The sequence below is a fragment of the Ureibacillus manganicus DSM 26584 genome, from assembly GCF_000772945.1.
Classification (GTDB): domain Bacteria; phylum Bacillota; class Bacilli; order Bacillales_A; family Planococcaceae; genus Ureibacillus; species Ureibacillus manganicus.
The window spans coordinates 1-40,884 of the sequence record NZ_JPVN01000028.1; the positions used below are offsets into that span (position 1 = coordinate 1).

Here is a 40,884-nt window from a genome sequence, read left to right on the forward strand (position 1 = left end):
ACGGTTTGATGAGGGGGTGGCCATGAAAATGGTCACCCTACTCTATTTTATAGATTCTCTACATGGGGAATCGATGTGGAGTGGAATTCTATAAGTATGTTGTATATTTTCTAATAACACCTGCACATTTTCTAATAACGTGCTGATTTTTTCTAATATCGCAGGAAACAAGTGGAAATCTGAATGAAATTCTAATAAGTATGCGATTTTTTCTAATAACACCTTCAAATTTTCTAATAACGTGCTGATTTTTTCTAATATCCGCAAGAAACAAACTTAAAATGGCACCTGCTGATAGCAACAATTCAAAAGCTTTACTTGAATTTACACTTGTTGTAAATGACTATTATAAAAATCCTTATTCATGGTGAAGATGAAATTAATGGTAAAAGAAATAGAAAGAGGATCGATAAGATGAGAACATCAAAACGCACGATTGACTCAATTAATTTTTGGTCTGGCATATTGTTTGGGTTGGGAGCAGTTGCTTTTATTGATGAAACTATATTTCATCAACTACTTCATTGGCATCATTTTTATGATAAGTCGACAACGAGTGTAGGGTTAGTTTCAGATGGACTATTTCATGCATTTAGTTGGTTTGCGACAGTAGCGGCCTTATTTATGGTGGGGGATCTAAGAAGAAGGAATAGTTGGCAAAAGAAAAGATGGTTTGGAGCGTATATTTTAGGTGCTGGGGTATTTCAATTGTATGACGGAATCATTCAACATAAATTAATGAGGCTCCATCAAATTCGGTACAATGTTGAAATATTTTACTACGATTTAGTTTGGAATGTAATTGCAGCAATCATGATTGTCATTGGACTAACAATCCTTAAAAGTGCAAAAGAAACGAAAGTAAAAGTGAGTGACGGGAAAATTGCATAATCATCCAATAAGCTACGAAATAATACTATGGCTCATTCCATTTATAGCAATAATCATTTTTTATGTCCAAGCTGTACAACATTCTAATCAAAACTATCGAAAATGGCCACTATACCGAACGATTTTATTTATCACTGGCGTTATCTTTGTCGCTCTTTCAATAGTCGGACCAATAGCTGAACAGTCTCATTCTAATTTTGTCTACCATATGTATAGTCATCTATTGCTTGGTATGTTAGCGCCACTATTAATAACCCTTTCAGCTCCGATGACATTACTGCTTCGATCGGTTCCAGTGCTCTATGCTAGAAAGGTAAGTAAAATTTTAAAAAGTAGATACTTACAAACAATTAGCCATCCAGTAATTGCGACCTTGTTAAATCTAGGTGGTTTATGGGTTTTATATACAACGAATTTATTTGAAGCAATGCATCACTCAATGCTTCTAGCAATATTAGTACATGTACACATATTTTTAGCGGGTTATGTCTTTACAATTTCAATTATTTATATTGACCCAACACCACATCGTACGTCTTATATGTTGCGTTCAGTTATGATTATTTTTTATATGGCAGGTCATAGTATTTTATCTAAATGGGTTTATGCAAATCCTCCAGTGGGTGTCTCCAAACTTGAAGCAGAGCTTGGCGGAATGATTATGTACTATGGTGGGGACTTAATTGATGTAATTATTATCATCATTTTATTAAAGCAATTCTACAAGTCAACAAACAATAAAAAGACCACAACCTTATTAAATAAATATCGTCTAAATTAAAAACCTTCACCTTGAATAGACCACGTATAAACGGGTCAATTCATCAAGGTGAAGGCTAATTTCTTTCTGCGATTAATTTCTTTAAATTCGTAAGTACGACGTCGAAATCTTGTTTTTCCCCCACTTCTCTAAAATGTAAAAATGGGTCCCCTTCTTTTTTAACTCTTTCTAAAACAGTAGGTATTGTAAATAGTTCTGGTCTCAACTTTTGTGTAACTTCTTCCCATCTTAGTGGTGTTGCGACACATCCAAGCTCATTTCCTCTTGTAGAATAAGGTGCAATGATCGTTTTACCTTCTGCATGTTGTACATAATCTAAGTACAACTTCCCATGCCGGTTCTTTTTTAAACGCTCTGTTGTAAACTTATCCGGATTTTCCATACATAAAAACATGCAAACAAACTCAGTGAAAATTCGTGTATCTTCGTAGGAGAAGGCATTTTTAGGAATGGGAATATACACTTGAAGACCTTTCCCACCAGATGTTTTCACAAAAGATTGTAATTGAAATTGATCAAAAATCTCCTTCATTTTTAAAGCAGCATCTATTGCTAATGAAAATTCGTTTACAGAAGGTGGATCTAAATCAAAAACAATCTCTGTCGGAAAATCAGTATCGATCGTTTGAAATGGTATATGAAATTCAATAGCAAGTTGATTCCCCAACCATAGTAATGACTCGACATTGTTACAAACGATATAATTAATCTCATCATGTAGTTTGGTCTGCACAAAGTCAGGTGTATAATCCGGTGCATTTTTTTGATAGAAACTTTCACCTGGAACCCCATGTGGGAAGCGGATAGCTGTAAGCAAACGATTCCTTAAAAAAGGAAGTTGATAAGGAGCGATTTGTTGTAAATAGAGTAGATAATCATCCTTTTCCAAGTTTGATGCTGGAAATATTGGTTTATCCGGATGAGTAACTTGAACAACTTCAGGAATCGGATTGAGTGATCTTTGCATTGTGCGCCAGTTGACTTCTTCAGGATTAATATCAAAAAGAAATTTATGAAATCTAGGCTCTCTTAACTTTTTTCCATCAAAATCAATACAAGCAATTTCTACACAAATTGATGGTTCTAACTCCCATACTTCTGAAGTAATTTGTCGTCCGTTTTCTTGGAAAAATGAAACTAAAGTGTCTATTTCATTGTCTAAAAGTCCATGTTTAAAAATAACAACTTCAATTAGCGAAGAATCTTTATAAATTGAACCATGAAAATAACCATTTTCCTTATCATACTTTGTAAGTAGAACTTTTATATAGCGCCAGTTTTTTAGTTTTAGCCATTGCTTAGAGCGAACACCACTTTCCCATAGGCTGTTCATCGTTTTTGCAACGACACCTTCTCCGTTATATTTTTTAACCTTCTCCCAAACTAATTGTTCTTCCTTAAATACTTCGATTACCTGTAGTAATTCATATTTATCATTTCTAACTGATAATGGAGCACCGATTGTTTCAAAAAGAGACTTTAATAAGCTCTTTCTTTCGCAAAGAAGGTATTGGGAAATATCAAACCCTTTATATTGAACAAGATCGAAGGCAATAAAATGACAAGGAAATCTATTTGCATTTTTTAGTATCACATCATCGTTTCTCATTTTCCCTCGTGTTTGAACAATTGAAAATTCACTTTTAAAAGGGTTTGTTAAGTAACATATTTCACCATCAAGTACTAATGGAAGTAATGGAAAAATAATATTACTGTATTTCTCACAAGATGATACAATTTCTGGAAATAAATGAGTTAATTCATTTTGGTTTCGACTGACTAATCTAATGCCTTTTTGATCCCAATACAATAAACATCTGTAGCCGTCATATTTTGTTTCATAATTCCATTCATTGCTTAATGGAATTTCTTCTGCAGCGGTTAAAAGCATTGGTTTCAATTACAAAACCTCTTTTTTCTTTAGTTTTTGGATATCTCGTTTACTTATACATAGAAGAACTAAAACAACAGATAATAAGAAAAAAGTAGGTGAAGTAATGCATACAGTTTGGAAGGGCAGTATTAGTTTTGGCTTGGTGAATATCCCTATAAAGCTACACACTGCAACAGAAAATCGAGATATTAAATTAAGGCAATTGCATAAGGAGTGTAATAGCCCCATTAACTATAGTAAAGTATGCCCCGTTTGCGATAAGGAAATAAAAAATGAAGAAATTGTGAAAGCATATGAGTACTCAAAAAACAAATTTGTCGTTCTAGATGATGAAGAATTAGAAAATCTAAGAAAAGAAAATGAAGATAAAGCAGTTGAAATTGTAGAGTTTGTGAAATTAGAGGAAATCGACCCGATTTACTTTGAAAAAAGTTATTTCCTTTCACCTGACAGTGGTGGTGGAAAAGCTTATTCACTATTACGAAAGTCACTTCAAGAATCGGGAAAAATAGGCGTGGCAAAAATAACGATTCGTTCCAAAGAGCAACTTGCAATTGTACGTGTTTACAAAGATACATTATTAATGGAAACGATTCATTTTCCAGATGAGGTTAGAAGTTCGGAAGAAGTGCCAAATATTCCGAGTGAGGAAAATATCGTTCAAAAAGAATTGGATACTGCTCTTATGCTGATTGAGCAACTTACAGATCAGTTTGATCCGGAAAAGTATCAGGATGATTATCGAACTGCATTATTAGAATTAATTGAAAAGAAAAAGTCTGGTGAGCTTACAGTTTCTGCTTCAGAAAAGGAAGCGAAAATTCCTTCAGATATGACGGATTTAATGTCAGCATTACAAGCATCACTAGATAAAACACGTAAAATGCCAACAACAAGAAAACGAAAAGAACCTATTAAGAAAAAAGCGTAGCGAAAATAAAACCATCTGCAATCTATTTAATGCAGATGGTTTTTTTATTTATTTGATATTTATGTTTAATGGCTAACGAGGATAAAAACAAGGTTGTTGGAGAAAATATATGAAATTGATTTAGTTTTTACAAGAGGGTGTTAAATTTTATGAAAAAATCCAGAATGTTAACCTTATGCTTTATTATCTTTTTTATATACGGGTGTAATACGACAACAAATGAGAAACAAAACACAGAAGAAGCCAACAGGGAAATAACACAAGAAGATACAGAAGCAGTAAATAACCAGCATGCCAATGAACGGATAGAAGTAAAAGACAATGGAGAGGAGGAAATTAGCGCATTAACCCAGTATACAAATTTTGAATTGAATGTACAGTATGCTAACGATATTTCATTTGAAGTTGGATATGTGAACGATGAGAAAGGGATTACTGCTGAAATAAGTGACGAAGTAAATGATGTGCACTTATCTGGCGAAGATGCAAAGAATAGCCTGATTAAAAACTTTGAAGAATTAAACTTTGATGAAAACACAGATGAAAGTGAAATTATCATACAGATTTTAACTACATTTAACTTAAGCGATGATTTCACTAATTTATATTTAAAAGTCAAATATCATACAGGTACAGTTAAAGAGTATAAACTGACAAATTAATCAGATTTAAGATATTATATATTATTTTTCTGAAGAAATTAGAGAATTTTTTATTAATTAATAACTTTAAGAGGTCGACCTGTTACCAGGGCAAGATATCAGAAGAATTGCATCAATTAGTAAGCAGATTTAAACTATAAATAACAGACCTTAAAATTTAGGAATGAAGTCTAAATTTTAAGGTTTTTTATTAGCGGATAGGAAAGTATAAGTTTTTAAAGAAATAAGCATAAGAAATACATCATCTCGACCTATTTGGGTCGAGATGTGTTTTTCTAATTTTATGAGACACACTAACAGACAAATACTTAAAAGCTGAAAGGACTACTTATGAAACATTATTTTTCGGATTTACATATTCATATTGGTAGGACAGAAAGTGGTAAGCCTGTAAAAATAACAGGGAGTAGAAATCTTACGCTTAAAAATATACTTGATACTGCAAGCTCCCAAAAAGGCTTAGACATTATCGGCATAATTGATTGCCATTCTCCTGAAGTAATCTTGGAAATAGAAGGGCTAATAGAAAAAGGTGAAATAGTTCAATTACCAGAGGGCGGACTACGATATCAAAATACAACCCTGATCCCTGGGTCTGAAATTGAAATCTATGATGAAAATTGTCACGGACCAATTCATGTGTTGGCGTACTTTCCGACCCTAGATTTAATAAAGGAATTTTCTCATTGGATGAGTTTCAAATTAAAAAATATTCAACTCAGTTCACAAAGAATCTATTGTGAGGGTATTACATTACAAAAGAAGGTAAAGGAATTGGGTGGACTATTTATTCCTGCGCATGTTTTTACACCTTTTAAAAGTTTATATGGAAAAGGCGTTATCAGTAGCTTAACAGAAGTATTTGACCCAATATTAATAGATGGAATTGAGCTTGGATTGAGTTCTGATTCAGAAATGGTAAAAAGAATAGGAGAATTGGAACGGTATACATTTGTTACAAATTCGGATGCACATTCGCTCGGAAAATTAGCTCGAGAATATCAAAAAATTCAATTGCAGGATGCAACTTTTCAAGAGTTACATCTTGCATTAAAAGAAGCAGAAGGTCGAAAAATTATCGCTAATTATGGTCTGAATCCTTTGTTAGGAAAGTACCATTCAACAGCGTGTGCAAATTGTAGTGAGCCATTAATTCCGGGAGAGTCAGTTTGCAGAAAATGTGGTAGCCATCAATTTATTAAAGGTGTTTCAACTCGCATAGAAGAACTATCTGATTTAGAAATCCCAACACGCATAAGACCATCGTATATTCATCAAGTTCCATTAGATTTTATTCCAGGAGTTGGCCCTAAAATGATCGAACGAATGTTAAATGCTTTTGGCACCGAAATGAATATATTGCATTTTGTCACTTTGGAACAACTAGAAGAGGTTATACCAGGAAAGATTGCAAAACTAATCGATCATGCTCGAAAAGGGAAATTAACAATAGATGTTGGTGGCGCTGGAAAGTATGGTAAGGTGCACTAATACTTAATACTATGATTCATTCAAGTACTAGTTTTCACTTTTTCCGTGGCTTGAAAGCACCGAGGCGAAATGAACTAAATTAAAAACAAGCTACTATTTAAGACGGGGAATCTTAAATGTAGCTTGTTTTATAGGGATGTAATGCCACAAAGGACATTTATTTTATAGCAAATTGGGGAATTTGCTAGGGGATACAATACTAATGTAGCCAATTATATAAATTTTAAACAGAAAATTTAAAATTTATCAAAAAATTAATCGTTCCATTTTAGACTTTCAAAGAATCGGTAAACTTCTTCAAATACAAGTTCTTTTTCTTTATCTAAAGTTAAAATGTGACCTGAATTAATAAAACTTTTAACTGATTTAATTCGAGATTTTACTGAATTATATATTAAATCTGCACTTTCGCAGTAATACTCATCATCATTTAATCCACGCAAAATATGAACTGGCGTTTGGATAGTATCAAATTTTGAACTTGTATCATTTATTATACCTTGAAGATACTGAAGTGATGGCATTCGAACGTATTGAGCAACTTTTAAAGGACTGTCATTTTGTTCGTCATATGTGCCAGATAATTTTTTATATTTAATCGCATAATCAACGATACGACTTTGCAAGCTGTCTACACTTTTTGCAATAGCGGGTGCACTCATTGCTACAATTGCTTTTGTTGGTCGTTCTTCACCAAGTCTTAGTGAAAAAATTCCTCCAAGTGAAACACCAGCAACTGCAATTTCTTCATAACCTTGACTACGGAGATAATCATAACCTTCTACAGCACTATTCCACCATTCGATTGGATCTGTATTGATAAGTGTTTCAGGATCTCCACCGTGACCTTTATATAATGGTGCATGAACCGTGTAATTGCGTTCTGATAAGTAACGACCTAAACGTTTTACGTCATTCGTATTGCCAGTAAAACCATGAAGTAATAGAACTGCACGTTTACCAGTTTCTATAGTAAATGGTTTTGGCGGGATGATTTTCATTTATTGTAACTCCTTTTAATTATCAATATTTCGTGTCAAAGAAATGAAAATTAACCAAAAGTGGTTGTGTTTTTATAAAAAATTTGGTATGCAAACTTGATATTAATGCTTATTATAGTAGTAACCATACATAAGTACAATTTATTATATTTATCATATCGATTCCAAATGGTTATTAATCTGAAAGAGGTAATTTAATTGGAAATTCAGCAGTTAGAATATTTTAAAACCGTTGCCGAGATGCAACATATGACACATGCGGCTGAAAAACTTAATATTTCACAACCAGCATTGAGTAAATCTATTGCCAATATTGAGCAAGAATTAGGAGTACCGCTTTTTGATCGTCAAGGAAGATCGATATGTCTAAACCGTTACGGAAAACTATTTCTAGAAAGTGTAGATATTATTTTAGATGAGTTTGAAAAAGCAAAAGAAGAAATAAGTGAAATCATAAAACCAGGGTTTGGTGAAGTTTCCTTCGGATTTATCCATACGTTAGGAATGGCTGTTGTGCCAGAATTAATGGCGCACATTCCATTAAAGTACCCAAACATGAAATTTACGTTAACTCAAAGTTCTTCCTATAATTTATTAAAAGGACTAGAAGAAGGAAATCTTGATTTATGTTTATCTCAAAAAATTCAGTCAAAAATAATGGATATACAGTGGGTAGAGCTTTGGAGTGAAGAACTATTTGTTATTGTGCCAAATAATCATCAGTTTGCAAATCGCAATACAATACGACTTGAAGAAATAAAAGATGAACAGTTTATCTCTATAAAGCGCGGAAATGCCTTACGTCAAATTGTAGATCATTTTTTGGAGAAAGCCGGAGTTACAACTAATACAACGTTTGCTGGTGAGGAAATGCATACGGTTGCAGGTTTCGTTGGAGCGGGCTTAGGTGTTTCGTTAATTCCAAATATTAAAGGATTAAATGAATATAATGTAAAGAAAATAAGTGTAACAGACCCCATTTGTGAAAGGAAAATTGGTGTGGCTTGGGCGAAAGGCCGCTATTTATCGCCAGCTGCAACACAATTTAAAAATTATTTAGTCGAGTACTATACGGGAAATAAAAGTGCAGATGGGGATAAGTAAACTTACATTCCTACTACAAACCGAATGAAGGTGTGTGTTATTTGTACGCAAATAAAGAATTATTAATCCAATTACTAACAGAATCAGATTGTTCACTTAATGACCTGCAAATAAGTGATATTTTAATTCAACTTGATTTAGCTAGAGCTGGTGATGAAGATGCAATGTTAATAGTAGCTAAAATATATAAGGAATTAACCAAGTACGACGGTTACTTATTTTGGTTACAAAGCGCAGCTTCAAGGGGAAATACAGAAGCACAGTATTTATTAGCTAATTGTTATATCGATGGTGAATTTATGGAAGAAGATTATGAAGAAGCATTTAAACTTTATAAGAAGGCAGCTGAGAAAGGTCATGCTGATGCTGCGAATAACCTAGCTGATATGTATTTCAATGGCGAAGGGGTAGAAGTGGATGAACTTGCAGCTCTTAAGTGGTTTACATTTGCAGCTGAGCATGGCGTTCCCGAGGCAATGTTTACTTTAGGAATTATCTATGAGCAGGGAATAGGCATAGAAGAAGATGAAGAATTGGCTTTTGAGTATTATTTACAGGCGGCACAAATAGGTGATGAAGAAGCGCAATACAGAATGGGAACCATTTTCCTTGAAGGTTTATGTGGGAAAGAACAAGACATCAAGCTCGCAGTTAAATGGTTCGAAAAAGCAGCAAAGGTTTATCATGTAGATGCATTGTTTAACCTTGGCTTTATTTATGAAAATGGAATTGATGTCAGAAGAAACGGGAAGTTAGCACTTAATTTTTATAAACAAGCATCACTTCTTGGCGACTTACAATCCAAAATTAACATTGCTAGAATTTACGAAAAAGGCATAGACGTTAAAAAAAATCCAGAAAAAGCAAAAAAGTGGAGATTGCAAGCTGAAAATCAAATAATGACTATCGAAGGGGGAGCGTAATGCGCCTCCTTTTTTAATCTATACTTTTTAAACACTTTCTTTAATTTGTTGGATAAACAACAGATTGAAAGAACTATTGGTGTTGTTTGTTTTTATCACCCCTTAAACTGTAATTGTAAGCAGTTAGTAAATAAACAAATAAACATTTTTATAGTAAAGGGGTAAGGTAAATTGAAGAACAATCAAATGATTTGTGATTTAGAAACGGGTGTGTGCGGGGTGTCTGGTGAGGAAGAATTAGAAGTAATCGATTTTAATCAACCAAAAAAGACTATAAACCTATACTATGTAACAGACCCAATTTGTTCTCATTGCTGGGCGATTGAACCTGTTTTAGGCCGTTTTGTTGAGCAATATGGTGACTATTTTAACTTCCAAGCCGTTATGGGTGGGTTATTAGAGAAGTGGCATGATGGACCAATTGATCCGGCAAATGGGATTTTTAAACCAGCAGATGTTGCAGGTCATTGGAGAGAAGTTGGAGAACATTCAAGAATGCCAATTGATGGTTCATTAATGATTGATAATCCAGTTCAATCCTCATATCCACCATCACGAGTGTTCAAAGTAATTCAGCAAAAGCATAACGATGAAATAGCATTGCAATTTTTACGCCGTATGAGAGAAGAATTGTTTGCATTTAATCAAAATATTTCAGATCAATCTGTCCTGATAGATATTGTAAACAAACTTGGATTAGATGGTGAAGCAATCGTTAATGAAGCAGAGCAAGGAAATGGCCAACTGTTATTGAACGAAGATTTTACTCTTACAAGAAGTTTAGGAGCTAGAGGCTTCCCTACTATTATCATGGTCAATGAAGAAAACAAAGGTGTCAAAATTGTAGGTGGTCGCCCATTCGAATACTATGTAGAAGGACTAAAACAAGTATTGGGTAAGGATGATATACAACCAAAATCACAACCTTCTCTTTCAAAATTATTAAACAAAGAAAAACTTTTATTCTCAAAAGAAATAGAAGTAATGTATGATTTAGAGCAATCGGAGGTTCAATCATATGTTGAAAAAGAGCTGTCTAAAGAAAGTTATGAAGCAAAAGAAATATTAGGGGAAGTTTATTTAAAACATGTTGAATAGATAGAAAGCTTGAAGATCCATCAGTGAGAAATTCTAAACTGATGGATTTTTTTATATTATTATACCTACAAAATATGGGCAAATTACTAAATTTGTAATAGAAGTCACACTTATTAATGTCAAAAAAGGATTATACTAAAGATACAAAGACACAAGAGGAGTTGTGTATATGAAAACAGTAGCGGTAATAGGTGGGGGTATTACAGGTGTGAGCACAATGTATTACCTGAACAAAATACTAAAGGAAAATAATGTTGATGCACGTTTAGTACTAGTGGAGAAGAATCCATATTTAGGTGGAAAAATGCATACTGTTTATGATCAAGGGTACATAATGGAAACAGGTGCTGATTCAATGGTTGCTAGATATCCTGGCATACTAGAATTGGTTCGTGAACTAAATTTTGAATCTGAATTAGTCTATAATGAAACAGGTATTTCATATATTCATACGAATAATGAGCTTCATGCAATTCCTGCTGGCTCAACCTTTGGAATTCCAATGAGCGAAGAATCATTAATGGCGAGCACTTTAATCTCGGACGAAGGAAAGCGTCGTGTTCTTCAAGATGCTGAAATTCCAAACACTCAGTTTACGAAAGAAAGTTCGATTGGTGAGTTTCTCGAATATTTTTTAGGTGAGGAAATTGTACAAAAACAGATTGCACCCGTACTCGCAGGTGTGTATTCTGGAAACCTTTATGAGTTATCTCTCCGTTCAACATTACCTTATTTAGTCGATTATAAAAACGACTATGGAAGTATCATGAAAGGGTTTCAAGCAAATCGCGATAAATTTGAAAGAGATGCGAATAAGAAGTTTATATCTTTTAAAAGGGGATTATCTTCATTCATTAACCGAATAGAAGAAGCGATTCCAGAAGCTGAAATTTTTAAAAATTTTGAAACTAAGAATATAAATAAGACAGTCGATGGCTATGAAGTAACTTTTAGTGATGGAGAAAAGCTACAAGCAGATGTGGTAGTTTTAGCTTTACCAAATCAAGCTGTGCGATCATTATTAAGCGACGAAGCGCTTGATCACTATCTTAGAGAATTCACTAATGCATCAGCGATAACAATGTATCTAGGCTTTGACCTACCTGATTCAATTCTTCCGGCAGATGGTACAGGGTTCATTGTTTCGCATAATAGTGATTTAATATGTAATGCTTCAACATGGACTAGCCGTAAATGGAAGCATACTTCAGTAGATGGTAATCTACTCGTTCGATTATTTTATAAAAGCAGTAACCCACGCTATGAAGATTTAGTGAAGATGACCAATGAAGATTTAACAAAAGTCGCACTTCAGGACATAAAATTAAGTTTAAACATCGATGAAAAACCTCAAGTAGTTCATGTGAGAAAGTGGATTGACCAAATGCCTAAATATGACTTAGCACATAATGTAGCACTACAAGATGTTCTTAACCAGTTAGACTCAAAATATCCTAATCTTTTGATTGCAGGTTGTTCTTATTTTGGTGTTGGAATTGGGGCTTGTATCGATAACGGTAAGGAAACAGCGAAGAAAGTTGAAACTATGTTAAATTAACGTAAATCAAATAATTATTCGAAAACTGTTGAAGTATTTAGAATTTTAAGATATGATTCAAACTAAGATTTATTTATAGAACTAAGATTTTTATAATAGAATATTAATATTCTTATCAAGAGAAGCGGAGGGACTGGCCCGATGATGCTTCAGCAACCAACATTTTTGTAAGGTGCTAAATCCAGCGGCCCGATCCGGTAGATAAGAAGGAGTTTCATATTAAAATGTTATGCCTTCTATTATCTAATAGAAGGCTTTTATTTTTTTTACATTAAGGAGATGAAATTATGGGACTTAGAGAAGCATTAAAAGATAGAGTCTTAACTGCTGATGGTGCAATGGGGACTCTACTTTATTCATACGGTTTAGATTATTGTCATGAAGAAATGAACATTGTAAGACCAGAGCTAATTGAAAAAATCCATAGTGAATATATTACAGCTGGAGCAGATATCATTCAAACAAATACATATGGTGCAAATGCCATTAAACTTGCACGTTATGGACTCGAATCAAAAGTTGTTGAGATTAATGAAGCTGCCATACGTTTAGCTAAAAATGCAGCAAAACCAGGTGGTGAGTTTGTAGTTGGCTCTATCGGTGGTATTCGTGGTGTAAGAAAAAGTGATATTACGTTAGAAGAAATATTGGCTGCAGTAAAGGAACAAGCTGAAGTATTGATCAATGGTGACATAGATGGAATTTTACTTGAAACTTATTATGTTTTTGAAGAATTAACTGAAACATTAAAAATGCTCCGAACAATGACTGATTTACCAATCATTGCTCAAGTTTCGATGCAAGAGCCTGGTGTACTAAGTAATGGATTAACATTAAATGAGGCATTTCATGAACTTGAACAATTAGGTGCAGATCTTGTTGGTGTTAACTGTAAATTGGGTCCTTATCATACGATTCAAGCGTTCGAAACAATTGAACTTCCAGAACGTGCGTATTTAACTGCATACCCAAATGCATCACTATTAGATATTGAAGAAGGTAGAGTTATTTACGAATCAGAGGTTGATTATTTTGCTCGTGCAGCACTTGAATTAACAAATCAAGGAGTACGTTTAATAGGTGGTTGCTGTGGTACGACACCCAAACATATTGAAGCTGTTAAAAAGCAATTAGCTAATTTGAAACCTGTTGAAGAAAAACTCGCAAAACCAGTTAAAGAAATACTAATACGTGAACCAGAACCTACAAACACAGAACCACTTCATGAAAAAGTAAAAAGAGAGCGTTCGGTTATCGTAGAATTAGATACCCCACGTCATTTAGAAGTGGATGCCTTTGTTGAGGGTGCTAAAATTCTATATAGTAATGGCGCTGATCTAATCATGATGGCTGATAACTCCCTTGCATCTCCGAGAGTAAGTAACCTTGCTATGGGTGCAATATTGAAACAACACGGTATCCGAACGATGCCACATATTACTTGTCGTGACCGTAACTTAATCGGTTTACAATCACATTTAATGGGGCTAAATGCATTAGAACTGCATGATATTTTGGCGGTTACAGGTGATCCAACAAAAGTAGGGGATTTCCCAGGCGCAACAAGTGTATACGATGTTTCATCGATGGAGTTAATTTCGTTAATTAAGCAGTTGAATGAGGGAATATCGTTTTCTGGAAAAGCACTTCGTAAAAAAGCAAATTTCTCAGTAGCTGCAGCCTTTAATCCAAATGTGCGTGTTCTAGATCGTGCTGTTAGTAGACTAGAAAAGAAGATTGAGCATGGTGCAGATTATTTTATTTCACAACCTGTTTATACAAAGGAAAAGATTGTAGATATTTATGAAGCAACAAAACATTTAGAAGCACCAATTTATATTGGTATCATGCCTCTTACAAGTTTTAGAAGTGCAGAATTTTTACACCATGAAGTTCCAGGCATTAAGCTATCCGATGAAGTTCTAGAAAGAATGCAAGCATGTAATGGTGATAAAGTTCGTGAAGCTGAAGAAGGGCTTGCTATTGCTAAAGAATTATTAGATACAGCAACCAAGTACTTCAATGGAATCTATTTAATAACACCATTTTTACGCTATGAAATGACTAGTCAACTAATGGATTATATAAAACAACTCGATGAAGAGACAAAAGGAGTTAAGGTAAATGGTTAACCATCTGATAGAAGAACAATTGAACAATCGCATATTAATTATCGATGGTGCAATGGGGACAATGCTCCAACAGGAAAATCTAACAGCTGAAGATTTTGGTGGAGAAGCTTTAGATGGCTGTAATGAAAATCTGGTTTTAACACGTCCTGATGTGATTACGAAAATTCACCGTGAATATTTAAAAGCTGGTGCAGACATTATTAGTACCAATACATTTGGTGGAACACCACTTGTATTAAATGAATATGATCTAGGGTCTAAAGCTGTGGAAATTAATAAGATTGCAGTTCAACTTGCAAAAGCAGCGGCTGAGGAGTTTTCTACAGAAGAATGGCCACGCTTTGTTGCGGGAGCTATTGGACCAACAACAAAAACACTTTCTGTTACAGGTGGTATTTCCTTTGATGAGTTATCACACAATTTCTACGTTCAGGCGAAGGCGCTAATTGAAGGTGGAGCTGATCTTCTATTACTTGAAACGAGCCAGGATATGTTGAATGTAAAGGCTGCAACAATTGGTGTAAATCGTGCTTTCGAGGAAACGGGCGTAACTTTACCGATAATGGTTTCCGCAACGATTGAACCTATGGGAACGACACTTGCTGGACAAACGATTGAAGCATTTTATATTTCAATCGAACATATTAAGCCGTTATCTGTTGGTTTGAACTGTGCAACAGGTCCAGAGTTTATGACAGACCATATCCGCTCTCTTTCAGATCTATCAACTAGCTATATTAGTTGCTATCCTAATGCAGGTTTGCCAGATGAAGAAGGGCATTACCATGAGTCTCCTGATTCTTTGTCGAAAAAATTGCGCGGGTTTGCTGAAAAAGGTTGGTTGAATATTGTTGGGGGCTGTTGTGGTACAACACCTGCACATATTGAAGCAATTCGTGGTGCTGTGGATGGATATGCACCTAGACCTAGAAAAGAAAACTCACATGGCCATGTAGTTTCAGGTATTGAACCACTTCAATACGATGATTCAATGAGACCGTTATTTATTGGGGAGCGTACAAATGTTATTGGCTCACGCAAATTTAAACAGTTAATTATTGATGGGAAGTTTGAAGAAGCTGCGGAAATTGCAAGAGCACAAGTGAAAAATGGAGCGCATGTAATTGACCTTTGTTTAGCAAACCCAGACCGTGACGAGTTAGAAGATATGAAAAACTTCATGCAAGAAGTTGTAAAGAAAGTAAAAGTTCCACTCGTTATTGACTCAACAGACGAACGTGTTATTGAAGAAGCTTTAAAGTTTTCGCAAGGAAAAGCGATTATCAACTCCATTAACTTAGAAGATGGGGAAGAACGTTTTGACGCCGTTATGCCTATTGTGAAAAAGTACGGTGCTTCTGTAGTGGTTGGGACAATTGACGAAACTGGTATGGCTGTAACGCGTGATCGAAAATTAGCAGTTGCTGAACGTTCATATCAGTTGTTAACGGAAAAATGGGGACTTGCGCCAGAAGATATCATTTTTGACCCGCTAGTTTTCCCAGTAGGTACAGGGGACGAGCAATATATTGGTGCAGCTGAAGAAACAATTGAAGGTATTCGCCTGATTAAGGAAAAATATCCGAAAGCTCTAACAGTCCTTGGTGTAAGTAACGTTTCATTTGGTTTGCCACCAGTAGGGCGTGAAGTTTTAAATGCGGTTTATTTGTATCACTGTACACAAGCAGGTTTAGATTATGCGATTGTTAATACAGAGAAATTAGAACGATATGCTTCCATCCCAGAAGAAGAAATCAAATTAGCGAACGACTTAATTTTCAATACAAATGACGAAACCCTTGCTGTGTTTACTGATTTTTATCGAGGTAAAACGAAAGAAAAAACAGTAGTAAAACTACCAGATACAGTAGAAGAACGACTTGCATATTACATTGTTGAAGGAACAAAAGAAGGGCTAATCGAGGACTTAGAAAATGCTCGTGAAATTTTTGAGTCGCCTTTAGATATTATTAATGGCCCTCTAATGGCGGGAATGTCTGAAGTAGGTCGCCTATTTAATGATAATCAGTTAATTGTTGCGGAGGTCTTACAAAGCGCGGGTGTAATGAAGGCAGCTGTTGCTCACCTAGAACAGTACATGGAAGTGAATGATGATAGTGCTGGAAAAGGGAAGATTGTCCTTGCGACAGTTAAAGGCGATGTTCATGATATAGGTAAAAACTTGGTTGATATTATTTTAAGTAACAATGGATATAAGGTAATCGACCTTGGAATTAAAGTAACTCCAGCAGAGCTAATTGCAGCTATTCGAAAAGAAAAACCAGATATGGTTGGGTTATCAGGTTTATTAGTTAAATCTGCGCAACAAATGGTTTTAACAGCTTCTGACTTTAAAGAAGCGGGGATTGATATTCCTGTTCTTGTTGGTGGTGCTGCTCTATCGAAACGATTTACTGAAACAAAAATTGCAGCACAATATGATGGTCCTGTTGTTTATTCCAAAGATGCGATGCAAGGTTTGGATTTTGCGAATCGTTTAATGGATGAGACAGAACGAGAAGTGTTAATTCAGGAATTGGAAGAGTCTAAAGAGAAACGCTTGTTAGCTGATGCAAAACGTGCAGAGCGTCCGGAAATAGTAGCACCTGTTAAGGTACCAAGAACTGTAAAGGATGCACCTGTATTTACTCCAAAAGATTTAGTGCAGCATATTACAAAAAATTACTCAGTGTCACATCTTCAACCTTATGTAAATATGCGTACGTTAATAGGGCATCATTTAGGGTACAAAGGAAATGTTTTAAAAGCATTAGAGGAAAATGAAGAACGTGCTACTCAATTGCATGAGTTAGTAAATGGTTATTTAACTTCTGGGTTGTTGAAGCCATCAGGAATGTATCAGTTCTTCCCTGCGCAAGCGGATGGAAATGATGTTGTAATTTATTCTCCTGAAGATGGAAAAACAGAAATTGAGCGATTCCATTTCCCACGTCAAAGTGTGGAGCCGTATATGTGTTTAGCGGATTTCTTGAAACCAGTTGAGAGTGGAGAGATGGATTACGTAGCATTGATGGTTGTAACTGCGGGACATGGTGTTAGAAGTGTTGCAGATCAATTAAAAGAAGAAGGTAAATTCTTAGAAAGCCATGCGTTACATGCGACAGCATTAGAGCTTGCAGAGGGTTATGCAGAGCGAATTCACCAAGAAATCCGTGATGCATGGGGCTTCCCAGATGCAACAGACTTTACAATGCGCGAACGTTTTGCAGCAAAATACCAAGGTCAACGCTTCTCATTCGGCTACCCAGCATGTCCAAATTTAGAAGATCAAGAAAAATTATTTAAGTTATTGAAACCAGAACAAATTGGAGTTCAATTAACTGATGGATTTATGATGGAACCAGAGGCAAGTGTTTCGGCAATTGTATTCGCTCATCCGGATGCGAGATATTTTAATGTTTGATAGTAAATTTTAGTGTAAGGATTACACAGAATAGTGGATCATGTACAAAAGCGCCGTGAAAAGTAAGGGAACTGTCCGTAAAAGACTCTCATGGTAATAATTAAGCGGGGATGTTTCGTCCCTGCTTTTTTCTAATGTAGAGCTTAATAGACAAATGGTAAGAGGAAAGTTACCGGTAACGTCTAATGAGGAGTGTTTAGAAATTAATTCTTCACAAGGAACTAAAGTGAATGTAATATGATTACATATTAAAAAGGGGGATAGCAATGATTAGATCAATGCAAATGGAAGATTTAGAAACTGTAAATGAAATATTTAATGATGCCATTTTAAATACAACTGCACTTTATAAATATTCTCCAGAAACGATTGAACAAAGAATTGAATGGTTTTTAGCAAAAGAGAAAAATAATGATCCTATTTTCGTTTTGGAAGAAAATGGAGAAGTTGTTGGTTTTGCAACTTACTCACAATTCCGTCCCTATCCGGCTTATAAATATACAGTGGAGCATTCTGTCTATGTACATAAAGACCACTATCGAAAAGGAATTGGATCAAAGTTAATGAAACACTTGATTACCGAGGCAGAAAAACGCGAAGTAAAGACGATGATCGCTTGTATCGACGCTAGTAATGAAGGGAGCATACTATCCCATCAGAAGTTAGGATTCTATTACACTGGAAAAATTCAAAATGCTGGCTACAAATTTGGACGTTGGCTAGATATTGTATTTTATCAACTGGATTTAAAAGGTCCTGAGCAACCTACTGAGCAATAACTAGATATTAAATAGAGCAATGATTATCTAATAGGGTAGTAATCATGTGAACGACATTTCAAGTGGATTTCCTGCCAGAAATGTCCTTCATCAAGGCGAAGAACGACATTTCAAGTGGATTTCCTACCAGAAATATCCTTCATCAAGGCGAAGAACGACATTTCAAGTGGAATTCCTATCAGAAATGTCCTTCATCAAGGCGATGAACGACATTTCAAGTGGATTTCCTACCAGAAATGTCCTTCATCAAGGCGATGAACGACATTTCAAGTGGAATTCCTATCAGAAATGTCCTTCATCAAGGCGATGAACGACATTTCAAGTGGATTTCCTACCAGAAATGTCCTTCATCAAGGCGATGAACGACATTTCAAGTGGAATTCCTATCAGAAATGTCCTTCATCAAGGCGATGAACGACATTTCAAGTGGATTTCCTACCAGAAATGTCCTTCATCAAGGCGATGAACGACATTTCAAGTGGAATTCCTATCAGAAATGTCCTTCATCAAGGCGATGAACGACATTTCAAGTGGATTTCCTACCAGAAATGTCCTTCATCAAGGCGATGAACGACATTTCAAGTGGATTTCCTACCAGAAATGTCCTTCATCGAGGTAATGAACGACATCTCAAGTGGATTTCCTGTCAGAAATGTCCTTCATCAAGGCGATGAACGACATTTCAAGTGGATTTCCTACCAGAAATGTCCTTCATCAAGGCGATGAACGACATTTCAACTGCATTTCCTACCAGAAATGTCCTTCATCCAAATTTCAGCACTATCCAACCTTAGCTAAATCGAAATATCATTATATTTCGATGCTAAGCCACTCTCCAATCCCCATGTTATCCAAATAATCCACCTATCTATATCCAAAGAATACATATCTTGCCCAACATCAAATAAAAAATAGTCCTTAAATTAATTCATAAAGGTAAAATTACCTGGAATATACTAAATAAGCACCTTGGAAATAGTTGGAATGGGATCTTCAAAACTAATTTTATAGGGGGAAAGCCGTGAAAAGACACTATCTTATTTTGTCATTAATGATTGTGTTGCTATTATTAGCTGCTTGTTCAGGTAATACGCCTACGGAAAAAGAAACAGTAAAAGAAAATGAGACAACAGAAAAAGGAACCAATACTGAAACTAATACCACTAATGAAACAACTACGGAAGATAGGGATCTAGTAATTGCAATTGGCTCGGATATGTTAAGCTTTGATATTCATAACCACAACAATACTTCAACAGAATCTATCCACCAAAATATGTTTGATTACTTGTTTAAGCGCGATGAAAATAATGAGTTACAACCATGGTTAGCAGAGTCTTATGAAATTATTGATGATACAACAGTAGAGGTTGTATTAAAACAAGGTGTAAAATTTCATAACGGAGATGAATTCACCGCAGATGATGTGAAATTTACACTTGAGCGAGTTGCAACAGATAGTGCGCTAAAGGAGCACCCAAACTATAAACAAATTAAAGAAGTAAAAATTATTGATCCTTATAAAGTGCAAATTATCACCCATGCACCTGAACCGTCGATTATCCATCGACTTGCACGTTTAGGATCAGGAATGTTACCAAAAAAATATATTGAAGAAAATGGATGGGATCACTTCCTAAACAATCCAATAGGAACAGGTCCTTATCAGTTTGTTCAGTGGATAAGAGATAGTCAAATTGTTTTTGAGCCATTTGAAAATTACTTTTTAGGTAAAGTTGATGAGTGGGATAAAGTAACATTCCGCGTTATTCCAGAAGATTCGACTCGAGTATCTGAGTTACTTACTGGTGGGGTAGATATTGCAACGAATATTCCGCCAGCTGACTGGGAGCGAGTGCAAAGTAATGACAATACATCCTTAATACAAGAAGTGTCAAATCGTGTCCTTTTCCTAGTACTTCGCACAACAGAAGGGTTACCAACAGCTGATGTGAAAGTGCGTCAAGCAATCGATTATGCAATTGATGATGGAACACTTACAGAGTTTGCTTTGAAGGGTGCTGGGATCCCTACTTTAACAATGGTTGGACCAGGTAACTTTGGGCACGAACCAAGTCTATATAATACGTATAACTATGATATAGAAAAAGCGAAGCAATTACTTGCTGAAGCAGGTTATCCAAATGGATTTGATATGACTCTTCACGCATCAAAGGGGCGATATTTACAAGATGGTGATGTAGCCGAGTTGATTGTCGGTATGTTAGCGCAAGCAGGTATTAATGTGAAATTGGAATTCTCAGAGTGGAGTACATTTGTACAATTACGAAATGCAAATGAAAATAAAGAGGCTTATTTACTCGGCTTAGGAAATTCAATGTATGATGGTGCTTACTCGTTAGACCGATTCCATACAGAACGTTTTGTAGGTCATACAGATTACTCAAATGCAGAAGTAGATGCATTATTAAATGAATCTAGAACAAACATGGATTCTGTCACACGTGAACAACAGCTACAAGAAATCCAAAAAATCGTCGCTGAAGATGTTCCGTACGTAACGTTATATCTAGAAAAAATTAATACAGGAATAAATCGTGCAATCAACTTTACTCCAACTTCAGATGAGATGCTTTACGTTCCAACGATAACTCGGAAATAAGTTTAAAACGTCAGAGGTAATTTTTCATCTTCCTCTGACGTTTTAATTTGATCAACACTGCCTTCTTCAATGAAAATCCTACATCGAATCATTAGTATGTATCCTTCAAATAACTAGTGCACATAATGAAAAAAACTATTCCAATACTATCATTGGGATAGTTTTTTCTTATTATTTTATACTTTTTCATACAAATTCAAACCGAAGTTATACTATGACATTTGTAATGAATATCTAGTGATGTTTGATTCTATTCTATATGTATTAATATTTGTATTATAAAAATAATTAATAAGCTAGAAAGAGGGATTTTCATTGACTATGACTGATGCTGAAAAAACAAAACAGTTACGTAAAGAAGTAGCTGCTTATGCAAAAGCAGAAAGAAATAAAAGTATTATTCAGATGATTAACACTATCGTTCCACTATTACTACTATGGTCCGCGGGGTATTACTTAGTACAATTTTCGCCTTGGTATGCGGCAGCTTGTGGTGTTTTATCTTCAGCATTCTTAGTTAGAACTTTCATCATTTTCCATGATTGTACACATGGATCGTTCTTTAAGAATAAAAAAGCGAATGATATCGTAGGAAATATAACAGGAATTCTAACTTCATTTCCATATATGAAATGGAGACGAGAGCATTTGATTCACCATGCATCAAGTGGAAATCTTGATAAGCGCGGAATTGGTGATATTGATATGCTTACGGTTGATGAATACTTAGCAAAATCAAAATTTGGTCGTCTAGCATACCGTTTGTATCGTAACCCGATTGTTATGTTTGGGCTAGGCCCCCTTTATTTAGTGCTAGTATTAAATCGTTTTAATATAAAAGAAGCGAAGAAAAAAGAACGCTTAAATACTTATTTTATTAATTTAATGGTGCTATTACTTTGTGCATCACTAATATTCTTCTTTGGTTGGCAGTCGTTTTTATTAGTTCATGGGATTACACTGTTTGCAGCAGGATCAATGGGGATTTGGTTATTCTACATTCAACATACGTATGAAGATTCGTATTTTGAGTACGATCCAGAGTGGGATTACGTAAAAGCAGCAGTTGAAGGTAGCTCGTTTTACAAATTACCAAAAGTTTTGCAGTGGGTAACTGGTAATATCGGGTATCATCACGTGCACCATCTTGCGCCAAGAGTACCGAACTATAAATTAGAAGAAGCGCATGCTTCAATTACGCCGTTACAAAAAGCAACGACAATTACACTTAAAACAAGTTTAGAATCTATTCGTTATAAACTTTATGATCCGAAGCAGAAGAAGTTTGTCACGTTTAAAGAAGTAGATAAAATAGTACCAGCGAAAAAAAATCAATTTACATCTAAAGAGTTATCTCAAAAGTATACTGATACTTTTGGTGGATAAGGAAGTTTAATTTTTCGGTAGTCCCGGATAAAAAAACACAACTTGACCTATTAAGGTTGGGTTGTGTTTTTCTAAAGCAAAGCATTTTAAATTGTGATAGGGAGAATGTGTCATAAAATTCATGTACTGTTATAATAAAAGGAAAACAAAGATACTGTGAGGTTAATAATGCAGAGTTGGTATACGATTTTTCCTAAGAACCCTTGGATTAGTATTTATGTTTGGATTATTTTTTGCATTTTGCCTTTTTATTTTCTTATTCGTTCCTATTCATATATTCAAATAGTCATAGGTATTCTATTAATACTTGTTTATTTCTTATCCCATTGGCTGTCCTTTAACTCTAAAAATGGTCTTGTCTATATGTGGATCAGTTTTGAGATGGTATTGAATGTTGTCATGACCTTAATGTTCGGGTATGTATATTTGTCGCTGTTTACAGCATTTTTTATCGGTAATATTCGTCATCCGGTAGGATTTTATATCATGTACGGCTTACATATAGGTTTTACTGTTATTTCTATTGTGTTCGGATATTTCTTGAATCTAAATTTATTCCTATCACAAACTCCTTTTCTTATAATTACAGTTCTAGGAGTAGTATTACTGCCATTTACTTTATACAACCGGAACAAAAGGGAGAACCTAGAAGGGGAACTTGAAGTAGCAAAAGAACGAATTGCAGAGTTAATCATCTATGAAGAACGTCAACGTATCGCGCGTGATTTACACGATACCCTTGGCCAAAAGCTCTCACTAATCGTGCTGAAAAGTGATCTTGCAAATCGTCTTGTGACAAAAAATCCAGAAGAAGCAATTCATGAAATGAAGGACATCCGTCATACAGCAAGTATTGCTTTAAAGGAAGTACGTGAACTTGTTTCTAATATGCGAGCAACTAAAATAAAAGAAGAATTAATTCGAGTAGAACAACTTTTAAAAGCTGCAAGTATAAAGTACGAAATTGAGGGAGATACACAAAAACTAGCAATGCCAGTCCTAGTTGAAAATGTTCTAAGTATGTGTATAAAAGAGGCCATTACAAATGTTGTGAAGCATAGTAATGCTAAAAAATGTAAAATAATTATTGGACAAGATGATAATGAAATTTTCATCAAGATTCAAGATGATGGTAAAGGGATTGGTCAAGTTGAGAATTTCTATGGTAATGGCTTGAGAGGTATGGAAGAAAGACTTGATTTTATCAACGGTGCCGTAACATTTGAAGATAATACTAAAGGTACAACCTTAAGTATTTCTGTCCCACTTGCCATTACCCATCAAAAAAGGAGTGAATGATTTGATACGTATTGTTATTGCTGAAGATCAAGGCATGCTTTTAGGAGCAATGAAATCACTGCTTAATATGGAAGAAGATATGGAAGTAGTGGGGCTTGCAAAAAATGGTGAAGAAGCAATTCATCTAGTGGAACAACTACAACCTGATATTTGCATTATGGATATTGAGATGCCAGTTAAAACAGGATTAGATGCAGCAGAACATTTATATTCCACACAAAGTGAATGTAAAATTATTATCCTAACAACATTTGCTAGACCGGGTTATTTTGAACGAGCTCGAAAAGCAGGTGTGAAAGGATATTTACTGAAGGATAGTCCTATTGAAGAACTTGTACAATCGATTCGAACAATTATTGGTGGGAAGCGAATTTATGCGCCTGAATTAGTTGATTTTGTTTATGAAGATGAAAGTGAAAATCCACTGACAGATCGTGAAAGTCAAGTGTTAGAGCTCGTTGCTGAAGGTAAAACAACAAAAGAAATTGCATCTGAACTTTATTTATCTACAGGTACTGTACGTAATTATATATCAACTATTTTAGACAAACTTGGAGTTGGGAATCGAATCGAAGCAATTTCAAGATTTAAAGAAAAAGGTTGGAATAAATAAGAAAAGCGGAGAACGCCTGCTCAACTCCGCGTCGGCGAAAACGCGACTTATCGCCGAAAACGCCACGTCCTGTGGCATCGTCGATATGACCAACGTCGTGTTGGCCTCTGTCGCATCGCCTACATGACCCACATCCTGTGGGCCTCAGCAACTGGCCGTTCGTTTACGCGACATCCTGTCGCACTACCGGCACTCGTACATCCATGTACTTCGGAGAAACCGACAAAAGGGCGCTCTTTGCCCTTGCAGGCGGTTTTGAAGTTGCCGAGGAGTTGGCGTTCGCAGCTAGACATTGTTCCAACTCAAAAACATATACTTTCTTATTCAATAAGAAAATAAAATGGCTACCAATCTAGGAATTTATTAGATTGATAGCCTATTTAATTGCAAATTATTTATTTTCGCTTTGTTAGACGACCTAAAACAAAAGCGGCAGCTGCTACGCCAAGTATTGTGTTTGTTTTTTTGTTAAATACTTGTTTCGTAACTAGGTTTAAATTTTGCGGACGTTCCGCTAAGCGACGCATAAAATAACCGTACCAGTCACTTCCAAATGGTACATATGTACAGAAATTGTACCCTTCTTTTGCAAGTTCTAATTGCATTTCTTTACGGAAGCCATAAAGCATTTGGAATTCAAATTTATCTTTTGAAATATTGTTATCTTTTACAAATTGTTTAACATAATTAATCACGTTATGATCATGAGTTGCAATTGATGTGAATTCACCATTTAATAAGTGATATTCTATAAGCTCAATAAAGTTTAAATCAATATCGTGTTTATCTTGATAAGCTACCTCTGCAGATTCTTTATATGCCCCTTTTACGATACGTAAACGATAATCCTTATATTTTTCAGTATATTCCTTTGCATCAAAGAAGTAAGCTTGAATAACCGTACCAATGTTGTCATAAGTTTCTGAAATTTTTTCCATTAAATCAAACGTTGGTTGTAGTCGATTATAAGTCTCTTGGTCTAAGTTAACATGCATATTATATTGGTTTGCTTTTCCTACGATTTCCATAAGGTTTTCATAACAAAAATCATAGTCAATATCTAACCCAACTTGAGACGGTTTTACTGAAATGTGTGAATTGACACCGTTTTCATGAATTGCTTCAATAACAGCTAAAATTTGTTCTTTTGCCTTAGTTGCTTCAGATCTTTCATATACAAATTCACCTAAGTTATCAACAGTACAAGAAATTCCTTGGCTATTTAATACCTTCATACTTTCAATCGCTTCTTCGATGTTCGTACCTGCTACTACAGTTTGTGCACCCAACTTTAAACCATATTTTTGCGCAGCAGAGTTTAAGTATTGATTTTCAGATAAATTAATGAAAAAGTCTCTTAATAATGGCATATATGCTAACTCCTTCTTTTTTCTAAAATTATATCATAGTTAAAAAATTGTAGTTAAATTTCTAGAATAGATTCAATTTTCCGATTATTTAGAGGTGGAGTTTTCTATATACTGAAGTCTATCATTAAAGAGAGTTGGATATGATAGAAAGCCAACTAAAATACTAGAAAGAGCTGCTGTTGTCAATAGTGCGAAAATTATAAGTATTTGAAATTGAACAGCCACTACAGGATCTGCTCCCCCGATAATTTGGCCGCTCATCATACCAGGTAATTGGACAAGGCCAATTGTCTTTTGACTTTCAATGGTTGGAATCATACTTGCTCTAATCGCGCTCTTTAGTTGCATATGAATTGCTTGCTTTGAAGTACCACCTAATGAGAGTACTAGTTCAATAGAATCTTTGGTTGCTTCAATTTCTGCAGTAAAGCGATTTAAAAATAGAATAGAAAGAACCATAGAGTTGCCTATCAACATTCCGCTGATGGGTATGATATATTGAGCAGTTGCTGGAACAATGTTTAGTCCAAGCAAAATACTTTGTGTAACAACTTCTACAATGATTAAGGTAGTAGCAATTTTCCAAGTTATTCCCTTAATTGCCTTTCCTTTTTTCCTAGCATTAAGAGTGGCTGCAACAATCATCAAAGTGATCATTAAGAACATATAGAGATAACTATCTGCATCAAATACAAATTTCAACACATAGCCAACAGCTAAAAGTTGGATAATGGAACGGACGGTTGCAACTAATGTATCTTTTTCAAGGCCAAGATTTAATGTTTTAGAAAGTATAAGTGGAATTAAGACAAAGATGAGAGTTAATGCTAATGTAGTGTATGTCATAATCAAAATTTCCCTTCAAAGAATTGTTGCACTTTACTATTTTTTGTATGCTCAAATATCGATTTATCTCCGCTTTCAACTAACTGACCTTTCATCATTACCCATATAAAATCCCCAATATCCTTTGCTTGCTGAAGGTTATGCGTAATCCATATAATTGTTACTCCGTATTCTTTATTGATTTTACGAATAAGCTGTTCAATTTCACCTTTTGATACTGGGTCAAGTGCAGATGTTATTTCGTCTAATAATAGTATTTTGGGACGGTTCATTAATGTGCGTGCAATGGCAACTTTTTGCTTTTGACCACCAGATAACTCGTATGCGTCTCTCGTTAGAAAGCTTTCATCTAGTCCTACATTATTTAACATTGAAATTGCTTCTTCCGTATGTAAATTTGACCTTTGTAACTTTATTGGTAATGCTAAATTATCAAAGACACTTCCTCGAATCATTGGGGCGTTTTGTAAAACAATGCCAACCTGTCGCCTTAAAGTCGTAGGTTCAAATTCAGTTATTGGATGTTGGTCAACAATTATTTCTCCATTCGTTGGAGAAATCAACCCATTACATAACTTAAGAAGTGTCGTTTTTCCAGCACCTGACGGACCAACAAGAGCAGTAATTTTCCCTTTATAAATTGTATCGGTAATTCCCTTTAGTATAAGAGTTTCACCCCGCTCCAAACTAATATCTTGAAATTGAATTGCTGCTCCATTTTTACTCATTTCGTTAGATCACCTCATTATATTATGCAATTTTTTAATAAAAGAATTTGTGCATTAGTATGAAACTTTAACTGTTCATATCGTTGTCGTTTTTAGCAAATAGTGTATACTATGACTAATTATGAAATTGGGAAGAAGGGGCTTCTTATGAAAACAAATTATGCAGATGATAGCTTAACATTACATACTGATCTCTATCAAATAAACATGGCCGAAAGCTATTGGGCAGATGGGATCCATAATCGCAGGGCTATCTTTGAGTTGTACTTTCGTAAATTGCCATTTGGAAACGGATATGCGATATTTGCTGGCTTAGAACGAATGCTAGATTACTTAAAGAATTTTAAATTTAGTGAAACAGATATTGAGTATTTAAAACAATTAGGATATCAAGATGATTTTATTGAATATTTAAAAACAGTTCGTTTTACAGGTACAATGCATTCTATGGTCGAAGGTGAAGTGGTTTTTGCAAACGAACCATTAGTAAGAATCGAAGCATCATTAGCTGAAGCGCAATTAATCGAAACGGCATTGTTGAACATCGTGAACTATCAAACACTTATTGCGACGAAAGCAAGTAGAATTAAACACATCATTCCAAATGATAATGCTGCAGAGTTTGGCTCAAGAAGAGCGCAAGAAATGGATGCAGCTATTTGGGGTGCGCGTGCTGCAATTATAGGTGGTTTCGATTCAACGTCGAATGTACGTGCAGGTAAACTGTTTAATATTCCGGTTTCTGGTACTCATGCGCATGCAATGGTTCAAGCGTATAAGAGTGAGTATGAAGCATTTCACTCCTATGCAAGAAGACATAAGGATTGTGTATTCTTAGTAGACACGTACAATACGTTAAAATCGGGTGTACCAAATGCGATAAGAGTAGCAAAAGAATTAGGAGACAAAATTAATTTTGTAGGTGTTCGACTAGATAGTGGTGACATCTCGTTTTTATCAAAAGAAGCACGACGTATGCTAGACGAAGCTGGTTTCCCAAATGCAAAAGTTATCGTTTCAAACGATTTAGACGAATACACAATATTGAATTTGAAAGCTCAAGGAGCGAAGGTGGACTCATGGGGCATTGGTACGAAGCTAATTACAGCTTATGATCAACCAGCGTTAGGCGCAGTATATAAAATAGTAGCGATTGAAAATGACTCAGGCGAACTAGAAGATACTATTAAAATTACAGCGAATGCTGAAAAAGTGTCGACTCCGGGCTTAAAAAATGTATTCCGTATAATTAATAAAGAGAACGGAAAAGCAGAAGGCGATTATATTGCAATGGTAGATGAAAATCCAGAATCAGAAGAACGCATTAAAATGTTCCATCCAGTTCATACATTCATCTCTAAATTTGTAACAAACTTTGAAGCTCAAAATCTGCATCAAAAAGTTATAGAAAATGGAACTATTATATATAACAGTCCTTCTGTTTTGGAAATGAAGAACTATGCCTTAGAAAGATTAAATTTATTGTGGGATGAATACAAACGTTCACTAAACCCTGAGGAATACCCTGTTGATCTTAGTCAAAAATGTTGGGATAACAAGATGAGAAATATACAAGAAGTTCGTAATATGGTTCATAACATGGAGAACTATTAAGGAGGGCTGACCCTTGGACAATTTGCAAAAAGGTATTATAGAAGAATTGAAAGTATTACCACAAATACAACCTGAAGATGAAGTGCGTAAATCAGTAGAATTCTTAAAAGCCTACGCTAAAAAGCATACATTTCTAAGGTCATTTGTCATCGCAATAAGCGGTGGGCAAGACTCTACTCTAGTAGGTAAACTAATTCAAATAGCTGTAAATGAGTTAAATGAAGAAGTTGGTAAACAACAGTATGCTACAATCGCTGTTCGTCTTCCATACGGTACTCAAGCAGATGAACAAGACGCTCAAGACGCACTTCAATTTATAGAACCAACTAAACTAATTACAGTAAATATTAAACCAGCTGTCGATGCAAGCGTGAAAGCTTTAAAAGAGGCTGGGGTTGAATTAAGCGATTTCGCTAAAGGAAACGAAAAAGCTCGTGAGCGTATGAAAGCTCAATATTCAATCGCGTCAATGAATGATGGGGTCGTAGTAGGGACTGACCATGCGGCTGAAGCTATAACAGGTTTTTATACAAAGTATGGTGATGGCGGGGTAGATTTAACACCAATTTTCCGTTTAAATAAACGTCAAGGTAGGCAAATATTAGCTTACTTAGATTGTCCTGAACATCTTTATTTGAAAACACCAACAGCGGATTTAGAAGAAGAACGACCAGCACTTCCTGATGAAACAGCTTTAGGTGTAACATACGATGTAATTGATGATTATTTAGAAGGAAAAGAAGTTCCTGAAAAAGCACGTAAAGTAATTGAGGGACATTATTTAAGATCCCAGCATAAACGTCATACACCTATCACAATATTTGATGACTTTTGGAAATAACAATTAAAGAATGAATGTATAACCAGGCCAGGTAAAATTTAGCCTGGTTTTTCTTTATTTTGAGCATAAATTACCGATATGAATAATATAATATAAGATCGCCTGAAAGGAGGTAAGTGTAAAGATGAGAACTTCACGGGTTCACTCGATTACGAGTAGTGTTTTTCGTAACTCTCGACAATATTTACAAACGAATGAACGAATTTTTAGATTGATAGATGAAGGAGAAGCAAATAGACAATCGTCCAGTCAACAACAGAATGGTAGTCAAAAAAGGGAGTCATCTGCCCGAAATCCACAAGCCCCTATAAAGCGGTTTAGAAAACAAGAGAAAAGTATAATAATAAGTGGAGTTCATAGTGATGCACAATCTGTTGCAAATCGTCATAATCGTCTTTTAGAAAAGACTTCGAATCTAAAACACACAAGTAAGAAGTCTCAAATAAACACTTACCGCTCATCGATCTAAATAAATGTCTTATGTAAAAGCTAGAATTTAAGTCTGTCTCTAAAAAGAAACAGGCTTTTTTGTTTAAGACTGTATAAATTTAACATGTATAGATAAGTTTAAGAATATATATTATTTGTTACATTTTGTAAAAATAAATTAAATCCAATTCTATTAGTTGTTTTCAATCTTGGATTTAGTTATGCTTTAAATATATTTTTTTGTAAATTCTGACTACTGTTGCGCCGGATTGGGAGGTTTGGTAATATGCATCAAAAAATAGAAGAGGTTATAAGTAATATCGAGAAAGTCATGATAGGTAAACGAGAAGTTGCTCAGTTGAGCGTTATTGCAATGCTTGCAGGTGGACATGTACTACTTGAAGACGTTCCAGGTGTCGGTAAAACAATGATGGTACGTGCACTCGCAAAATCCATGGGACTAGAGTTTAAACGTATTCAATTTACCCCTGATTTACTTCCTTCAGATGTGATTGGTGTTTCAATATATAACCCGAAAACATTACAATTTGAATTTAGACCGGGTCCGATCTTAGGTAATATCATTTTGGCTGATGAAATAAACAGAACTTCTCCAAAAACACAATCCGCATTGTTAGAAAGTATGGAAGAGGCCTCAATTTCCATTGATGGTCAAACAATTCAAATTCCAAAACCATTCTTTGTAATGGCAACGCAAAACCCCATCGAATATGAAGGGACATATCCATTGCCAGAAGCACAGCTTGATCGATTTATGTTAAAGATAAGAATGGGGTATCCAACGCCACAAGAAGAAGTGGAAGTGCTTCGTCGTGCTGAAAATAAGCAGCCAATCACAACACTAGATTCCGTTATTTCTTTAGATGAACTATTAGAGCTGCAAGAAGAAGTAAAAGCGGTTTATGTAGAGGATTCTATAAAAGCATATATTGTACAAATTGCTAGAGCAACAAGAAAAGTAAGTGAGGTATATCTTGGTGTTAGCCCACGTGCTTCAATAGCACTTATGAAAGCATCTCAAGCTTTTGCAAAAATGAACAATCGTGATTATGTTATACCGGATGATGTTCAATATTTAGTACCTTATGTATTTGCTCACCGAATCATTTTGAGACCTGAAGCAAGATATGATGGGATTACACAGGAAGCAATTTTAAACCGTATCATTAACAAAGCCATCGTTCCGATTAAAAGGTATGCTGAGAAATGAGCAAGGTAAAACCTGTCTTTAAAAAAATAAGTAGTCTTATCGTAATTTTGCTGTTAATAATCATTACATTTAGTTATGCCATGTTTCAAGGTGGATTCGTGAGTTGGTTCCTTTTTTATTCACTTATTCCTTTTTTACTGTACTCATTTTCACTAGCTCTTGTACCCATTAATATCCAAAATGTTCATAGAGAAATAATGCCTTCGGTTGTTGAAAGAGGAGATAGTGTACGTGTTACTATCCATTTTCAAAATAAAACTTGGTTTCCATTGATTTTTTTAACAGTTCGTGAAATCGATCTAGAAAAACAGTTTTTCGATAAGGCAACAGGCAACATTAGTAATATATTTTTTGTCGGTTGGAAAAGGAAATTCGAATGGACGTATGAAATAAGAAACTTGAATAGGGGTCAATTTACTTTTCAAGGGTTAGAGTTTACTGTAACAGATTTTTTTGGATGGACGGTACGTAAAAAAAGAACCAATGATACACAAAGTTTTACTGTGTATCCAAGAGTTACAGAATTAAAATATCAACAAATACAAATGCAATATGACCAAGGTGGTATTGCATCGGTAGTCCCTATTGTAAAAGATACGAGTATGGTAACAGGAGTCCGGGATTACCAAGCGGGAGACCGTTTCTCGTGGATCCATTGGAAGTCGTTTGCAAAGAATGAGACACTACGAACGAAGGAATTTGAAGATCGTACAACGCAGCATATTTTCTTGTGTATCGATCGAACGCATTTTTACAATTTTGAAGAAGTTGTAGATCTATCTGCATCGATTTTAAGAAGTGTTGTAAAGAATCAAGGTGATATTTCATTCTTATCCTATGGTGATACGAGAAGTTTTTTCCCTAATATTAAAACTCAAAGCCAGTTTCAAAAGGTGCTAAAACATTTAGCCACTGTTTTGCCTGATGCTACTGATTCTATTTATTCTATTCTTACAAAAGAGTTAAATCATTTAAGTTCCTCTACGTTTATATTTATTACGGGCAATTTTTCAGATGAAATGTCACATTTCTTTATGAATAGTTCAAATTTAATGCGTGGAGCAATTTGTTTTGTAGTTGATGATGGTAATATGCTTACAAAAAGAAATTATCCAAATGTAAAAGTGATTACACTATCAAAAGAACATTTTAAAAATGCTTTCACGGAGGTGTCGAAGCCGTGAAAACAAATAACTTTCACTATATGGAGCTCGCACTCTATTACATTGTAGTTTTTTTTATTTTACAAGAGTGGTTAATTCCTATTTTAGAACTGACAAAAACAGGTCACATGGAGTTAATTCTATTATTTATAGGTGTTTGTTTAATTATTAGCTTATTTAATGTCCACTTTATTATTTCATGGATTATTAAGTTAGCTTATATTGCATGGTTTATAACGGATGTTTATGAAGACTTATCTATTCTATCAACAGATGGCCTATTGTTTTTACTTTCAGAAATGCATTATAACATTGTCACTGTCTTTAGTGGTAGATGGCTAGAAATTACGGATCCGTTCCGAACGTTTTTATTCTTTATATTAATCTGGATGTTAATCTATCTAATTCATTATTGGATTACTATAAGAAAAACAATTTTTTACTTCCTTGTATTAACGATTTTCTTTATCGCAACATTAGATACTTTTACAGAGTATGATGGCAATTATGCAATGATTAAGATTGTTTTACTTGGATTGATAATGACAGTATTTTTATATGTTAAAGGCTTAATTGTACAAGCTGGTATTACACTTCAGTGGCACAAGTACGTAAAACTGGTTATGCCTACAATTCTCATAATAGGATTAGTAAGCATACTAGGAATCACTCTGCCAAAATCAGAACCAATTTGGCCAGACCCAGTACCATTTATAAAATCGGCAACCGGTCAAGGTGATGGTGTTGAAGGTGGTAACGGAGTATCAAAAGTTGGCTACGGAACAAACGATAGTAGGCTTGGTGGGGCGTTTGTTGCAGACGACACAGTAGTGTTTTTAGCGCAAGCTGACTCTAAACAGTATTGGCGTGTGGAAACGAAAGACACTTACACATCAAAAGGATGGGAACAGTCTGTTACTACACCAACAGAATCAGTGTATTTTAACTTGAATGAAGATATCAATTATTCTATACCAACAGGAACTGATGAAAGTGCGAAGGTAGCTCATATTACACAAATCAACCCATTTGACTTTATTATGCAACCATATGGAATGAAGCGAGTGGAACTAAATCCAGATGATTTAGAAAATCATTCTGAAATTGGGTTGATCATGAATACAAACACTGAAAAAATTTATCCTTATGGTGATAATAAAATCTTAAAGTTAGAGAGATATAGTGTTGTGTATAGTAAGCCATCTTTGCTCTATAGCCAATTACAGAGTGAACCATCTGTACCAATCGACCCTATTGTCTTTGAACCGTATCTGCAGCTTCCAGATACATTACCTGATCGTGTAGTAGATCTGGCAAATGATGTTGTAAGAAGTGCTAAAACACCATATCAAAAGGCTAGGGCAATCGAAAGCTATTTTGCTAGAAGTGGATTCCGATATGAGACGGATGACGTTGCAATCCCTACTGCCGGGCAGGATTATGTAGATCAATTCTTGTTTGAAACGAAGTTAGGTTATTGCGACAATTTTTCAACTTCAATGGTAGTGATGTTACGTTCGGTTGGTATTCCAGCTCGTTGGGTAAAAGGGTTTATGGGTGGAGAAATTGTTGATACTAGTGGTGGGTTAAAAACTTACGAAGTAACAAATAATAATGCTCACTCTTGGGTTGAAGCCTATATTCCAGATGTCGGTTGGGTTAACTTTGAGCCAACAATTGGTTTTTCTAATATGCGTTCAATCGAATTTGATATTGAAACGACGAATCCAGAAGACGAATTAGTTCTTGAGGAAGAAGAACGTACAGTAGAAGAACTAGAAAGAGAACGTGAACAACAACCTACGACAAAAGAAAATAACTCAAACTTCTTCGTTGATTTTATAGATATGATAAATAAAAATCACATACTGTTTGTAGTCATTAATCTTTCTATACTAGTAGCGGGAATATTATTATTAATCTCCCGCAAAAAATGGTTACCGAAATTGTATGTATTTATGAATCGAAATAAACCGATGGACGAAACAAATTTCGAAACAATGTTTACCAAATTGTTAAAAGCACTTGAGTTTAAAGGGTTTAAACGAAAACATGACCAAACACTACAATCCTTTGCGAAGGAAGTCGATAGTGTTCTTGGGACTAAAAAAATGTCTGAAATTACTCACATATACGAACAATTTATCTATGGAAAACAACAAGAGGAAATCGACTTTAATAAAATGAAAGAAATTTGGGAATTTTTAATCAATCGTAGAATCAGTTGATTTTACATTATAGTAGGGGTAAAATTTAGTGAAAATAATATGAACGGATGCCTTCATATAAGTCCGATAATATGGTTCGGATGTTTCTACTAAGTTACCTTAAACAACTTATCTATGACGGCAGGTAGGCGTGTACCTTTTGGTTACGTCTACCTGCTTATATATATGATGAGGAGGACGCGTAGAAAAACTTATGTAAATTGGTTTTTCTATGCGTTTTTCGTATTTTAGGTGCCCTATTCGAATCGTTTGAAAAGGTATAAAACCGAAATATTACTGAATTAAATATTACTAGGAGGTTGTATCAGATTGAAGCAAGATAATATTTTAATATTAGATTTAGGTAGTAGTGATAATACAACGATTGCTCGTTGGATTCGTGATTTAGGGGTATATAGTGAAATTCATCCTCATGACATTACTGCTCAAAATATAAATAGTTTAAAAACAGTAAAAGGGATTATTCTGAACGGTGGTAAAAATAATATTGTAGATGGCGAAGCTATCGACGTATTAGATGAAATTTACGATTTAGGTATTCCTGTTATTAGTGTGAAGCATGCTTCTACGAAAGCCTCAAAAACTTTCCCGGCTTGGCCAACTACAGAAGAAGAAACGAAAGCTTTATTAAAAGAATTTGTGTTCGATACGTGTAAAGCAGAAGCAAACTGGAACATGAAAAACTTTATTGAAGATCAAGTAGCGAAAGTACGGGACCAAATCGGTGACAAAAAAGTACTATTAGCACTTTCTGGCGGTGTCGATTCTTCAGTTGTAGCTGCATTATTAATTAAAGCAATCGGTAAGCAACTGGTTTGCGTACATGTAAACCATGGCTTAATGCGTAAGAATGAATCTGAAGGCGTTATCGCAATGTTCGAAAAAGACTTAGAAGAAAACCTTATTTATGTTGATGCGAGCGAGCGATTCTTAGGTAAATTAAAAGGTGTAAGTGAGCCAGAAGAAAAGCGCAAAATCATCGGTATCGAGTTTATTCGCGTATTTGAAGAAGAAGCTCGTAAGCTTGAAGGAATTGATTTCTTAGCACAAGGAACAATTTATCCTGATATCGTGGAATCAGGTACGAAAACTCATAAAGTTGTAAAATCTCACCATAACGTAGGTGGCTTGCCAGAGGATTTACAATTCGAATTAGTTGAGCCTCTATACCAGTTATTCAAAGACGAAGTACGAGCATGTGGGGTTGAGCTTGGTTTACCACATGACATGGTATACCGTCAGCCGTTCCCAGGTCCAGGTCTTGGCGTACGTTGCTTAGGTGAAATTGAACCAGAGCGTCTTGAAGCAGTACGTGAATCAGATGCAATTTTACGAGAAGAATTCGCAAAAGCTGGTTTAGATAAAACAGTGTGGCAATACTTCACAGTTGTACCGAATTTTAAATCGGTAGGTGTACGTAACAACGAGCGTACGTATGAATATCCAGTAATTATCCGTGCGGTAAATACAATCGATGCAATGACAGCTTCTGTCGAGCAGATTGACTGGCCAATCTTATTGAAAATTACAGACCGAATTATTAATGAAGTAAAGAACGTAAACCGAGTGTGCTACGACCTATCACCAAAGCCAGGCGGCACAATCGAATGGGAGTAAACGCTCACTAAATTTTCGAAGAGTAACTCCCGCCGCAGAAGTTTCTCGCGTTAGCTAGGATTTTGTTTGCGCGCAAGAGCCAAGCGGTTCAAAAAAACTACCATACTGGAGGTAAAATCATTTATCCATAGCACGAGAATATCTATGTAATGGTAATTTGGTCGTGTTTCTATAAATATTTTACCCTTTTCCCTTGAAGGGTGTGTCTTAAAAAAATAATATAGACACATCCTTTTTGTGATAATAAAATATATAAACAAACTAGAAGAGGTGTAAATCATGGTAACTCCCTTACTAAAAGAGCAAGAAAAAATCGTCGTACTTGATTTCGGTAGCCAATTTAATCAATTGATTACACGTCGTATTCGTGAATTTGGCGTATTCTCAGAATTACATCCGCACACAATTACCGCAGAAGAAATTAAAGATATGAATGTTGTAGGGATCGTCTTTTCAGGTGGTCCAAACTCGGTTTATGATGACAACGCATATAAAGTAGACCCAGCTATTTTTAATTTAGGTTTACCGATTTTAGGTATTTGCTACGGCATGCAACTGATTGCGCACACACAAGGTGGTAAAGTTGAATCTGCAGCAACACGTGAATACGGTAAAGCTGAATTAACAGTAACCACTGAAAACAACCTATTCGGTGATTTACCGAAGGAGCAAATTGTTTGGATGTCCCATGGTGACCATGTAACAGAAGTACCAACTGGCTTTGAAGTCATTGCAACGAGTCCATCTTGTCATATTGCAGCAATGGCAGATGCATCACGCAAATTATATGCTGTCCAATTCCACCCAGAAGTACGTCACTCAGTACATGGTAACGACTTATTGCGTAATTTCGTATTCAACGTTTGTGGAGCGAAAGGTGACTGGTCAATGGCCAATTTTATCGAAATTGAAATCGCGAAAATTCGTGAACAAGTTGGTGATAAAAAAGTACTTTGTGCATTATCTGGTGGAGTGGATTCTTCTGTAGTAGCTGTATTAATCCATAAAGCCATTGGTGACCAGTTAACATGTATGTTTGTTGACCATAACCTAAACCGTAAAGGTGAAGTTGAACAAGTGATGAAGACATTCACAGAAGACTTTGATATGAAGGTTATAAAAATTGATGCACGTGAACGCTTCATGTGCAAACTTGCAGGTGTTACAGATCCAGAGAAAAAACGTAAAATTATTGGTAATGAATTTATTTATGTATTTGATGAAGAATCATCAAAATTAGAAGATATGGATTTCCTTGCACAAGGTACTCTTTATACAGACATTATTGAATCTGGTACTGCAACAGCACAAACGATTAAATCGCACCATAATGTTGGTGGACTTCCAGAAGATATGAAATTCACTCTTATTGAACCTTTAAATACTTTATTTAAAGATGAAGTGCGTGCTTTAGGGTTAGAGCTTGGCCTTCCTGAAGAAGTTGTTTGGCGTCAACCATTCCCAGGACCTGGATTAGGAATTCGTGTACTTGGAGAGGTAACAGAGGAAAAATTAGAAATCGTTCGTGATGCAGACTTTATCCTACGTGAGGAAATTAAAAAGGCTGGCCTTGATCGTGACATTTGGCAGTACTTCGCTGTTTTACCTGACATCCGTTCTGTAGGGGTAATGGGCGATGCTCGTACGTATGACTACTCTGTTGGTATCCGTGCAGTAACATCTATTGACGGAATGACTTCTGACTGGGCACGTATCCCTTGGGACGTGTTAGAAAAAATCTCAGTTCGTATCGTTAACGAAGTAAAACACGTTAACCGCGTGCTGTATGATATTACGTCTAAGCCACCTGCAACAATTGAATGGGAATAATAATAAAATTAGATGCGATGAACCCCTTGATTACTTCAGATTGAAGTGATCGGGGGTTCTTTTTTGTAGAAGAAAATAGAGGTGAGATATGGTGTGTGAAATAACTGGTGTTGATTCTAATATAGTAAGTCGGAATTATAAGTAATATTCACAGTCAAGGGGAATATTTGGTGAATTTTTTAAATATTAACGAACTATATTTTAAATTTCTTGAAAAATGTTCGTAAATGGGATTGAAAATTGAAATGTATGATGATATAGTACTAACGTAAATTAAATATTTCGTCGTATAATGTCGAGAATAAGGCTCGAAAGTTTCTACCAAACTACCAGTAAATAGTTTGACTACGACTATTCATTCTAGATGCAATTATTCTTTTTTTCTTTTTTTCAATCTAGAGTCAGTAGAGATCGGTAGGCATGCGACTTCAATCAAGTTGTATGTCTTTTATTTTTGACATTTGGACGACAATACGGAGGATAACAATGAAAAAGTATTTCCAATTTGAAGAACTTGGAACAAATTATCGTCGTGAGATTTTAGGTGGTTTAACAACATTCCTATCGATGGCGTATATTCTTGCTGTAAATCCAGGAATGCTCTCTGAAGCCGGTATGGATTATAACGCTGTTTTTGTTGCTACTGCATTAGCTGCTGCAGTCGGTAGTTTATTTATGGGGATTATTGCTAAGTATCCAATTGCTTTGGCACCGGGTATGGGACTGAATGCCTTCTTTGCGTTTTCAGTTGTATTAGGAATGGGAATGCCATGGCAAACTGCTTTAACAGGCGTACTATTCTCAGGACTTATCTTTATAGTTTTATCTTTGAGCGGTATTCGGGAAACGATCATTAATGCGATTCCAGCGCAGCTAAAGTATGTTGTAGGTGCAGGTATCGGGTTATTCATTGCTTATGTTGGACTACAAAGTGCGGGTATTATTGTAGATGGTGCAACATTAACAGGATTAGGAAACATCACTAGTGGGGCTACGTTACTAGCGGTATTTGGAGTTGTTGTAACAGCAATCTTAATGGCTAAGAAAATTAGTGGTGGAATTTTCTATGGAATGGTTATTACTGCTGTAGTAGGTATGATTTTTGGTTTAGTTAAATTACCTGGAGGGATTATTTCTCCAATACCAGATGTAAGTCCGACATTCGGTGCAGCATTCCAAGCTTTCTTAGATCCTGGTGCACTTCTTAATTTAGATTTCTTAGTTGTAGTATTAACTTTCTTATTTGTAGATTTCTTTGATACTGCTGGAACATTAATGGCAGTTGCAGGTCAAGCTGGTTTAGTTAAAGATAATAAATTACCTAGAGCAGGAAATGCTTTACTTGCTGATTCATTAGCAACTGTAACAGGTGCAATCTTTGGTACTTCTACAACAACTTCATATGTAGAATCGACTGCGGGGGTTGCTGCAGGTGCTAGAACAGGTTTTGCATCTGTTGTAACTGGAGTTTTATTCTTACTTGCTTTATTCTTCTCACCGGTGTTAGCGGTTGTAACGAGTGCCGTTACAGCACCAGCATTAATTATCGTAGGGGCATTGATGGTATCATCTTTGAAAAATATTGAGTGGGATAAAATCGAAATTGCAATTCCGGCATTCTTAGTATTAATCTTCATGCCACTAAGTTATTCTATTGCTACTGGTATAGCTGTTGGATTTATCTTCTATCCTATTACAATGATTGTAGCGGGTAGAGCAAAAGAGATTCATCCTATAATGTATGGTCTATTTGTAATCTTCCTTTGTTACTTTATTTTCTTGTAACTACAATGACACAAACTTTAACTCAATAACGTATATTACTTTAGAAGTGTAGACAAAAATGTTCAATCTATTTTGTCTACATTTCTTTTTGGTTATAAGTGTAGTGTATGGATTCAGATTTTTGAATAAATGAAACAATAAACATGTGGAGTAATATAAGATTCTACTATGTAATATGTAATGCTAAATATTTTAATAGGAAGAGTATTAACATCTAATACTAAATTATAGGATTCCCGATCTCTAAAATTTAATAAAAGTAGTCTGAATTAATTTACTTTTCACTTCCCCCTTGCAAAAGTGAGTATAGGCTAGTATAGTAATCAATGTTGCTTATGCGAAAGCCAATAAGTAGGTAACAAGAGAAATACAAGATATTAAAGTATTAACATTGTCTCAACAAAATTTAAAATAATAGTTGACGCAACGAATGATAAATGATATTATTAAAAAGTTGCTGTTGAGAAACGGCGATATGAACCTTGAAAACTGAACAACAAAACGTTAATGAATTAAACGTTTCTATTATAGAAACAAAATTTGGACATCGAGATTGATGCCAGCAAAATTTGAGCTTTATCAAATTTTCTTTTATGGAGAGTTTGATCCTGG

At 35.2% G+C, this 40,884-nt stretch carries 30 protein-coding genes and 3 riboswitches; of the genes, 25 read left to right on the forward strand and 5 right to left on the reverse strand.

The genetic code is table 11. From position 1 onward, the window contains the following. Nucleotides 1-414: 414 nt before the first annotated feature. Both CD29_RS16565 and CD29_RS16570 read left to right on the forward strand, forming a co-directional pair. The gene (locus CD29_RS16565; protein ID WP_036189386.1) at nt 415-891 is read left to right on the forward strand and encodes a DUF2243 domain-containing protein; all 477 of its coding nucleotides are present in this window, start codon (nt 415-417) and stop codon (nt 889-891) included. Beyond that, a complete protein-coding gene (locus CD29_RS16570) occupies nt 884-1,672 on the forward strand; it encodes a cytochrome c oxidase assembly protein (RefSeq protein WP_036189388.1) in 789 nt (262 codons plus the stop codon). The genes CD29_RS16565 and CD29_RS16570 overlap by 8 nt, the downstream gene beginning before the upstream one ends. Nucleotides 1,673-1,727: 55 nt before the next feature. Here CD29_RS16570 and CD29_RS16575 read toward each other — a convergent pair whose 3' ends face one another. Further along, a complete protein-coding gene (locus CD29_RS16575) occupies nt 1,728-3,572 on the reverse strand; it encodes a DNA ligase D (RefSeq protein WP_036189391.1) in 1,845 nt (614 codons plus the stop codon). 97 nt (nt 3,573-3,669) lie between these two features. Here CD29_RS16575 and ku point away from each other — a divergent pair, with 97 nt between their 5' ends. The 3 genes from ku to CD29_RS16590 all read left to right on the forward strand — a co-directional run bounded on the left by ku (nt 3,670) and on the right by CD29_RS16590 (nt 6,650). Beyond that, a complete protein-coding gene (ku, locus tag CD29_RS16580; RefSeq protein ID WP_036189394.1) occupies nt 3,670-4,497 on the forward strand; it encodes a non-homologous end joining protein Ku in 828 nt (275 codons plus the stop codon). 149 nt (nt 4,498-4,646) lie between these two features. After that, nucleotides 4,647-5,159, forward strand: a complete 513-nt coding sequence (locus CD29_RS16585) for a YusW family protein (protein ID WP_036189397.1) — start codon at nt 4,647-4,649, stop codon at nt 5,157-5,159. Between the two features lie 330 nt (nt 5,160-5,489). Further along, nucleotides 5,490-6,650, forward strand: coding sequence for an endonuclease Q family protein (locus tag CD29_RS16590; RefSeq protein ID WP_036189399.1), 1,161 nt, complete (start codon nt 5,490-5,492; stop codon nt 6,648-6,650). A 254-nt stretch (nt 6,651-6,904) separates the two neighbouring features. Here CD29_RS16590 and CD29_RS16595 read toward each other — a convergent pair whose 3' ends face one another. After that, the gene (locus CD29_RS16595; protein WP_036189402.1) at nt 6,905-7,651 is read right to left on the reverse strand and encodes an alpha/beta hydrolase; all 747 of its coding nucleotides are present in this window, start codon (nt 7,649-7,651) and stop codon (nt 6,905-6,907) included. 198 nt (nt 7,652-7,849) lie between these two features. On the opposite strand from CD29_RS16595, the gene CD29_RS16600 reads away from it, so the two are divergent. From CD29_RS16600 to CD29_RS16650, 11 genes are all read left to right on the forward strand, one after another. Then, complete coding sequence (locus CD29_RS16600) at nt 7,850-8,755, forward strand: LysR family transcriptional regulator (protein WP_036189405.1); 906 nt, start codon at nt 7,850-7,852, stop codon at nt 8,753-8,755. Nucleotides 8,756-8,796: 41 nt separating this feature from the next. Then, nucleotides 8,797-9,678 (forward strand): tetratricopeptide repeat protein, encoded by an 882-nt coding sequence (locus tag CD29_RS16605; protein WP_052124223.1) that lies wholly within the window; start codon nt 8,797-8,799, stop codon nt 9,676-9,678. A gap of 171 nt (nt 9,679-9,849) precedes the next feature. Next, nucleotides 9,850-10,776, forward strand: a complete 927-nt coding sequence (locus CD29_RS16610) for a DsbA family protein (RefSeq protein WP_036189408.1) — start codon at nt 9,850-9,852, stop codon at nt 10,774-10,776. A 169-nt stretch (nt 10,777-10,945) separates the two neighbouring features. Further along, nucleotides 10,946-12,334 carry a protoporphyrinogen oxidase gene (hemG, locus tag CD29_RS16615; protein ID WP_036189411.1) on the forward strand — a complete coding sequence of 463 codons (1,389 nt, stop codon included), beginning with the start codon at nt 10,946-10,948 and terminating at the stop codon, nt 12,332-12,334. Between the two features lie 109 nt (nt 12,335-12,443). Next, nucleotides 12,444-12,542, forward strand: a riboswitch (SAM riboswitch). Nucleotides 12,543-12,621: 79 nt separating this feature from the next. After that, entirely contained in the window at nt 12,622-14,466 is a 1,845-nt protein-coding gene (locus tag CD29_RS16620) for a bifunctional homocysteine S-methyltransferase/methylenetetrahydrofolate reductase (protein WP_036189414.1), read from the forward strand. Next, nucleotides 14,459-17,890 (forward strand): methionine synthase, encoded by a 3,432-nt coding sequence (metH, locus tag CD29_RS16625; RefSeq protein WP_036189417.1) that lies wholly within the window; start codon nt 14,459-14,461, stop codon nt 17,888-17,890. Before CD29_RS16620 ends, metH begins: the two co-directional genes overlap by 8 nt. A 266-nt stretch (nt 17,891-18,156) precedes the next feature. After that, entirely contained in the window at nt 18,157-18,669 is a 513-nt protein-coding gene (locus CD29_RS16630; protein WP_036189419.1) for a GNAT family N-acetyltransferase, read from the forward strand. 1,021 nt (nt 18,670-19,690) lie between these two features. Then, entirely contained in the window at nt 19,691-21,292 is a 1,602-nt protein-coding gene (locus CD29_RS16635) for an ABC transporter substrate-binding protein (RefSeq protein WP_036189422.1), read from the forward strand. A 321-nt stretch (nt 21,293-21,613) separates the two neighbouring features. Further along, entirely contained in the window at nt 21,614-22,678 is a 1,065-nt protein-coding gene (locus CD29_RS16640) for a fatty acid desaturase (protein WP_052124226.1), read from the forward strand. Nucleotides 22,679-22,846: 168 nt separating this feature from the next. Further along, nucleotides 22,847-23,977, forward strand: coding sequence for a sensor histidine kinase (locus CD29_RS16645; RefSeq protein ID WP_081976300.1), 1,131 nt, complete (start codon nt 22,847-22,849; stop codon nt 23,975-23,977). Between the two features lies 1 nt (nt 23,978). Beyond that, complete coding sequence (locus tag CD29_RS16650) at nt 23,979-24,590, forward strand: response regulator transcription factor (protein ID WP_036189425.1); 612 nt, start codon at nt 23,979-23,981, stop codon at nt 24,588-24,590. 395 nt (nt 24,591-24,985) lie between these two features. Here the strand turns inward: CD29_RS16650 and CD29_RS16655 are convergent, their stop codons facing one another. From CD29_RS16655 to CD29_RS16665, 3 genes are all read right to left on the reverse strand, one after another. After that, entirely contained in the window at nt 24,986-25,960 is a 975-nt protein-coding gene (locus tag CD29_RS16655) for a proline dehydrogenase family protein (RefSeq protein WP_036189428.1), read from the reverse strand. Nucleotides 25,961-26,044: 84 nt separating this feature from the next. Next, nucleotides 26,045-26,806, reverse strand: coding sequence for an ABC transporter permease (locus tag CD29_RS16660; RefSeq protein WP_036189431.1), 762 nt, complete (start codon nt 26,804-26,806; stop codon nt 26,045-26,047). A 2-nt stretch (nt 26,807-26,808) separates the two neighbouring features. Further along, on the reverse strand, nt 26,809-27,534 hold the full coding sequence (locus CD29_RS16665; protein ID WP_036189434.1) for an ABC transporter ATP-binding protein: 726 nt from the start codon (nt 27,532-27,534) through the stop codon (nt 26,809-26,811). A gap of 147 nt (nt 27,535-27,681) precedes the next feature. On the opposite strand from CD29_RS16665, the gene CD29_RS16670 reads away from it, so the two are divergent. The 9 genes from CD29_RS16670 to CD29_RS16710 all read left to right on the forward strand — a co-directional run bounded on the left by CD29_RS16670 (nt 27,682) and on the right by CD29_RS16710 (nt 40,272). Next, complete coding sequence (locus CD29_RS16670) at nt 27,682-29,148, forward strand: nicotinate phosphoribosyltransferase (RefSeq protein ID WP_036189437.1); 1,467 nt, start codon at nt 27,682-27,684, stop codon at nt 29,146-29,148. Nucleotides 29,149-29,161: 13 nt separating this feature from the next. Then, nucleotides 29,162-29,989 carry an ammonia-dependent NAD(+) synthetase gene (nadE, locus tag CD29_RS16675; RefSeq protein ID WP_036189440.1) on the forward strand — a complete coding sequence of 276 codons (828 nt, stop codon included), beginning with the start codon at nt 29,162-29,164 and terminating at the stop codon, nt 29,987-29,989. 124 nt (nt 29,990-30,113) lie between these two features. Continuing rightward, nucleotides 30,114-30,458, forward strand: a complete 345-nt coding sequence (locus CD29_RS16680) for a hypothetical protein (protein WP_036189443.1) — start codon at nt 30,114-30,116, stop codon at nt 30,456-30,458. A 246-nt stretch (nt 30,459-30,704) separates the two neighbouring features. Further along, nucleotides 30,705-31,649 carry an AAA family ATPase gene (locus CD29_RS16685; protein ID WP_036189446.1) on the forward strand — a complete coding sequence of 315 codons (945 nt, stop codon included), beginning with the start codon at nt 30,705-30,707 and terminating at the stop codon, nt 31,647-31,649. Then, nucleotides 31,646-32,833: a DUF58 domain-containing protein gene (locus CD29_RS16690; protein ID WP_036189449.1), complete on the forward strand. Its 1,188-nt coding sequence runs from the start codon at nt 31,646-31,648 to the stop codon at nt 32,831-32,833. Before CD29_RS16685 ends, CD29_RS16690 begins: the two co-directional genes overlap by 4 nt. Next, the gene (locus tag CD29_RS16695) at nt 32,830-35,040 is read left to right on the forward strand and encodes a transglutaminase family protein (RefSeq protein WP_052124224.1); all 2,211 of its coding nucleotides are present in this window, start codon (nt 32,830-32,832) and stop codon (nt 35,038-35,040) included. The genes CD29_RS16690 and CD29_RS16695 overlap by 4 nt, the downstream gene beginning before the upstream one ends. Nucleotides 35,041-35,073: 33 nt before the next feature. Further along, a riboswitch (purine riboswitch) is annotated at nt 35,074-35,175 on the forward strand. 168 nt (nt 35,176-35,343) lie between these two features. Further along, nucleotides 35,344-36,657 (forward strand): glutamine-hydrolyzing GMP synthase, encoded by a 1,314-nt coding sequence (guaA, locus tag CD29_RS16700; RefSeq protein WP_197061778.1) that lies wholly within the window; start codon nt 35,344-35,346, stop codon nt 36,655-36,657. 279 nt (nt 36,658-36,936) lie between these two features. After that, a complete protein-coding gene (gene guaA / locus CD29_RS16705; RefSeq protein WP_036189455.1) occupies nt 36,937-38,487 on the forward strand; it encodes a glutamine-hydrolyzing GMP synthase in 1,551 nt (516 codons plus the stop codon). A 265-nt stretch (nt 38,488-38,752) separates the two neighbouring features. Continuing rightward, nucleotides 38,753-38,855, forward strand: a riboswitch (purine riboswitch). A gap of 118 nt (nt 38,856-38,973) precedes the next feature. Next, the gene (locus tag CD29_RS16710) at nt 38,974-40,272 is read left to right on the forward strand and encodes an NCS2 family permease (RefSeq protein ID WP_036189458.1); all 1,299 of its coding nucleotides are present in this window, start codon (nt 38,974-38,976) and stop codon (nt 40,270-40,272) included. Nucleotides 40,273-40,884 lie beyond the last annotated feature (612 nt).

Excerpts from the sequence above, each read along its gene's own strand:
- CD29_RS16565 (WP_036189386.1), top strand. The coding sequence starts at position 415 with ATGAGAACATCAAAACGCACGATTGACTCAATTAATTTTTGGTCTGGC.
- ku (WP_036189394.1), top strand. The coding sequence starts at position 3,670 with ATGCATACAGTTTGGAAGGGCAGTATTAGTTTTGGCTTGGTGAATATC.
- CD29_RS16585 (WP_036189397.1), top strand. The coding sequence starts at position 4,647 with ATGAAAAAATCCAGAATGTTAACCTTATGCTTTATTATCTTTTTTATA.
- CD29_RS16590 (WP_036189399.1), top strand. The coding sequence starts at position 5,490 with ATGAAACATTATTTTTCGGATTTACATATTCATATTGGTAGGACAGAA.
- CD29_RS16595 (WP_036189402.1), bottom strand. The coding sequence starts at position 7,651 with ATGAAAATCATCCCGCCAAAACCATTTACTATAGAAACTGGTAAACGT.
- hemG (WP_036189411.1), top strand. The coding sequence starts at position 10,946 with ATGAAAACAGTAGCGGTAATAGGTGGGGGTATTACAGGTGTGAGCACA.
- CD29_RS16620 (WP_036189414.1), top strand. The coding sequence starts at position 12,622 with ATGGGACTTAGAGAAGCATTAAAAGATAGAGTCTTAACTGCTGATGGT.
- metH (WP_036189417.1), top strand. The coding sequence starts at position 14,459 with ATGGTTAACCATCTGATAGAAGAACAATTGAACAATCGCATATTAATT.
- CD29_RS16630 (WP_036189419.1), top strand. The coding sequence starts at position 18,157 with ATGATTAGATCAATGCAAATGGAAGATTTAGAAACTGTAAATGAAATA.
- CD29_RS16640 (WP_052124226.1), top strand. The coding sequence starts at position 21,614 with ATGACTGATGCTGAAAAAACAAAACAGTTACGTAAAGAAGTAGCTGCT.
- CD29_RS16645 (WP_081976300.1), top strand. The coding sequence starts at position 22,847 with ATGCAGAGTTGGTATACGATTTTTCCTAAGAACCCTTGGATTAGTATT.
- CD29_RS16655 (WP_036189428.1), bottom strand. The coding sequence starts at position 25,960 with ATGCCATTATTAAGAGACTTTTTCATTAATTTATCTGAAAATCAATAC.
- CD29_RS16660 (WP_036189431.1), bottom strand. The coding sequence starts at position 26,806 with ATGACATACACTACATTAGCATTAACTCTCATCTTTGTCTTAATTCCA.
- CD29_RS16665 (WP_036189434.1), bottom strand. The coding sequence starts at position 27,534 with ATGAGTAAAAATGGAGCAGCAATTCAATTTCAAGATATTAGTTTGGAG.
- CD29_RS16670 (WP_036189437.1), top strand. The coding sequence starts at position 27,682 with ATGAAAACAAATTATGCAGATGATAGCTTAACATTACATACTGATCTC.
- CD29_RS16680 (WP_036189443.1), top strand. The coding sequence starts at position 30,114 with ATGAGAACTTCACGGGTTCACTCGATTACGAGTAGTGTTTTTCGTAAC.
- CD29_RS16685 (WP_036189446.1), top strand. The coding sequence starts at position 30,705 with ATGCATCAAAAAATAGAAGAGGTTATAAGTAATATCGAGAAAGTCATG.
- CD29_RS16690 (WP_036189449.1), top strand. The coding sequence starts at position 31,646 with ATGAGCAAGGTAAAACCTGTCTTTAAAAAAATAAGTAGTCTTATCGTA.
- guaA (WP_036189455.1), top strand. The coding sequence starts at position 36,937 with ATGGTAACTCCCTTACTAAAAGAGCAAGAAAAAATCGTCGTACTTGAT.
- CD29_RS16710 (WP_036189458.1), top strand. The coding sequence starts at position 38,974 with ATGAAAAAGTATTTCCAATTTGAAGAACTTGGAACAAATTATCGTCGT.